The sequence below is a fragment of the Muricauda sp. SCSIO 65647 genome, assembly GCF_021534965.1.
Taxonomy (GTDB): Bacteria; Bacteroidota; Bacteroidia; order Flavobacteriales; family Flavobacteriaceae; genus Flagellimonas_A.
Window position 1 is genome coordinate 527844 of the sequence record NZ_CP091037.1, and the last position, 56886, is coordinate 584729.

The window sequence follows — 56886 nt, forward strand, 5'->3', positions numbered from 1 at the left end:
GTCCAACTGCCACTGACCAAATGGGCAAAATCATCAACTGCATTGAGCATTTTGATGGTATATTTCTTGCCTTTCGGAAGAACTTCCTCACCTAGATCGTTCTGAACGCCCTGCGAGGTTTTGCCATTGACCAACTCAAAGAGTTTTTTGACCAGAACATCTTTCAATTGCTGGAATTTCACCTCGTAATCCATTTCCAGTCTGGTGATGGCTTCTTTATCCTCAGAGCGTTTTCTCTTGTCTTTGATTGAACGGGAGAAGAGCTTCTTGTCGATAACGACACCGTTCAATGATGGCGGTGCTTTCATCGAAGCATCTTTTACATCGCCTGCCTTATCGCCAAAGATGGCACGAAGAAGCTTTTCTTCAGGAGTTGGATCAGATTCACCTTTTGGGGTAATCTTACCGATCAATATGTCTCCAGGTTTGACTTCTGCACCGATACGGATCATGCCGTATTCATCAAGATCTTTAGTGGCTTCTTCAGAAACATTCGGAATGTCATTGGTCAATTCTTCGGCACCGAGTTTGGTATCCCTTACCTCCAAGGCATATTCATCAATGTGTATGGATGTAAAGATATCTTCCCGGACCACTTTTTCAGAAATCACAATGGCATCCTCGAAGTTATACCCTTTCCAAGGCATAAAGGCTACCTTGAGGTTTCTACCCAAGGCCAGCTCACCACTCTGGGTAGCGTAACCTTCGCAAAGTACTTGGCCCCTTTTCACTTTATCGCCTTTTTTGACGATAGGCTTCAAATTGATACAGGTACCTTGGTTTGTCTTTCTGAACTTGACCAATTCGTAGGTCTTGGAATCTTCCTCAAAGCTCACCAAACGTTCTTCTTCGTTTCGGGTGTATTTTATGATGATCTTGTGTGAATCAACATATTCAACAACCCCATCACCCTCTGCATTGATCAATACCCTCGAATCGGTGGCCACTTGCCTTTCTAGGCCTGTACCGACAATCGGTGACTCTGGTCGCAGCAATGGAACGGCTTGACGCATCATGTTCGACCCCATTAAAGCACGGTTCGCATCATCATGCTCCAAGAATGGGATCAATGATGCCGAAATTGAGGCAATCTGATTAGGGGCAACATCGGTGTAGTTGACTTCTTTTGGGTCAACCACTGGAAAATCGCCTTCTTCACGGGCAATTACCTTATCGCGCTCGATCGCACCATCATTCTTCAACGGAATATTGGCCTGGGCGATTTTCATTCCCTCTTCTTCTTCTGCGCTCAAATAAATGAAGTCTTTGGTATCGACCTTTCCTTTCGCCACTTTTCGATATGGTGTCTCCAAGAAGCCCATGGAATTCACCTTTGCAAATACCGATAATGAGGAAATCAGGCCAATGTTCGGACCTTCTGGTGTCTCGATCGGGCACAGCCTACCGTAATGGGTATAGTGAACATCACGTACCTCAAAACCTGCTCTCTCACGCGAAAGGCCACCAGGTCCCAATGCCGACATTCTTCGCTTGTGGGTAATCTCGGCCAAAGGATTGGTTTGATCCATGAACTGAGACAATTGGTTCGTTCCAAAGAATGAGTTGATCACCGAAGACAAAGTTTTCGCATTGATCAAATCAATTGGGGTAAAGACCTCATTGTCACGAACATTCATTCGCTCACGAATGGTTCTTGCCATACGGGCAAGACCAACACCGAACTGTTGCGATAATTGCTCACCAACGGTTCTAACACGACGATTTGATAAGTGGTCGATATCATCTATCTCAGCTTTTGAATTGATCAACTCGATCAAATACTTGATTATTGTAATGATATCTTCTTTGGTCAAGACCTGCTCATCCATTGCGATGTCAAGACCCAATTTTTTGTTCATTCGGTAACGCCCTACTTCACCAAGGTTGTAACGCTGGTCAGAGAAGAACAACTTATCTATGATACCCCTTGCCGTTTCTTCATCTGGCGGTTCTGCATTACGCAGTTGACGATAGATGTGTTCTACGGCCTCTTTTTCAGAGTTGGTCGGGTCTTTTTGAAGTGTATTGTGAATGATGGCGTAATCAGACTGTGCATTGTTCTCTTTATGGAGAAGAATGGTCTTTACGTCAGCATCCAAAATTTCATCGACATGCTCTTTTTCCAAAACCGTGTCACGATCCAAAACAATCTCGTTTCGCTCGATAGAGACTACTTCACCGGTATCTTCATCAACAAAATCTTCGTGCCATGTGTTCAATACCCTGGCCGCCAATTTTCGACCAAGTACCTTTTTCAGGCCAGTTTTAGAAACCTTGATTTCTTCTGAAAGGTCAAAAATCTCAAGGATATCTTTGTCCCTTTCATAACCAATGGCCCTGAACAGGGTAGTGACCGGTAATTTTTTCTTTCGATCAATGTAAGCGTACATCACTCCATTGATATCGGTCGCAAACTCAATCCAAGAACCTTTGAACGGAATGACCCTTGCCGAGTACAATTTTGTACCATTGGCATGGAAAGACTGGCCAAAGAAAACCCCTGGTGACCGGTGCAATTGTGAAACCACGACCCTTTCGGCCCCATTGACCACAAACGTTCCACTTGGTGTCATGTAAGGGATGGTGCCCAAGTACACATCTTGTACAATGGTCTCGAAATCTTCGTGTTCGGGATCGGTACAGTACAATTTCAAACGTGCCTTCAACGGTACGCTATAGGTAAGTCCGCGCTCAATACACTCTTGAATGGTGTATCGGGGCGGATCTATAAAATAATCCAAAAACTCAAGTACGAACTGGTTTCTGGTGTCCGTAATGGGGAAATTCTCCATGAAGGTATTGTAGAGCCCTTCATTGCCTCTTTTGTCAGATTTGGTCTCAAGCTGAAAAAAATCTTGAAACGATTTGATCTGAATGTCCAAGAAATCCGGGTATTCCGGTATGTTCTTAGCGGATGCGAAATTTATTCTTTCAGTCTGATTTTTGAACATCAATGGACAAATTTTGAACGTGAATATTACTTATGGGCGACATGCGACTTCACATGTCTCTATATAACAGGCTAAGGTCTAGCCCCGCAAAACGCGGGAAAAGACCTTAACCAAATCAATATGGTAACAGCTATTATTTAAGCTCAACTTCTGCTCCTGCTTCTTCCAATGATTTTTTGATACCTTCTGCCTCATCTTTGGAAACTCCTTCCTTAACTGCCTTAGGTGCACTGTCAACAATGTCTTTAGCATCTTTTAGGCCAAGACCGGTCAACTCTTTCACCAATTTGACAACAGCCAATTTAGACCCTCCTGGAGCCTTCAAAACTACATCAAATTCTGATTTCTCCTCAGCAGCCTCGGCCTCACCACCACCAGCAGCGGTACCACCGGCAACAGCAACAGCCGCAGCAGCAGGCTCAATACCGTATTCTTCTTTTAAGATGTCGGCCAACTCATTTACTTCCTTTACCGTAAGGTTAACCAACTGTTCCGCAAAATCTTTTAAATCTGCCATTTTTCTATCGTTTAATCAAATTTTTAAATATTCTAGTTTTAGTGCGTACAAATTATTTTTCAGATAGGGTCTTGAGTATTCCGGCCAATTTGCCGCCACCTGATTTAAGCCCTGAAATAACGTTCTTGGCGGGTGACTGCAACAATCCGATAATATCTCCGATAACCTCTTCTTTGGATTTGATATTGACCAAAGTTTCAAGGTTTTCATCCCCAATGTAAATGGCCTCCTCAATGAAGGCACCCTTTAACAAGGGCCTATCTGATTTCTTTCTGAAACTCTTGATAAGCTTGGCAGGGGCATTCCCCGTTTCCGCAAGCATCAAAGATGTATTCCCCTTCAATACTTCAGGAAGCTCACCAAATTCTTTATCTGAAACTTCCATTGCCTTTGCAAGCAATGTATTCTTGACAACAGACAGTTTAATATTGGCCTTGAAGCACGCCCTCCTCAAATTAGAGGTCGTCATCGCATCCAACCCTGAGATATCTGCCAAATAAATGTTGGCGTTCTCAGCTAACTGCGTAGTCAAATCTTCAATTACGGTTGCTTTTTCTTCTCTTGTCATTGTTACAATTTTAACTACCAGTTGTTAAACTGCTTTTGGATCTAATTGAACACTGGGACTCATGGTACTCGACATGAAGATACTCTTCATGTAAACGCCTTTGGCCGCTGCAGGCTTCATCTTCACCAAGGTATCGATCAACTCTTTGGCATTGCCCGCGATTTTATCGGCAGAAAAAGAAGCCTTACCGATGGCCGCGTGTACGATACCGGTCTTGTCAACCTTGAAATCGATTTTACCTCCTTTGACATCAGAGACCGCTTTTCCAACATCCATGGTCACGGTACCCGTCTTCGGATTGGGCATCAAGCCCCGGGGTCCGAGAATACGACCTAACGGACCTAGTTTACCCATTACACTGGGCATGGTCACGATAACATCGACATCTGTCCAACCGCCTTTGATCTTATCCAAATATTCATCTAACCCCACATAATCGGCACCTGCTTCTTTTGCTTCCGCCTCTTTGTCTGGGGTCACCAATGCCAAAACTTTCACATCTTTTCCGGTACCGTGGGGCAGGGTCACCACTCCACGAACCATCTGATTTGCTTTACGTGGATCAACACCCAAACGCACTGCCAAATCAACAGATGCATCAAATTTCACATTGGTAATTTCTTTTATCAAAGCCGAGGCTTCTTCCAAGGAGTACAACTTATTCTTGTCTAACTTGGCATGTGCCTCTTTTTGCTTTTTAGTCAATCTTGCCATTCTAAATTGCTTTTAAGATTTTAAAAAGGTCTTTTGCCTGCAACCTTTAGGCCCATTGAACGTGCCGTACCTGCAACCATGCTCATTGCTGATTCTACGGTAAAAGCATTCAAATCGACCATTTTGTCTTCGGCAATGGTCTTTACTTGATCCCAAGTAACAGACCCCGACTTGACTCTGTTAGGTTCGCCAGATCCTTTCTTAATCTTAGCTGCTTCCAACAACTGAACGGCCGCCGGTGGTGTCTTTACAACAAATTCAAATGATTTGTCTTTGTATACGGTGATAGCCACGGGCAAAACTTTGCCTTGCTTGTCCTGCGTACGTGCATTGAACTGCTTGCAGAACTCCATGATGTTAACACCAGCAGCACCTAAGGCGGGTCCGACCGGTGGCGATGGGTTCGCAGCACCTCCCCTAACTTGTAGTTTTACAACCTTATCTACTTCTTTTGCCATTTTTCTTAATTAAATTTAATTGTGTCAAAATTTGGAAGCAACACAATTTTTATATGTAACAGCTCTTAACTTTTATACTTTTTCTACTTGCATATAGCTGAGTTCCAATGGTGTCTTTCTACCGAAAATCTTGACCATTACCTCAAGCTTGCGCTTTTCTTCATTGATTTTTTCAACGGTTCCATTAAATCCGTTGAAGGGGCCGTCGATGACCTTCACGGTTTCACCCAAAACAAATGGTATGGCCACATTGTCTGTGTTCACGGCCAATTCATCTACTTTGCCCAACATTCTGTTCACCTCTGCCTTGCGCAATGGCACGGGATCACCGCCCTTGGTCTCACCCAAGAAACCGATTACATTGGTAATCGATTTGATGACATGGACCATCTCACCGCCAAGATTGGCCTTAATCATGATATATCCGGGAAAATAGGTACGCTCTTTATTGATTTTCTTTCCGTTCCTGATCTGCACGACCTTTTCGGTCGGCACCAAAACTTCTTCTAGATAATCGCCAAGACCCTGTCGCTCCACCTCGCTTTCGATATAGCCCTTGATTTTGTTCTCTTGGCCGCTGACGGCACGAACGACATACCATTTTTTCTCCAATACCTCAGACATCGCCTATCCTATTAATTTTTCAAAGTACAACGCGATCAACTTACTGAAAAGGGTATCGACACCCCAGGTCGCCAACGCAAAAATTATTGAGAAAACTGCAACGATGACCATTAGGTTCGATGCTTCTTCCCGATTCAGCCAGGTAACATTGTTTTTCAACTCTTCCCAAGATTCCTTTACGTAAGTGAACATATGAACTTATCTTATTCAGCACGGGAGGAGAGACTTCCCTCGACTACGCTCGGGATAAACTTCTCGTCTCACAGGCTCTTTCCTTTATTCAGCACGGGAGGAGAGACTTCCCTCGACTGCGCTCGGGATAAACTTCTCGTCTCACAGGCTCTTTCCTTTATTCAGCACGGGAGGAGAGACTCGAACTCCCGACACCTGGTTTTGGAGACCAGTGCTCTACCAACTGAGCTACACCCGTTTTTGTGGTGCTCTACCTCCCGATAACTATCGGGAGAGCTACACCCGTTTTTGTGGTGCTCTACCTCCCGATAACTATCGGGAGAGCTACACCCGTTTATAATTACACCGAAAGGTATCCCGAGGTTTCGGGACACCCTTACGTGCAATTGTATTTACAATATGGTTAATCTAAAATTTCAGTTACCTGACCCGCACCTACGGTTCTACCTCCTTCACGGATAGCGAAACGTAGCCCTACATTCAATGCGATTGGCTGAATCAAGTCAACAGTAATGGTCAAGTTGTCACCAGGCATTACCATCTCGACTCCGTCAGGCAATACAATATTACCGGTTACGTCAGTCGTACGAACGTAGAACTGGGGACGGTAGTTGTTGTGGAACGGAGTGTGACGACCACCTTCTTCTTTCTTGAGGATATACACCTCAGCTTTGAACTTGGCGTGAGGAGTTACAGAACCTGGCTTGCAGATTACCATACCCCTTTTGATATCGGTCTTTTCGATACCTCTCAACAAGATACCTACGTTATCACCAGCCTCGCCCCTATCCAAAATCTTACGGAACATCTCAACACCTGTAATGGTCGAAGTTAATTTCTCAGCACCCATACCGATGATGTCAACAGGGTCACCGGTCTTGGCCACACCGGTCTCTATACGACCTGTTGCAACCGTACCACGACCCGTAATGGTGAAAACATCTTCGATGGGCATCAAGAAGTCTTTATCAACATCCCTTTTAGGAAGCTCGATCCAAGTATCTACGGCATCCATCAATTCTTTTACAGTGCTCACCCATTTTTCTTCACCGTTCAAGGCACCCAATGCAGAGCCAGCGATAACGGGTCCGTTGTCACCATCGTACTCATAGAAAGAAAGCAATTCCCTTACTTCCATTTCTACAAGTTCTAAAAGCTCGTCGTCGTCGACCATATCGACCTTGTTCAAGAACACAACGATTCTCGGAATACCTACCTGACGGCCCAAAAGAATGTGCTCACGCGTTTGTGGCATAGGCCCATCGGTAGCGGCAACAACCAAAATGGCGCCATCCATCTGGGCAGCACCCGTTACCATGTTCTTCACGTAATCGGCGTGACCAGGACAGTCAACGTGTGCATAGTGTCTGCTTGCCGTTTGGTACTCAACGTGTGATGTGTTGATGGTAATACCCCTTTCTTTTTCTTCAGGGGCATTGTCAATAGAATCAAAGCTTCTAGTTTCAGAAAGACCTTCATTGGCCAAAACTGTTGTGATAGCAGCAGTCAATGTGGTCTTACCGTGATCTACGTGTCCAATGGTACCAATATTTAAGTGTGGTTTGGAACGATCGAAAGTTTCCTTTGCCATTTTTAAAAATTTTAATCTTAGTTTATATTAGTGTACAAATCGTTTTCTTTGAGCCAACGACGGGCCCCGATAGCTATCCGGGGAACCCGTGAACCGAAAATCGTTCGGCTTATCACGGAATTTAACCCATCAGTAATTTCAAATATCTTTTGAGCCAACGACGGGAATTGAACCCGTGACCTCTTCCTTACCAAGGAAACGCTCTACCCCTGAGCTACGTCGGCGTAAAGTGTTTGATCTACATCCTTTAAAAAAGGAAGAGATTTCTGCCTACACTTCATCTGCGCTCGGTGCAGGCGCAGGAATGACATTTCTGTCACGCTCAGAGCGGGAGACCAGGTTTCCCTCGACTCCGCTCAGGATAAACTTCTCACCCTGAACTCTAGATTCGATGTTCATCTTGAGCGGGAGACCGGGTTTCCCTCGACTCCGCTCGGGATAAACTTCTCACCCTGAACTCTAGATTCGATGTTCATCTTGAGCGGGAGACCAGGTTTCCCTCGACTCCGCTCGGGATAAACTTCTCACCCTGAACTCTAGATTCGATGTTCATCTTGAGCGGGAGACCGGGTTCGAACCGGCGACATTCAGCTTGGAAGGCTGACGCTCTACCAACTGAGCTACTCCCGCAAAAATTTTCAAAATTTCAACCTTAAAATTCCAATAGAAACTTTGTCCTTTCTAGAATTTGAACTTTTTAACGCCAATGCAAAAAAAATTTGTGGGGAGAGCAGGATTCGAACCTGCGAAGGTGAAAACCAACAGATTTACAGTCTGTCCTCGTTGGCCGCTTGAGTATCTCCCCTCCTTATTTTCAGTGCTTTACGAGCCGATGGAGGGACTCGAACCCACGACCTGCTGATTACAAATCAGCTGCTCTAGCCAGCTGAGCTACATCGGCGATTTAGCCCCTTTTTTTACACAAAAAAAGCCCGTTATTTCTAACGGACTGCAAATGTATATATTTATTTTAGGAATCAAAACAAATTTTCAAAAATTTTGGCTAGGCCTTAGCCCTCATTTTTTCCTTTCTTTTTACGAGTTTACGCTCTAAAGAACTGCAAGCCGAATCGACCGCTTCTTCAAACGACTTACACTGTTTTTTGACAATAAAACGATCTCGGGGCACATGCACTTTAATCTCTACAATTTTGTTTTCCTTGGCACTGGTATTCTCGACCTTGAGGTATACATCTGAGCTTATGACCTTGTCATAAAATAAATCCAATTTGTCCATTCTTTCTTGAACAAATCCCAATAACTTTTGGTCGGCTACAAAATTCACAGATTGTGCATTTACCTTCATATGATTTCTTTTTTATCCGCCCTTGAAGATTGACGGAGGTTAAACAATCACAAGAACCCTACTGTTTCTTGTTTCTAGGATGTGCAGAGAGGTGCACTTTCTTTAGCTCGGTTATGCTATTATGTGTATAAACCTGTGTCGAGGCCAAACTCGAATGGCCCAACAGTTCTTTTACCGAGTTCAAATCTGCCCCATTGTTCAAAAGATGTGTCGCAAAGGTGTGCCGCAGCACATGAGGACTCTTTTTGAGCTTTGGAGACACTAAACTAAGATACTTATTTATAATCCTATATACAAGATTTTCATATATTTTGTGACCCGCTTTTGTCAGAAACAATGCGTTGGAATCGTGTATGACTTCGAGGGCATTTCGCCGTGCGAGATATTCGTTTAAAAAGATAACCGTACTCTTGAGCAAGGGTATGATGCGTTCTTTGCTTCTTTTGCCAAAGACCTTTATTATCTGTTGTTCGGTATCAATATCGGTAAGCTGCAGATTGACCAACTCTGCCCTTCTGATCCCTGTGGTGTAGAGCAATTCGATCATCAATCTGTCTCGGGTACCTTCGAGATCATTTTCAAATGGGATCTGCGAGAACATGTTCTGCATTTCACCTTCTGAAAACGGAATCTCAATCTTTTTATTTGTTTTCAGCGCCTTGTGCTTGGCCAATGGTGAAGCGACCAGAATACCCGTTTTCTGCAAAAACCTGTAGTAGGCCTTAAGGGAGGCTATCTTTCGGTTGACACTTCTGTTGGTCAGCCCTTCATCGACCAATTTGACGATCCAATTTCTTATAATAGGGTATTGTACCTGCTCGAGACCATCAATCCCAAATTCATGTTTGCAGAAATCGGCAAAAGAACCAATATCTTTTTGATAGGCATTGACGGTGTGTGCCGAATAGTTTTTCTCTTTTGAGAGATGCTGTACGAATGAAGTTATCGACATGCCCCCAAAGTTACTAAATGAAACCTGTCAATATTGGATAAAAAAAATCCGCCGTGGATTTTCATGGCGGATTGTATTTTTATCATCTATGGATTGTTGCTACAGTTCTTCTTTCTCTTTCAAGTGCTGAATATACTGGGCCTTTTGTACTTCGGCCCTGCGCTTTACAGATGGTTTTGTAAACTGCTGTCTCCGACGAAGCTGTCGCATGACCCCAGTTTTATCAAACTTTCGCTTGAATCTCTTCAAGGCCCTATCGATGTTTTCTCCTTCTTTTACCGGTATTATTAACATAGGCTACAACCTCCTTTCTTTAGAATTTCGGAGCGCAAATATACAAATGAAATATTTGATTAAAAGGCTTACTTCAAAATATTTTTTGATATGACCACTTTCTGTATCTCAGATGTACCCTCGCCAATGGTGCAAAGTTTGGCATCCCTATAGAATTTTTCAACGGGAAAATCTTTCGTATAGCCGTATCCACCATGAATCTGAACAGCTTCGTTCGCCACCTTGACACACAACTCTGAAGCGTACATTTTGGCCATGGCACTCAACTTAGTGACCGGCCTTCCCTGATTCTTGACAAAGGCGGCTTTGTGCAATAAAAGTTCAGCTGCCTCTATTTCGGTGGCCATATCAGCAAGTTTAAAGGAAATACCTTGAAATTCACTGATGGGTTTGCCGAACTGCACCCTTTCTTTTGAATACTTTAGTGCTGCTTCATAAGCTCCTTTAGCAATGCCTAGTGACAAGGCTCCGATAGAGATACGCCCACCATCCAATACCTTCATGGATTGTATGAAGCCATCTCCTACTTTTCCCAATAGGTTGGCATCTGGTATGCGGCAATCAGATAAAATCAATTCAGCCGTTTCACTGGCACGCATGCCCAGCTTGTCTTCTTTTTTTCCACTGGTAAACCCTGGAGTGCCCTTTTCAACAACAAAAGCACTCATGCCCCGGCTATCACCCTTTTCGCCCGTTCTGGCCACAACTACGGCAATATCACCACTTATGCCATGGGTTATAAAATTTTTCGCACCGTTCAAGACCCAATGGTTGCCATCTTTGATCGCCGTGGTGTTCATGCCCCCGGCGTCTGAGCCAGTATTGTGCTCTGTCAATCCCCAAGCACCCAACCACTCTGCCGTTGCCAATTTGGGAATCCATCGCTGTTTTTGCTCATCATTGGCAAATGAGAGTATATGATTGGTACATAAAGAATTATGCGCGGCCACAGAAAGACCAATGGAGGGATCAACTTTTGAAATTTCTTCAATTATGGCTACATATTCATGATAGCCCAAACCAGAGCCTCCCAATATTTCTGGGACCAAAACCCCCATGAAACCCATTTCACCGGCTTTTTTAAAAAGCGCGACAGGAAAGGTCTGTGCCTCATCCCACTCCATGATATGTGGCCTGATATGTTGCTCAGCGAACCCTTTGGCAGATCCTGCTACCATTTTTTGGGTTTCTGAGTAATCAAAGTTGGTTGAAGACAATGTTTCAGTAATCATTTATAGCAATTTTTTTACAGGGACAAATATAACTTAATTCTATCAATCTTTTCGCTCGGAAAGCCTTGTATAGCAGCCAAATCGTCAAAGGAATCGATTCTACCGTTCTTTTGTCTGTAAGTAATGATTTCGTCTGCAAGGTCATAACCGATATACACCAAACCCACCATTTCATCTTTCGTGGCAGTATTGATATTTATTTTTTTGATCGGGGGTGGATTCAGTACCTGAAAATGTTCAAATACCCTTTTGGCAACATCTTTCTCCAGCCCATACACATCATTCAGTTGCCCATTGACCAAAAAACCGCCCAAACGGTTTCTGAACTTGATTATTCTAGCTGATAGCTTGTCGCCAATGCCATATATGGTCTTCAGGTCTTCTGCCGTGGCAGCATTTAAATCTGCAATTGGCGCCGATATCAGGCCTTGTCGGGTACCTGAATTTTGACTTCTTTGCCTTGACGCCCATTCGGGAAATTTAAAGTATGGCGAGATGGCCGCCAAAAGTGAATCAGAAACTTGGGTGACCTTTTGAAATCCCTCAACTGAATTTATCCACTTGTCTTGGGCGCGATAGTTGTGCAGCCTGTCGATTTCATCAACCGACATTCCTAAAACATATCCCCTATGATCAGAAATGAAATTGGGGTTGAACCTTTGTATCCTGATCGAATCTTTGGTTAAAAGAACCGACTTGATATTATCGATACGTTTTTGGGCAAGGGTGTCAATCGCAAAATCAGGATACCTTTTTTGCAAATACCGATTTTCAAGGAATAGATAGATGGTTTGCAGCACTATGATGAGGAGCAGCAAAAAGAAAATCCCACTTCGTTCTTGTCTGCTGAACCTAAAGTGAGATCTAAATTTTTTCAAGTTACCCTTCTTGTTTCTTCATCGACTTAATGGCGCTCAAATACTTGTTCATTTCTTCTTTTACCCTTGGGAACAGTAACAACAGACCGATCATATTTGGAAATACCAAAGCCAAAATCATCGCGTCTGAAAACGCAAATACCGCACCTAGGGAAGCCGAAGCACCGATAACGGTGAACACTATGAACAGTACTTTATAGGTCAAATCTGTGGCCCTGCCCCTACCGAACAAGAATTTCCAAGATTGCAGACCGTAATATGACCACGATACCATTGTCGAAATAGCGAACAGAAATACGGCCAAGGTCAACACGTAGGGAAACCAAGGAATCACCGATTCAAAGGCCATAGATGTCAAATTTACACCTCCGATCTGCGCTCCATCGACCAGAACATTACCAGCACCATCACCACCGTACTCAAAAACACCTCCGCTGTTATAGAATATGATGACCAAAGCCGTCATAGTACAAATAACAACGGTATCGATGAAAGGTTCTAAGAGTGCCACGACCCCTTCACTTGCCGGATACTTTGTTTTTACGGCCGAGTGTGCGATCGCTGCCGATCCGGCACCGGCTTCATTTGAGAAAACGGCCCTTCTGAAGCCCACTATCAAAACACCGAACAAACCGCCGAGCCCAGCTTCAGGCGTAAAAGCTCCTTTGATTATGAGCGCGAATGCATCATCTATATATGAAAAATTTGCAAAAATGACGATCAGGCAGGCAAGGGCGTATATAACTGCCATAAACGGTACTATTTTTTCGGTAACCGAGGCTATCCTTTTGATTCCGCCTATTATCACTACCCCAACGATTGCCGCAAACATCAATCCAAAGAGAAAACCGGTTGAACCTCCTGTAAGGTTCATCATATCGGCCATTTGTTCAGCGGCCTGATTGGCTTGAAAAGCGTTGCCCCCGCCAAATGAGGCGCCCACACATAGAATGGCAAAAATCACGGCCAAAGCCTTGCCCAATCCTGTAAAGCCACGCTCCTTTAACCCTCGTGACAAATAGTACATTGGGCCCCCATGCACTACCCCGTTTTCGTCAACATCCCTATACTTGACGCCCAGGGTACACTCTACAAATTTTGTCGACATGCTCAACAACCCGCAAATTATCATCCAAAAAGTCGCACCTGGTCCGCCTATCGCAATGGCCAAGGCTACCCCAGCGATATTTCCCAAACCAACCGTACCCGAAACCGCCGTGGCAAGGGCCTGAAAATGGCTCACTTCACCCTCTTTACTCTCATCGCGAATGGTGTCGGGCAAATCGCCTTCGACAATATTTACTTCGGCCCTTTCAACCCCATGGCCCTCTGGCAACTCAATCTCATCATATTTTCCCCTTACCGTGTTAATGGCCAATGGAAACCTTCTGATATTCACAAAACCGAAATACAAGGTGAAAAAGACCGCGCCCAAAACAAGAATAATCACCACAAGCGGAATACCTGTGCCGGGCACTTGCCAAAAAACTATACTTTCCCAAACGGCCGTAATGGGTTGAAACCAAGCATTGATCCTATCATCAAGGCCCATTTCTGCCGTTTCTTGTGAAAATGTAAGTAGTGGAAAAATAAGAGCGAAAAAAGCTAGAAGACGTTGCTTCATGGTGGTTATTTTGGAATGTTAGATTAATGTAAAGGCGACAATATCCTAAAAAAAATCATCGCAATCAAATTTATTGGGTCATTCACTACTCGATCTGGAACATCTCATTCAGCTTTCGAATCTGTTCGGGTCGGCCCAATACTATGACTTTTCCCTTGGGTTCCAATTCCAAATCAGCCTCTGGATTGATGAGGTACTTGCCTTCAGGGTCAATATAGCCGATAATGGTACAGCCAGTCTTGCGCCTTAAATCGAGATCACGAATCGATTTGCAATCCATCTGATCGGTGAAGTCCTCTATTTCTACCTCTTCTAAATTGGTGGTATTCTCACCCTCTACAGAAAGTTGGTCCATGAACGTAATGAGGTCGGGCATTACCACCAAAGATGCCATATGGTCACCTCCGATCTTATCGGGCATGATCACCTTATCAGCACCCGCGAATTCCAGTTTTTTGAGAGAAGTGACCTGCGAAGCACGGCTAATGATAAACAAGTTTGTATTCAACTGCCTGGCCGAAAGCACCACAAAAAGATTTACGGCATCATCAGGAACCGCTGTAATCAAATACCTGGCCCTATCAACACCGGCCGCCAACAATACCTGATCTTCATTGACATCACCCTCTATGAACAGAACATCATTCTCGTACCGTTCGATGACCTCTTTATCTTTTTCGATTACCACAAAAGGCATCTTATAGGCTTTTAGCTTATTGGCCGCCTGCATGCCATTTCTGCCAAATCCACAAATAACGACATGGCCAGAAAGGTTTTTAATCATGTTTCTCACCCTTTTCTTTTTTAGGAGTTGCATTGAATTTCGGCTTAGCACATACTCGGTGACCACCGAGATGGCATAAGCCGAGATGAATACACTGCCCATAATCAAAAATACGGTAAATATCTTGGCTTGAATGGGCATCGGGCCCACCTCTGTAAACCCCACAGTGGTAATCGTGATTACGGTCATGTACATGGCATCCAGCCAAGACAGGCCAGAAAGAAAATGATAGCCGAACATACCTGCAAGAAGTATGGTCAGCATCAACGAAATGGCCAAAATTATTTTTGATTTAAACAGTCTCAGCATGGTTATAGATCAAAGACAGAAGTTCTTTTGGTGTACACCAAGTCTTTTATTTTGAGCCAAAAAGCAATGAACAAATATAGGGCGAAGCCAAAACCCAGCGTGACAAAAGTGAGGTATATAAAAGTAGTACGAACGGTTCTTGCCCTTATGCCCAAACGCTCTGCTATACGTTCGCATACTTCAAACCCCCTTTTTTGAAAGTAATATAGAATACCATAAAACCAGCTCATGGCTAAAATTATAAATTTCTTGACAATAAATCGGCGCCCACTGCACATTGCAAACAACGATTCTTGGCACAATATGCATTGTAAAGTTGAATTTTCGCCTGACTTTGCCAGGCATTTTCGGTGTGCTGGCCTATATAATCAAATTTCTCAATGATACTGTTTTTCTCAGCCTTTACATTGGAAGCCAATTCAATAAGCTCTTCATGTACCGCCCTGCCCATTTTCTTGGCGTAACAGAATTTTATGGGAACGATAGTGTTCAACACCAATAATTCCACAAAGCTTTTGGTCAGTTTTTTTGTGCTCTTTTTTGATAGCTTTCCAAAAGTGTAATGTTCTTCCCAGTACGCACTGGCAGATACATCAAAAACTCCATAAAAGTCTTGAAGCCTTTTCAGTTGAATGACCTCATTGAACAGATTTGCCCTTTTGTGATAGACCGCCGCAAGCTGCGGCAGGCGAATGGTCGGGAAATTATTGGGTCTCAGACCAAAAAATGTCGGCTTTTGGGCGACCCTCGCTTGTAAGCCAAATTTAGTTTTCAGAAAGTCGAATTCTGTTCTGAGTCGGGTCAAATATTCATCCTGCACTTCATGTTGCAACAAACCCAACATACCAAAAAATAGGGCTTCAAGCAGTTGTGGGTCATGACTTATTTTTCTGATAATCGAAAAATCCAACGCTTGTGACGCAGTAAAAAAAGTCTGACCATTGGTGTTCAGACCAAAATTTTTCATCAAAAGACAGAACAAGACCTTTTCCCAATCGTTCTTTGAGTGTTCGAGCAATTCAAATACCACGTTTGATTTTTGCTGCAACCGTTCAAAAAAGAGTCTTTCAAACCAGTTTTCAAGAAGAAAACCATCAATTTCACCAAAATCGCGCTCACAATTGATGAACGTTTTCTTTGAATTTTGAAAAAGCTTTTTATAGCTATTCAGCAAATCAACGGAAAGATAGTTCTTCAGTTCAAGGGTGGGTATCTCAGTGCCATCTTTTCTGAAGACCGAGACATCATCTTCCCAGACTACATGCAAGATGACATTGTCGTAATTTCTATCGCTCTCATGCCCATGGGCATACCAATCTGAAGATTTCAAATGAATTTCGACATTGCCTGCCCATTCTTGGCTCCCTATTTCAAGCCGTGCATTGAAAAAGTCAGGGCCTTCACCATGATTGTGGATTCCTGTCTTAGTGATGACAATAGGTTTGCCATTGGTGGTTTGAAGTGATCGTATCGGAAACTTTTGATATTTCCAGACGAAATGAAGTACATCTTCACGCATTGGGCGAAAATAGAAATTGCTCACCAATTTCCAGCATAGGCCAAATCGTCACCTGACCTGAATTTCAGATAATCATATCTAATGGCGTTGATTTGCCTTATGTGATGATAATCATGGGCCAACCAATTTATCAAAAATTTTTTGGCGCTTCTCGGCCCCACTTCAGGATGGTCAACGGTCTGCTCCCATTTTGGGTCTTGTAATGATTGGAGCCAGTTCACTGATTTTTGCCGTTCATCAAGAAAATTCTGCAAGACCAACTTGAAATCTTGACCCAAATAATTACGGTCTTTTGGCCACCTTTGGGGTTTTATCGGTTTAAGGGGCAGGTCTGGGGTTTCAAGCACATGCTGGGTTCTTGCCCTAAAATCTTCTACTTCCTCATCCAACAAATGGCAAACGATTTCTAACGGACACCATTTTTCTACATCGGGCTTCCACTTTTGGGCCTCAAAAGGAAGGTCTTCCAACAAATCCTTAAAAACGGTTCCGTTTCTTTTAAGTTCGAGTATGATGGACCGGGGTTGCATCAGGGCTCGATTACTTCACCTTCCCATTCATTGAAACCGCCCATCAAATTATAGGCGTTTTCAAAACCCAATTGGTTCATCAAAGCGCAAGCTTGGCCACTTCGGTTACCAGAGCGGCAATACACATAATAGTTTTTCGACTTATCGAGCTTTTCGACCTCATCTAAAAATTCTTGCCCCAAGTATATGTCTATATTGGTGGCATCGGGTATATAACCCTCTTCAACCTCTTCGGGGGTGCGTACATCCAATATAAAAGCGTTGTCATCGCTGGCCAGTTGTTCGGCCCATTCTTCTTGTGTCAAATCTGCCATTTTTACAAGTTTAAATTTGTCAAAAATAAAAATCCGAAGCATAGCTCCGGACCTAAATCGCTGTATTTTTCGTATCAGACCTTTATAGAACATCCAATGGCCTTGGTCGTGGTCACCTCAATTTCGTTACCGGCCAACATCGCATCGACGGCATTCTCAACGTATTTGTCCTCGACCTGGGCCGCATTTTGATAGTTGTCATCTATGGCGCCAATGTACCTAACAACATTGCCATTGGTCGTTTTTTCGAGCAAAAATACATGGGGTGTTCTTTTGGCCCCGTACTGTGGATAGATTTCTTGCCCCTCATCCAACAAATACGGAAAAGTGAAACCCTTCTCGGCCGCACGTTGCTGCATGGCTTCAAAACTGTCTCCGGGCTGTAGTGCAGGATTGTTCGGATTGATGGCGATCACGGGTACCCCAAGTGGTTTGTACTTTGCATCCAACCCGATGATACGGTCTTCATAGGCGACGGCATATGGGCACATATTACAGGTGAAAATGACCAAAAAACCTTTGGCATCACCATAGTCAGAAAGGGAAACCATACTATCATCGATATTCTTCAATGAAAAGTCTGTCGCGATATCACCGATAGCATAGCCTACAAGCTCGGCATCTGATGGCTGGGTGAAAGCCCCTAATGTAAATACCAACAGCAATGTACCAATTGTTCTTAGTGTTTTCATATGTGAATTTTTATTGCATTTTATCTATTTCATGTGTCAGCTCTTCATAGGTAAGGCCCCGCTCAAAAAAAATACGTTGGTCGTTTTTATATATCAATGTAGCAGGAATGCCCCCGCCCCAATCTTCATCAACCTTTGGAATCCAATCATTCATGTTGGGGTCATCAAGAATAATGACTTTAGACTGTATGTTTTTCTTTTCTACAAAAGGTTCCAGCTTTGATTTCCACATTGAGGGCATATCTAAACTTACCAGCAGTACCTCGACCCCGTTGTCTTTTTGCTCGGCATTGACTTTTTCAAAATAAGGAAGCTCTTTGATACAGGGTTTGCACCAAGTCGCCCAGAAATTGACAACATGAACCTTGTCGTCAACTTTGTTCAAATAGGGTTTGAATTCATCGAAATCATATATCGGAAACTTGACCTGTACCGGTGGCCGGGGCGTGTCAGCACTGGCATATACAGAAGTAGTGTCCACATCTTGATTTTTATGCCCACTGTCTTTGCAACTTGCTAACAGAAACATTGAAAAAAAACCAAGAAAAAACAAACGGTTCATATATAGCATTTTAGATTCGTAAATTTAACCATTGGCCTGACCGGCTTTTTTGTTTTAACAAAACTTTATCGCATACAGATTTGTTCGGTTACTAAAAATAGCTATACATTTGTATATACAATTATTGTAATGACATGAATGTAGAAGAGGTCATCAAGACAACCAGAAAAATTCCATTGGAATCGAGAACGCTGATCCACATGACCTTGGTACACCACAAAGTCAACGAGATACTGGCCAATGCCCTCAAACCTTTTGAGATTTCTTTGCAACAATTCAATGTACTGCGAATTTTAAGAGGGCAAAAAGGGTTACCGGCCAATCTCTCTACCCTCAATGAGCGTATGGTCACCAAAATGAGCAACACCACAAGATTGGTCGATAAGTTAATCGCCAAAGGATATGTTGAGCGAACCATCTGCGAGGCCAATCGGCGTAAGGTCGAGATTACACTGACCGACAATGGCAGAACCGCTCTTTCTGAAATGGATATTGCCGTTGCCAATGCCGAAAAAATGGCCGTGCAACGATTTTCAAAAAAAGAATTGGAAGAATTAAACACGTTATTGGATAAATTTTAAAATGGAAACTGTACTCGAAAATAGAACCTGGCGTTATGCCACCAAGAAATTCGATGCCGACAAAAAGGTATCTGAACATGATTTAGAGTTATTGTTGGAAGCTACACGATTGAGTGCCTCATCGTATGGTCTACAACCCTATCATTTATATGTCATCACCGAACAAAACCTGAAAGAGCAGCTCAAGCCTGCCTCTTGGGGGCAGTCACAAATCACCGATGCTTCGCATATCATCGTATTTGCCAACAAAACCGATTTCGGGGAGGAGTTGATGGATGACTATCTGAAAAATGTGAGCAAGACCCGAAACATTCCCGAAGAGAATTTAAAGGGGTACAGTGATTTTATGAAATCAAAACTGCTGGATCTTTCACCAGAACAAAAAAGTGTTTGGACCTCAAAGCAGGCCTATCTTGCTTTTGGCAATATGATTCAGGCCGCTTCAGAATTAAAAATAGATACCTGCCCCATGGAAGGTTTTGAAGCTGGACAGTACAACAAAATTTTGGGTCTTGAAGCTAAAAACCTGAACGCAGCCGTGGTGTTGGCCATAGGGTACCGTTCAGAGAAAGACGAGACCCAGCACTACCCCAAAGTGCGAAAATCAAAGCGAGAATTATTCACCCATTTATAAATCAAAAACAAAATCAATTATCAAAATCATGAAAAAGAACGTATTAAGTCTAGCGTTGACCCTTACATTTGGCCTAACGGCCTTGGCGAACCCAATTGATGGGGAGAAAAAAGAAGTGAAGACCGATGCCAGTACCGTCACTTGGAAAGCCTACAAAGTAACCGGTTCGCACACCGGTACCGTTGACCTAAAGTCTGGAGCACTGATGTTCGATGACAACGGCAAATTGTCTGGCGGTGAATTTGAGGTTGACATGACCTCTTTGATTTCGACCGACTTAGAGGGCGAGTACAAGGGCAAGCTCGAAGGTCATCTAAAATCTGATGATTTTTTCAGTGTCGCCAACCACCCCACCTCTAAACTGGTCTTTACCAACGTCAAAGCATCCGGCAAAAACTCATATGAAGTAACGGGTGACCTGACCATTAAGGGCATCACCAAACCCGTGACCTTTGATGTGTCGATCTATGGCAGTAAAGCTACGGCCACTATGAAAGTCGACAGGGCACAATACGATGTGCGATATGGCTCTGGCAGCTTCTTCGAAAACCTTGGTGACAAGACCATCTATGATGAATTCGACTTGGTCGTCGATTTGGAATTCTAAGAATTTGGTTTAGTGTTTGCAAATCCCATCCATGGTTTTCTGGGGTGGGATTTTTTTATTTTCGTTTGCCAAAACCAAATTCCTTTCTATATTTGAAGCAATGAAACGAACAATCGTAAATACGTGGTGGTGGCTAAACTTACGTCGAACATCGTGAGCTAGTCCCTACTATATGAACATATAAAAAGGCCTGTCATCACGACAGGCCTTCATTTTTATATCAATCCGAGATGAGATTCGAACTAAAGACACATTACAAAAAAATACTGGCCGATACCATTACACCCGTAAGTGTATATCTAAAGGTACGTGATAGGTTTCCGAACAGTATTTTGTTGGAAAGTAGTGATTACCATGCCAACGACAACAGTTTTTCATATATCTGCTGCAATCCGATTGCCTATATAAAAGTACAGGACGAAAAGATCATTCAACAGTTCCCCGATGGTTCATTTGAAGAAACGAAAATCAAAGAAGATATTGACCTGACCGCAGTAATCGATGGTTTTGCCACACGCTTCTCTGTAAAAGGCCATGATTTCAAGTTCATCAATAACGGACTGTTCGGGTATATGGCCTATGACGCCGTACGTTATTTTGAATCCGTACAAATCTCGAAAAAAGAAAACGCGGTGGAAATACCCGATATCTTCTATGCCGTTTATCAGAATATCATCGCCATCAACCATTTCAAGAACGAAGCCTATATCTTCGCCCACTGCCATGATAACGAGAGTAACATTGAAGATATACACCAACTGTTGAAAGCAAGAAATTTTGCCACCTATAACTTCTCAAAGCAAGGCAAAGCCATTTCCAACCTTGAAGATGAAGAATATCGTGAGCATGTGCGTTTGGCCAAAAAACACTGCCAACGCGGCGATGTGTTTCAATTGGTACTCTCAAGACGGTTTTCCCAAGGTTTTAAAGGAGATGAATTCAACGTCTATCGCGCTTTGCGCTCTATCAATCCCTCACCTTATCTTTTCTATTTCGATTATGGGGATTTCAAAATCTTCGGAAGCTCTCCCGAGGCACAATTGATCGTTAAAGATGGTAAGGCCGAGATACACCCCATTGCAGGCACGTACAAGCGTACGGGAAATGACGAGAAAGATGCTGAACTGGCCAAAAAACTGGCAGCTGATGACAAAGAGAACAGCGAGCATGTGATGTTGGTCGATCTTGCGCGTAACGACCTCAGCCGAAACGGTTATGCGGTGAATGTAGAGACCTATCGCGAAGTACAGTATTTCTCACATGTGATCCATTTGGTCTCAAAGGTCACAGGACAAAAGAAAGCGGCCATCTCGACACTGAAAATCGTGGCAGACACCTTTCCGGCAGGTACGTTGAGCGGAGCCCCAAAACACATGGCCATGCAACTGATTGAGAAATATGAAAAGACCAACCGCGCTTATTACGGTGGAGCCATTGGTTTTATGGATTTTCAGGGCAATTTCAACCACGCCATCATGATCCGAACCTTTTTGAGCAAGAACCATACCCTGCACTATCAAGCTGGTGCCGGTTTGGTGGCCGCTTCAGACCCGGATGCGGAGCTACAGGAAACCTATAACAAATTGGGCGCCTTGAACAAGGCCCTTGAAATCGCTGAAAGGATTTAAAATGGGCAGGAAAGTTTTGATGATAGACAATTACGATAGTTTCACCTACAATTTGGTGCACTATTTAGAAGATCTTGAATGTGATGTGGTGGTCAAACGAAATGACCAATTAACACTGCAAGATGTGGAACCGTTCGATGAAATTGTATTATCGCCGGGGCCTGGAATTCCTGATGAGGCCGGGCTTCTTAAACCGATTATTGAGCGCTACGCCCCCAACAAACGTATTTTTGGGGTGTGCCTCGGGCAACAGGCCATCGGAGAAGTCTTTGGCGGCAGCCTTGTCAATTTAGACCAGGTCTATCACGGCATCGCCACTACCATAAAAATCACCAAAGATGATTACATTTTCAAAGGCATTCCAAAAGAAATCGCAGTGGGTCGCTATCATTCTTGGGTAGTGCATCCAGACCTTCCAGAAACGCTGGAGGCCACTTCTTTTGATGAAAACGGACAGGTCATGTCACTACGACATAAAGAATATGATGTTCGGGCGGTACAATTTCACCCTGAATCGGTGCTCACCCCCCATGGAAAACAAATGCTAAAAAATTGGTTGGAAAAATGAAAGAAACCCTTAATAGACTTATCAACCACGAAATCTTGACAAAAGAAGATGCTAAGCAGATTTTGGTGAATATCGCCAAAGGCGAATATAACACCAGTCAGATCGCGGCTTTTTTGACCGTGTATATGATGCGCAGCATCACCATCGAAGAGTTGGAAGGTTTTCGTGATGCCCTACTGGAACTTTGTCTTGCGGTGGATTTGAGCGAGTACAATCCGATCGATCTATGTGGCACAGGGGGTGATGGCAAAGACACATTTAACATTTCGACCCTCGCATCATTTGTTACTGCGGGGGCAGGTATAAAAGTGACCAAACATGGTAATTACGGAGTTTCCTCAAAGTGTGGCAGCAGCAACGTGATGGAATTTCTCGGTATCAAATTCAGCAATGAGGCAGATTTCTTGCGGAGGTCCATCGAGGAGGCCGGAATCTGTGTGCTGCATGCACCATTGTTTCATCCTGCCATGAAAAATGTGGCCCCCATCAGAAGGGAACTGGCCGTAAAGACCTTCTTCAACATGTTGGGGCCAATGGTGAATCCTGCCTTCCCAAAAAACCAAATGGTCGGGGTATTCAATTTAGAATTGGCAAGAATGTACGGCTACCTCTATCAGAACACGGATAAAAACTTTACGGTGCTACATGCATTGGATGGATACGATGAAATCAGTTTGACCGGCAATACCAAAACCATTTCAAATGAAACCGAAAGTATGATCACGCCCGAAGATTTTGGAGTAGCACCCATATCAGCTTCTGAGATCATAGGTGGCGATGATGTCGCCGAATCAGCCCAGATTTTTATGAACGTGCTGAACGGCAAGGGTACCGAGGCCCAAAACAATGTGGTCTGTGCCAATACGGGGGTGGCCATTGCCACTGTTGAAGGTATCGATGTAAAAGAGGGTTTTGAAAAGGCCAAAGAATCGTTGTTAAGTGGCAAAGGATTGATGGCATTGAAGAAATTGCAGGAATTGAGTAAAAATTAAAGTCATTTCAAAGAAGCCTGCGACCGGGAAATCTAGATTTCTCCGATTCGGTCGAAATGACAATCAAAATTGACCGTGAACATTCTAGACAAAATAATAGCTGACAAACGAAAGGAGGTTGAACTCAAGAAATCATTGATTCCCATTTCCCAATGGGAACAATCGGTGCTTTTCGAACGCGGTACCCATTCGCTGGCCAAAGGCCTTAGACAAAGTGAAACGGGCATTATTGCAGAGCACAAACGACGTTCACCCTCAAAGGCGACCATCAATCAAAACACCAATGTGGCACAAGTGGCAAAGGGCTATCAAAAAGCCGGCGCAAGCGGTATGAGCGTTTTGACCGATCTAAAATATTTTGGCGGTTCACTTGAAGACCTTTTGCTTGCAAGAGCCTCTGTTGAACTCCCTCTGCTGCGTAAAGAGTTTATCATCGACGGGTATCAGGTAGTGGAGGCCAAAGCACACGGTGCCGATGTCATATTATTGATTGCGGCGGTACTGACAAGAAAAGAAATCAAAACCTTGTCAGAACTCGCCCGAAGCTTGCAACTCGAAGTGTTGTTGGAGGTACACAATGAAGAAGAACTGCAGAAATCGATCATGCCCAGTCTTGATATGTTGGGGGTGAACAACAGAAATCTGAAAACCTTTGGGGTCAGTTTAGAAACCAGCAAATCACTCGCGGCAAAAATACCCGATGAGTTCGCAAAGGTTTCAGAGAGTGGCATCAGTACAATTGAGGCCATCGAAGAATTGAAACAATACGGATACCAAGGCTTTTTGATCGGCGAAAATTTTATGAAGACCGAGAGTCCAGGAAAAAGTGCGGAAAAATTCATCCAAGAACTAAAGGCATGAAATTGAAGGTCTGTGGCATGAAATATAATCCGGAGGAAGTGGCCAAATTGAAACCCGACTACCTCGGATTCATCTTTTGGGCACCATCGTCCCGGTTTTTTGAAGGTGAAATGCCCCGATCCTTAGAAGGCATCAAAAAAGTAGGTGTCTTTGTGGATGCACCTATTGATGAAGTGTTTGAAAAAATCAAGAATTATAGGTTGCATGCCGTTCAGTTGCATGGAAACGAAAGTGCCGGGTATTGTAAAGATCTCATGACAAGACTATCGGGCATTTCGACAAAACAGGGGAAATCTAAAAAGATTCCCCAATCACCCGAATATTCGGGGTCATTTCGGAATAGCAGAACGGTAGAAATTATCAAAGTCTTTTCCATACATCCCGATAGCTATCAGAATGAATTTGATTTTTCCATCTTGAAGGAATATGAAGAAGTCTGCGACTATTTCTTGTTCGATACCAAAGGGAAGCTTCCCGGTGGCACTGGGCTCACATTTGATTGGTCTATGCTTAAAGACTATCCATCAACAAAACCCTATTTTTTGAGCGGTGGCATTGGATTGGGGGAAATCGATTCTTTACAAGAGTTTATGACGCGGCCTGAATCAACATATTGCCATGCCATCGATGTGAACAGTCGGTTTGAGGTCAAACCGGGGCTTAAGGATATTGAAAGAATAAAAGAATTCAAAAAACTGTTGGAAAATGAGTTATCACGCTAACGACAAAGGATATTATGGTGATTTTGGGGGGGCTTTCATTCCAGAAATGCTTTATCCGAACTGTGAAGAACTTCGGCAAAACTATGTACAGATCATGGAAACGGAAGACTTTCAGAAACAATTTCAACACTTATTGAAAGATTATGTTGGGCGCCCTACTCCACTTTATTTTGCCGAAAGACTCTCAGAAAAACACAACACCAAGATTTATTTGAAACGCGAAGATCTTTGCCACACAGGTGCCCATAAGGTCAACAATACCATCGGACAGATCTTGATGGCCAAAAAATTGGGCAAGAACCGTATCATAGCCGAAACGGGTGCCGGGCAACATGGAGTGGCCACCGCTACCGTCTGTGCCCTAATGGGCATGGAATGCGTGGTGTACATGGGCGAAATCGACATTGCCAGACAGGCACCCAACGTGGCCCGAATGAAAATGTTGGGAGCCGAGGTACGACCCGCCAAATCGGGAAGCCGTACGTTGAAAGATGCCACTAACGAGGCCATTCGTGATTGGATCAACAATCCGGTGAACACCCATTACATAATAGGTTCTGTAGTCGGACCACACCCCTACCCTGATATGGTGGCTCGTTTTCAATCGGTGATTTCAGAAGAAATTCAATGGCAGTTGAAAGAGAAGGAGGGGCGTGAAAATCCCGATTATGTAGTAGCCTGTGTGGGGGGTGGCAGTAACGCCGCTGGTGCTTACTTTCATTATCTCGACAATGAAGAGGTAAGCATCATTGCCGTTGAAGCGGCAGGAAAAGGCATCCATTCGGGTGAAAGTGCCGCTACCTCGGCCTTGGGCAAGATAGGCATCATTCATGGCAGCAAAACGCTGTTGATGCAGACCGATGACGGACAGATTACCGAGCCTTATTCCATCTCAGCTGGTCTGGATTACCCCGGTGTAGGGCCCATGCATGCACATTTGTATACCTCGGGCCGTGCGGCGTTCATTTCCATCACCGACGACGAGGCGATGCAGGCGGGGCTTGAAATGGCCAAGTTGGAAGGTATAATTCCCGCCATTGAGACCAGTCACGCCTTTGCCATTTTTGACCGCAAAAAATTTGAAAAAGACGATGTGGTGGTCATTAACCTGTCGGGGCGCGGTGACAAAGACCTACAGACGTACATCGATTATTTCAAATTATGATATTTTATCATTTCCGCGAAGGCGGGAACGACCAAAAAATAAATTAATGAACAGAATAAAAACGAAACTCCAAGATGCTGGAAAGCTGCTGTCGATCTACTTCACGGCAGGTTATCCAAAATTAGAGAATACCGTACCCATCATTCAAGAACTGGAGAAAAGCGGTGTCGACATCGTTGAAATCGGACTGCCATTCAGCGATCCCCTGGCCGATGGCCCGACCATTCAAGAAAGTTCGACCTGGGCCCTCAAAAATGGCATGACCACTGAAATCTTGTTCGAACAACTCATGGGCATTCGTAAGACGGTAACCATGCCTTTGATCATTATGGGTTATTTCAACCCTGTGTTACAATACGGAGTAGAAGCCTTTTGTAAAAAATGTGCTGAAATAGGTATTGATGGGCTCATTCTTCCCGACCTTCCATTTGACGTCTATCAAGAAGAGTACGAACACATCTTCAAGAAATATGGGTTGATCAATGTGTTTCTCATCACTCCACAGACAAGTGATGAACGCATCAAAAAAATTGACGCTGCATCTGACGGCTTTATCTATATGGTCAGCTCTGCCAGCACCACGGGGGCCAAAGAAGGTTTTGGCGAGGAGCAAAGGGCCTATTTTGAGCGAATTGCTTCCTTGACGCTTGCAAACCCCCAAATCGTTGGGTTTGGTATCAGCAATGCGGAAACCTTTCTAACTGCCACCGAAAAGGCCAAAGGGGCTATTATCGGTTCAGCTTTTATCAAACATTTGACACAAAACGGGGTTTCAAAAATCGATGATTTTATAAAAAAGATTCGGTAAACTTTTTACCTTTTCAATAACCCGGATTTTGAACAATGTTCGGATTTAGGTCAGTCTCACTACGAGGTATTGGCCAGATGTATTCATGAGATTCAAATTGCTTTGGAAACTCGGGATTTCTGAGATTAAAATCTTCAATAACTTCCGAAAGCAATTCATTCCTTATCAAATCATCTTTATAAATGCCTTCAAAGCAAAGTTCTTTTCTACGTTGCTCAAATAGCTCTAGAAGAAAATCTGATTGATTCAATCCTTGGGGAAGTCGGGAAACACCGGAAGAATCAGAACGATCGATTACTTGATTGACCAGGTCATACGCTCTGGCCGTAGGTCCGTTCAAGGCGTTTTCGACCTCTGCCAACATCAAGAGCACATCTGCATATCTCAAATAGGGAAAATCTACCGACGAGGCTCCTGCCTGAGGAACCGTGGATAAATCAGTGATGTATTTCAAGGGTCTCCAATCCGTAACATCTGTGGCATCCATAGTCGTTCCCCCCTGAACCGTATAGGAAGCTATGTTGCCATAAAAACGTTCATCTTCGATATTCAATGGAAATGTAATTGGGTTTTGATAGTCATTTTCGTCATTGAAATACTGTCTTATGAATTTTGGATCCAATAGCAGATAATCTTGCTGGGCATAACCCAATGGCCCCCAAAAAACACCAATATTTCCGCCACCATTCTCTTGAGAACTGTCAAAATCAATACTGAAAATGACCTCGGTATTGGCAGGCTCATTGTTTTCATCAAAAATATCCAAGTAGTCTTCCTCCAAAGAAAACACATTCAATACTTTTTCAAACTGTTGGGCAGCGAGGTTATATTTACCGGTATCAAAATCAGGAAAACCAGCTGAATAGAGATAGAATTTTCCCAGTAGGGATTGAGCTGCCTGTTCAGAGGCAATTTTAGAAGATTGGTACGTTTCCAAATTATCTTCTGCATATTTTAGGTCTTGTTCTATCAATTCTTTGACCCCCGTTCGATTCTGGGTCAAGGGTGCATCAAAGTCAGTGGAAGTCACCAGAACCGGATTGCCATATAGTTTGATTAAATTGAAATAACCGAGTGCCCTCAAAAATCTGAATTCACCCAAGATTACATTCTCTTCTTTTCCCGACTGGGAAACATATTCTGAGTTTTCTATGGCTTCAATGGCAATGTTCGTATTGCGTATAACCTGATAGTGCAGCGCCCACACGTTGTTTATAATGGTGTTCGATGGCGAAATATCGTATCTGTCCAAAGACAGCAATGCCGATGAAGCTGTATTGCCAATGTAAGCTATATCTGCTCCAATATCGCCCCAGTATAAAGAATACCCTCCCAAATCGAACATGAACTTATCTTTTAACTTCTTGTACGTATCAGCTAACAGCAAATCAACATCAGGGTCTATTTCTTCAATTGGTCGAATGGGATCTATAACCTCAACGCTCAATATTTCCGTATCATTTTCAGTGATAGTAATTCCGTTGAATTCATAAATTAAGCCCTCTACATAAGAATCGGAGTCTATTGATACTTCAACCGTTACTTGATAAGTGCCGATGGCAAGATCGGTAAACCTTGCAATACCTTCGGCATTTGTAAGGTTCGAACTATTTCCAGGCACAAGTACTACAAGAGCATTAGGTTCGGGAGTCCCATCAGATGTACTTACATTGACCACTAAGGTTCCGGCAGAGACATTTTGTTCTGATTCATCTGAACTACAACCAACAATTAGAAAAAAAACTATAAAGACAATTACCGTAAAAGATCTAGTCATGCGTATCTTTATTTTTCAGAAAAATCAATTTGAACAGTCAACATTCAAATAATCTTAAATTAGCAGGCTTAAGCCAATAAGAAACCAAAAATGAGAAATTATATTGCCTTATTTGTCTTTTCTTTCATATTATTTTCTGGTTATTCACAAGATTCGACTGCCCTGAAATCACAAGTGGCCCAAGCCATTCAAGATTTACGTGAGTTTATCGCCATACCCAATGATGCATTGAACCCCGATGATATAGACGACAACATCTTCTGGCTCAAGAAACAGTTTGAGCAAAGGGGCTTCAACACAGCGGTTTTAGATACTGAAAACCTACCACTCTTCTTCGCCTCGCTACCGATGGATGATACAAAGACCACGGTTTTGATCTATATGCACTTCGATGGGCAATCGGTAGAACCCAGTAAATGGCAACAACCGAATCCGTATCAGGTAGTGCTGAAAAAACCTGTTAGTGACGGTTTTGAAACCGTTTCGTTCGATGAATTGGGCGATGATATCAACTACGATTGGCGGTTGTTCGGCCGTTCGACCTCTGACGATAAAGGCCCCATTATCATGTTCTTGAACGCCTTTGACCTGTTAAAAAAGGATGGAAAGGAAATACCCTTCAACATCAAGCTCATTTTAGACGGGGAAGAAGAAAAAAGCAGCAAGCCATTGCCCAATGCCGTAAAACAATACCGCGAACTGTTAGAAGCTGATTTTTTGTTGATCGCTGACGGTCCGGTACATGCTTCGGGCAAACCGACCATTGCTTATGGCTGTCGCGGCATTACCACCATGACCCTTACCACTTATGGCCCCATCAAGCCCCAACATAGCGGACATTATGGCAACTATGCCCCAAATCCCGGGTTTCAATTGGCCCAGCTGTTGGCCACTATGAAAGATGCTGAAGGCCGTGTGACGATAGCGGGGTATTATGATGGAATCGCTTTGGATGAAGAAACGAAAACCATTCTACAAAGCGTGCCCGACAACGACCAGGCCATAGCATCGACATTACAGTTCAAAACTGCCGAGAAAGTAGGAAGCTTTTACCAAGAAGCCCTGCAATACCCCTCTTTGAACATTCGGGGCCTTGGTTCTGGATGGATAGGCCCCAATCGACGTACCATTGTTCCTGAAAGTGCCACTGCCGAGCTTGATCTTCGGTTGGTACCTGAAACCGACGGCAATCGATTGAAACGACTCCTAAAAAACCACATTACCGAACAAGGCTACCAAGTGCTCGACCATGTTCCCTCAAAAGATGAGCGCATGCGATATGATAAAATCGTTACCGTTGAAGAAGGGAGTGTTACCGATGCCTTTCGAACCGATCTGAACGATCAATATGGCAACTTTCTGCACGATGTTATGAAAAACACTTTTAGCGAAGAGGTGGTACGTATTCGCATTATGGGCGGTACCGTGCCCATAGCACCTTTTATCAATGAGTTGCAGCTACCCGCATTTTTGGTTCCTATGGTAAACCCTGACAACAACCAGCACAGCCCTAATGAAAACCTGAGGATCGGGCAGTTGGCCTATGGGATTCAGGTATTTTACTCAATCTTATCATCAGAAAAAATTAGAAATGGCGAATAAGCTATTTTTCTTTTCATTTCTCTCGTTTATTTTGTTTTCATGCCGTTCCATACGCTCACAGACTTATCCCAAAGGAGCATATATGACGCTAGAGGAAGTTTTGGAAAAAAACCCTTCTCTAGATGCTGACCTAATTGTTGAAAAAAGAACATTGGGAGAAATTAAAATGTCTGGCGGAAACGACTATCGCTTGGTATCAAAAAATAAGTCTGTTTCAAGAAAGGATATAAAAAAGAAAATCACGGCTTATTCCAATGGGGATACTCTTTATCTCAATTGCCATAAAATGAAAGTCCAAAGTTGGTATTCACCGGTTTTAAAAAAAGGACGATTTCTTTTTTTTGTAGGTGGAATTTCACAAGAGCAAAATTTGTTCGATTATCAGATCCAAGAATCTGAAACATCTACTTTTTGGAAGTCGTTTGGAGGAATAGGAGGAGGTATTCAGGGAGCAAAACTGGCTCAATTAAGATTTCCATACCTTATTGATACCGAACAAAATGAACTTACCTACCTTAACGAATATGGTCTGGAAAGACTTTTGGCCCAGCACAGCATATCTCTTCTAAATTCTTATCGTGAAGAAAAAAGTGGGACTATCGATGATAATAACGCCCTTCTTCTGACATATGTTGACAAACTTAATGCCTTATTTGAATAAGGCAGCAAATTTGTATTAGTGAAAAACAAAATGAAATAGTTTCAATATAAAATATAAGCCCCGCCTTATAGAGTCTATTATTTTTCTTATGCCGAATTTCTACTGGCATTGATGTTTCCGTACAACGAGCGGGTCACGATTTTTTCATATAACTCCCTATATTCTGAATTTTGGGTAATATGGTACAATGCGTTCTGTTGAATGACCAAAAGAGGTAACACGATCTTCTCGCGAATCTTGACCGACTCTCTTGAGACTTCTTCATCTTCCATTAATACTTTGTGTCCAGAAATCTGTAGCAACATGTTTTTCGACAGCTCATATTCATCCTTGAGTATCGTCCAAAATTCACCAAATACCGCATCATCTTCCATATAACTGGTCAAATCGAAATTGGTCTTGGCCAGCGACATCATACTGTTGCTCATGAGCGCACGAAAAAAAGGGACTTCCCTATATAGTTTTTTCACCTCGTTCATTTTGTCCTCATCCTTAAATTTCTTGATGGCAGTGCCCAAACCGAAATATCCCGGTACGTTCTGCTTTAACTGGCTCCAAGAGCCCACAAAAGAAATGGCGCGCAGATCAGAAAGTGTCAGTTGGTTTGTATTGCCCCGCTTGCCCGGTCTACTGCCGATATTTGCTTTTGTGTAGTATTTAAGGGTGCTCCGTTGCTCTAAATAGGGTATAAATTTTTCATGTTGCTTCAACGCCTCATATTTTTCAAAACTCAGCTCTGAAAGTTCTTCGATAAGCTTTTGTTGTGCAGCTGAAATAACGTGTTCTTTGCCGAACAGATTGTTGCTCAGACCAGCAGTCAGCAATTGCTCTGCATTGTGCATGAACTGCTCTTTGGTACCATAGGTACTGGTAATCGTCTGCCCTTGAATGGTAAGCTGAATTTCATGGTTGGCCACATCTTTGGTCTGTGCGGCATAAAAACGGTGGGTCTTGCCGCCGCCCCGTGCAGGTGGCCCTCCCCTACCATCAAAGAAAACGGCGTTGATCCCATTTTTCTTGCATACTTTACTGAGCGTTTCCTTTGTCTTCAAAATTGACCAATTGGCCTTCAGGTAACCCCCATCTTTGGTGCCGTCAGAGAAGCCCAACATGATGGTATGAACATCGTTTCTTTGTTCGAGATGCTTTCGATAAATCGGTAGATCAAATAAGGTCTGCATAACCGATTCTGAAGCATCCATACCTTTCATGGTCTCAAAAAGCGGTACAATGTCAAAGGTAATTTCTTCTGTTTTCCATCCGCACCAGCGAAACAATCCGAAGACAAACAGCACCGAGAAAATATCCTCTGAATTACTAATAATGTAACGGTTGCAACCTGCTTCACCGTTTTTTGACTGAATTTCTTTCAGTTGTGAGATATTCTCAATAGTGTCTTTGACTATGTCATCGCTGAAATCGCCCGCCCGTACCTTCAGATCTTTCTGCAGCAACCATTTTACCAATTCTCCCTCTTTCAGCTCGTCAACAGATTCTTTTACGATGCCTTCTTTTTTCAAAATGGCCTCGATCACCGCTTTATGTTTTCGGTGGTCTTGTCGAATATCCAACGTGGCAAAATGTGTTTTGAATATATGGACACGGTCGATCAAATCATCGAGTTCGTGCAGATAGAGTGAATGGTAATCGTTGACCAATAGTTCGCGTATCTCAGAAAGCCGTTCAACGATCTCGTCATAGCCCAAGACAAAATTTTCTTGAAACATGGCCCGATAGAGCTTGCCGCTAAGCAAATTGAGAGGTTGCTGCAAACCTTTAAAGGTCAATTTCTTTCTTAATTGTTTCAGATCATTGTAATAACATTTCATCAATGTCAACCGAAGTTCATCGGCCACTTGATTGGTCGTCTCTGCCGTAACATAGGGGTTGCCATCGCGGTCGCCTCCAGGCCAAAACCCCAACTTGATAATGTCGTAGTTATTGAAATCGGCATCCCTGATATTGTGCTTTACATATTTAAAAAGTGATCCCACCGCATCATAGTAGGTATACCGCAAGATATGTATGATGTTCTTGGCTTCTTCGAGCGGAGTGGGTTTCTTTGAATTGACCAATGAGGTGAGTCCCAATTGCTGCAATGTCATATCGATATCATCGATACGGTTTTCATCGATCAGGCTCCGGAGCTCGTTGATGATATCGAGTACGGCAGGTGTATAAAATTGGGTCGGGTGGGCCGTCAATACAATACGTGCACTAAAAGTGGCCAATTTTTTTGCGATCTTGTCCCAGTTCTTGTGTTCATCGACCAGTTCAAAATAATCTTTGATGGGCAGTGATTCAGAATACTTCTGCAATTTTGGAAACGCCACATCTTCAACACTGTCATAGAGCACCACTTGACGTTCAACATATTGTATAATTCTGAACATAAAATCGATTTGTGCCCGTTCATCGGGTATCTCGGCAAAACCCATAAAAAAGTTCTCTAAAATCTCTTGTGGGTCTTTACCTGCTTTCAGCCCCTTATCACATTGATCAAAGAGCAAGGGCACCAACATACCCACATTCTCCAAATCGGTATACGGAATGCTCAAAAAAAGGCTGTTGTATATCTTGAATATATTGGTGACCGATTTTTTGAATTCCTCCAAACGCTCTGACTGGTTCGTATTGCTCATCGAAATCGAGGCTTTTGATTATTGTGTATTCTTTTTCGCCAAGGTCAAAGATCGTCATAAAACGCAAATGTTTGCATTTATTTTATGTACATCACAATATAAAGGTTGGAGTGGGCAAAACTAACAGCCCAGTACATTTTCAGAAGAAATCGCTGTATTGCCAGATCCTGAAATCGACCGTGTTGAAATCGGGATTCTCTTTTTTCATCATTTTGTAGGAGGCAAGACTGCCCACCGCCCTGTTCGCCGAACCTGAAGGAGCGGTCAATGAGACCGTTTTGATCGTTTTTTTTGTTTCAGGATGCTCAAATTGATAAATACGCGGCACTTCATCATTGACCACCTCTAAAAAAACGGAATATTCGCGGCACAGTTTTCTGAAAAAATATTCTGGGCCGTTTTTACTGTTTCCCCCAGTGAACAACAAAGTATGAACCGTGGGAAACTTTCTTAAATAGCCAAACATATCACGCAATATCACTTGCTGCATACCCAAATCTGAAGCATCAATCTTTTCTCGTTTTGCACTCTCAACAATATCACAAATGCCTATTTTTTCAGATTTCAGGAAACGTTTTCTTTGTTGTACGGCTTCCGAAGTGGTTTCAAATTTGAGTTTGAGATCGAAAATGCGGTCAAGAATGGCCCAAAGTTGTCCATCTCGGCTACCGTAGCAGAAATCAACATCACCCTGCTTCAAATCACCTGTTGAAAACCGAGGGGGCGGCAAAGTGCCCACAATAAGTTTTTCCACTCCCTCGAAAAGAAAAGGGGAATACGGATGTTGATGCAAAAACATATACCAAAGGTAGCCAAACCCAAATTTTGAACGGCTCTTTGATTTTCTTATTTTAAGGGAAAATTAGTCTTGAGATCCTCACCTCCCGATGGCCATCGGGAATGGGAATGACAAAAAACAATTTTCATGGGAAAAGGAGACATCAAAACAAGAAGGGGCAAAATTGCCAATAAATCGTACGGTGCCAGACGAAAGAAAAAAATCAAAAAACGTACTTCGGTCGAGGAAAAAGTCGCGGTCGATAAGGCAAAAAAGGGTTAATCTACCTTAAATGTGAGTTCGACACCACCATCGTCCGTAACATCGATTTGATAGGTGTACAACCCTAAGGGCAAGGGCTCTGATAATGAATCAGGCATAAAATTCAACTGCATTGAATCGGTCTCAATGGTAAGCGCATCTTGACGATAGGCCACTTCATATTCCAAGTACTCAGAAAAACCTCCCGAAGGTATGTTTTCGTACACCATACTATCATTGCGTACCTGAACTAAGGAAAAGTTCAACTCGCTTAAATTCTGGATACGCACATTGGCACCTGCAAGGTTGTCATCACGGTCTTCACAGGCCAATAGGGCAGCAATGCCTACCAAGCATAACGACAAAATGATTTTCTTCATCAAAGCTGTTTCTAAACAGAACGTTGAAACACTGAAAATATTCTATCGAATAAAAACGGGCTGGTGCTCTTTTAGGGTGTGTTCTTTGCTAAAGACATAGTCATCATAATCGAACCCCTTAAGGTCTTCCAAGGTCTCTGCATTGGTATCGAGCACATACCGTACCATCGAACCTCTTGCCTTTTTGGCGAAAAAACTGATCACTTTTAATTTGTCATTTTTCCAGTCCTTAAAAATGGGCGTAATAACGGGCACTTTCAACTTCTTCTCATCAATGGCTCCGAAATATTCGTTACTGGCAAGATTGATGAAAAGTTCACCATCTTCAAGTTCTTCATTAAGGTGGTCGGTGAGTTGTTTTTGCCAGAATTCATAAAGGTTCTTTTTTCTACCTACTTTTAGCTGAGTGCCCATTTCGAGACGATAGGGTTGAATCAAATCAAGAGGTTTGAGCATACCATATAGCCCCGATAAAATTCTTAACGTGTCTTGCAATCTGTCCAATTGGTCTTCAGAAATTGTGAGGGCATCCAAACCTTGGTACACGTCACCGTTAAAAGCATACATGGCAGGTCGTGCATTATCGGGGGTAAAGGGCAGTGAAAAGTCTTGATTGCGCTGCCAGTTCAGCGTTGCCAAATTATCAGAGATAGACATCAATTTTGAAAGTGCCCTAGGTTTCTTTTTCGCCAGCAATTTGTTCAGCTTTTCTGACTGTTCCAAAAACCTTGGCTGGGTATATCTTGAGGTGGGCAATTGTGTTTCAAAATCAAGTGATTTTGCCGGGGAGATGACAATTTTCATGAGTGCTCAATTTTTTTCAAAAATAGTGATGATAATCTTTTTTGCCGAGCACAGCTCAAAAGTGTTTTCAATATTGACATCAAAAAAATTGATTTATGAGTTATGCTTGGCATAATTGCGCCACTTTTCTCTACAAGCTGTCATGTCTTTTGGCATTTCTGAATCAAAGCGAAGAAATTTTCCTGTTTCAGGATGCTGAAATCCCAGTGTTTTGGCATGCAATGCTTGTCTTGGCAGTATCTTAAAAGCATTCTCAACGAACTGTTTATACTTGGTAAATGTTGTACCCTTTAAGATTTTGTCTCCACCATAGCGTTCATCATTAAAAAGGGTATGCCCGATATGCTTCATATGTACTCGAATTTGGTGGGTACGGCCAGTTTCCAATTTACACGATACCAATGTCACATAACCAAATCGTTCAATTACTTTATAGTGGGTAACGGCCTCTTTGCCCTGCCCATCATCAGGAAAGACCATCATCTGTAAACGATTTTTCGGATTACGACCGATATTGCCCTCAATGGTGCCTTCATTCTCTTCAACATTTCCCCAAACAAGTGCCACATATTCCCTTTCACTGGTCTTTTCAAAAAACTGATTGGCAAGATGGGTCATCGCTGTCTCGGTCTTTGCAATTACCAATAGCCCAGAAGTATCTTTATCGATTCGGTGTACCAATCCAGGACGATCATTGCTATTCTTCGGCAGATTCTCAAAATGGTGCACAAGGGCATTGATCAAAGTACCTGAATAGTTGCCGTGCCCAGGATGCACGACCATGCCAGCTGGTTTGTTGACCACCAGTAAAAAACCATCTTCATAAACAACATCAAGGGGAATGTCTTCTGCAGTCAACAAAAACTCATAGGGTGGGTGCTCGAACATCACCTTGACCTCATCGCCCGACTTTACTTTATAGTTTTGCTTGACCGTTGCGCCGTTCACCCATATTTGTCCCTGCTTTGCGGCCTGTTGGATTTTGTTTCTAGTGGCATTTTCGATAAAATTCATTAAAAATTTATCGACCCGCAACGGTTCTTGGCCTTTAGCCGCCACAAACTTGTAGTGTTCAAAAAGCTCTTCTTGAGTGGTTTCTTCGTTGCCTGAATCCATTATTCATTAGATTCAGCTTGAATGCGGGCACTTTCAGGTATATTGCCATTACCACATATCAGTTCAATCTTTGATGTTTTGGGAAGCTTGTCACCCGGTTTTACATATTTGCCCTTATGCTTCATGTTGTACACCATGTCTTTGCCAAGTTCATCGATATAGGTTACGCGCTGTACATCAAGACCCACGGCCCTGAGCATCGATTTGGCATTGCGTTGGGTCACTTGAATTACATTGGGTATCGTAACTTTCTTGTACCCAGAAGGATTGACCGTGAAATAAATCTTACGATTTACCTTTACCTTATTGCCCGCTGGCGGGTCTTGCTCTAAAATGGAAAAACGAGGGTAGTCAGGATCATAATTTGTAGAGTCGAGCACTTCATAACGAAGTCCGGCCCCTTCCGCGACCTTGCGCATCTCCATTACCGACATTTTTGAGAAATCAGGTACCTCAACGAATTCGCCATGATGGGTCGTGCTCTTGAGCCAACTGAGCACCAAGAAGCAAAGCGCCACCAAGACTGCCAACGCCAACCCTATCTGAATCAAAAAAATACGGCTTCGTAAAAACTCAAAAAAATGCCTCATCAATTCGGTATTGTTCGAACAAATATAGAAAAACAGTGCTTTTTTCTTTACTTTGGCCGTGTGATATTTGGGGAATGAAAAAAAAGAACATCGCCATCATTATGGGTGGCTATTCAAGCGAATACAACATTTCGATAAAAAGCGGAAATGTGGTGTTCAAACATCTTGATGCAGAAAAATACAATACGTTCCGCCTTGTCATAACCAAAGAAAAGTGGGTCTACCTTGATGAGGCTGAAAACGAATACCCGGTCGATAAATCCGATTTTAGCATAGCTCCCGCTGGTGCAAAAATACATTTCGATTGTGTCTTCAATGCCATTCACGGTACCCCTGGAGAAGATGGTTTAATGCAGGCCTATTTTGAACTGTTGGGCATTCCACAAACATCGTGCAATCACTACCAGGCCGCATTGACCTTCAACAAGCGCGATCTTTTGAGTACCTTGAAACCACACGGTATCAAATGTGCCGCTTCGTACTTGCTTGATTTGGGTGATGCCATTGATGAAAATGCCATTGTCAAAAGGGTCGGCCTACCTTGTTTTGTGAAGGCAAATAAGGCAGGAAGCAGCTATGGTATCTCAAAGGTTTACAAAAAAGAAGATTTGCACGAAGCCATTAAAAAAGCTTTTGAGGAAGATGATGAAATCATTATTGAAACTTTCTTGGATGGCGTTGAGGTATCGGTCGGGGTCATTACCTACAATGGGCAAGTCACGGTACTGCCCATTACCGAAATCGTAAGTGAAAACGACTTCTTTGATTTTGCTGCCAAATATGAAGGCAAGTCGCAAGAAATCACCCCGGCCAGAATATCAAAACAGAAAGAGCTTAAGGTCATGGCCATTGCCAAGAAGGTGTATGAGCTATTAAAATTGAATGGATTTTCACGCAGTGAGTACATCTTTGTCGATGACGAACCATATTTACTTGAGGTCAACACCACTCCAGGTCTTACCGAAGAGAGCATATTGCCCAAACAGGCGAATGAAGCCGGTATCTCGCTGACAGAACTCTTTGAGAGCAGTATAGAGGAAGTCTTGAAACAATAGATTTATCAGTATCTTTAAAAAAACCTAAAACGTTTTATGAGAAGAGCCATTTTTCCAGGGTCATTCGATCCAATAACGCTAGGGCACTATGACATTATAAAGCGCGGCATCACCCTATTCGATGAGCTCATTATTGCCATTGGGATCAATACTGACAAAAAGTATATGTTCTCTCTCGATGAGCGTAAAAAATTCATTGAAGACGCGTTTGCCGATGAGGCTTTTATCAAGGTGATGACCTACGAAGGGCTGACGGTAGATTTTTGTAAAAAGGTAGAGGCCGATTTTATTTTGCGGGGTTTACGAAATCCGGCTGACTTTGAATTTGAAAAGGCAATTGCCCATACCAACCGCAAACTTTCAGAGATAGAAACAGTTTTCTTGCTCACTTCGTCAGGTAAGTCATATATCAGTTCATCGATTGTTCGCGATGTCATACGCAATGGGGGCGATTATACCGGATTGGTGCCCCATACAGTAGTAACAAAGCGGTAAACTCTTCATGTACTTCTAGGTTTTCCAGTTCTTCTGACTTGCATTTTCTGACAGATTTTTATGGCCAAAAAGTCGCAAAAATCCAATAATACCACAATTTTAGGGTGATTCACAACATTAAACACCTCTCGTAGTCCATATAATTATAGATTAGTAAGAAAATTCCTAGTAATTGAAAAGCACAAAGTCTTTTACCAGTAGTTATCTAATCAAACAATTGCCCAGTGCGACAGCTTATCTAAACATCGATTTAGAGCTTGTTCATGCCTCTGACAATTGGATAGAAGCCTTTGGTCTCACAAAAAAGAATGTGTTTGGCAAAAACATTTACGAGCTTCTTGAACATGCTGATGAAGATTGGTTGAAAAGTTTAAACGAAAGCCTTCTCGGATATCACCAAAAAGGCCTGACCAGTTTTGTCAACAATGACGGATTTGAAAAGTGGTTCGAGTGGATGCATCTTCCTTGGTATGATGAACACGAAAACATCATCGGTACCATTATGCAGGTAGATGATATAAGTGAATCGTATGGCGACCAACTTGAAATCGAACGTTTGCAATCATTACTGCAATCACAATCAGAAATCGCCAAGGTAGGTAACTGGGAGTTCAATCTCATTACCAAGAAGTTAAGCTGGTGCCAGATGACCAAAAAAATACATGAGGTACCCGAAGACTTTGTGCCCTCTATTGAAACCGGCATCGATTTTTATAAACAGGGCCATAGTAGAAATACCATCTCAATGTTGGTGCACAAAGCTATAGCAGATGGCACCCCCTTTAGTGAAAAATTACAGATAGTTACCGCCAAGAACAATGAGAAATGGGTTTTGGCAGCAGGAAAAGTCGTTTCAAAAGAAGGCAAATTCATACGTCTTGTCGGTACTTTTCAAGACATAGATGAACAAGTCAAATCTGAGATAAAGACCAAGGAAAATCAGAAGTTGCTCAATACCTTGCTCGACAGTCTGCCCATGAACGTCTATGTAAAAGACAAAGAATCAAGAAAAATTCTTGTGAACCAGTCAGAATGCGAGTATTTGGGGGTAAGGGACAAAAAAGAACTTATTGGAAAAAGCGATTTCGAACTATACGGTAAGTCTATCGCCAGAATTTCCAGGGACGAAGATGTCGAGGTAATGAAAACCCTGACACCGATTATTGGCAAAGAAACCATAAGTGTCAAAAAAGATGGCACGTCAACCACTTTTCTTACTTCAAAAATTCCTCTTTTAGACATGGACGGCAATGCCAACGGCGTCATTGGACTGAGCATGGACATCACTCAATTGAAGGAAAAGGAAAATGAACTGAGAAACCTCATCAACGTCACCGCGATACAGAATAAAAAACTGATAAGCTTTGCCCATATCGTATCGCACAACCTAAGGTCTCATACTGCGAATTTTTCGATGCTGTTGAATTTTCTGGTAAAGGAAAAAGATGCGAAAGAAAAAAAGCGAATTATGAATATGTTGACGCATGCTTCTGACAATCTTATGAGAACACTAGAAGATCTGAACGAGGTTGTCAGCATCAATACCAATGTCAATGTTGAACGAAAATCACTAAACCTGAACAAAAAATTGACAAAAATTCAACAAAACCTTTCCGCTTTGCTAGATGAGCACAGGGTAGTGATTGTGAATGAAATTCCTGATACGTTCTCTGTTTGGTCTGTGCCGGCCTACCTTGAGAGTATCTTATTGAACCTCATTACCAATGCGGTAAAATATAGGCATCCAGAAAGAGACCCCATTATACACTTTAGGGCATTTAACAAAGGGGGCTTTACCATTTTTTCAATTGAAGACAACGGAATGGGCATTGACATGGCCAAAAATGGTGAAAAGCTGTTTGGCATGTACAAGACCTTTCATAACAACGAAGATTCACGGGGAATGGGCCTGTACATCACAAAAAACCAAGTTGAGGCCATGGGGGGCAGTATAAAGGCAAGCAGTAAATTGAACAAGGGCACAACCTTTAATGTTTATTTCAAGAATGAAGAAAATCGATAGTATCTATATCGTTGATGATGATCCCATAACCGTTTTTGGTATTTCAAAGATGTTGGGCATAGTGGTCGAATGTAATGACATTACAACCTTCAATAATGGAAAAGAGGCATTGGATGATTTCATAAAGCGATGGGATTCGAACAAGAAATTGCCCGATGTTATTTTCTTGGATATCAATATGCCCATAATGGACGGTTGGGGATTTTTAGACGAATTCTTGAAATTGGAGGTTTCTAAGAAAATTAGAATCAATATCATAACCTCTTCCATCGATCCCGTTGATTACGAAAAATGGCTGCGCTACAAACAGACCACCCATCACTTCATAGACTATAAGAATAAGCCTGTTTTCAAAATAGAGGAACAGGACATCGATCATATCGACATGGCCTCATAGCCATTTTATTGCCTATTTTTATACTTTATCAAACAGCTGTAAGATGAAGTATGTCAGCATTCTCGTAATTTTTGTGCTGATAGGCTGTCAGAAAAAACCAGAAGATACCGTTCACGAATACATTACCCCTTTCGAGACTTCTGATAGCCTTGAGACCGCTACCTATCAAGAGACCATTGATTTTTACATCGAATTGGCAAAAGATTTTCCCGAAATCAATGTACAGAATATCGGTGAAACCGATAGTGGCCACCCGCTGCACATGGTGACATACAATGTCGATAGTGATTTCAACTTTCAAAAGGTAGGTCAGAAAAAAGTTGCCGTGCTCATAAACAATGGTATTCATCCTGGTGAAAGCGACGGTATTGATGCAACGATGCTTTTGTTCAGAGATTTGGCCATTGACAAAATTGAAAGTCCAGAAAATGTGGTGGTAGTTACCATCCCCATCTACAATGTGGGCGGGGCGCTGAATCGAAATTCGACCTCAAGGGTCAACCAAAATGGTCCAGAATCTTATGGTTTTCGTGGAAATGCACGCAATTATGACCTCAACCGTGATTTTATCAAGGTAGACACAAAAAATGCAAAGACCTTCACAGAAATATTTCATTTGGTCAAACCTGATGTATTTATCGACAACCATGTAAGCAATGGGGCTGATTACCAATATACCCTGACCCATCTGTTCACGCAGCACAATAAAATGGGTGGAGCTCTGCGCACATATCTACATGAGGTATTGGTGCCCGGACTTGAAAATAAATTAGCAGACAAAAATTGGGATATTACCCCTTACGTCAATGTTTTCAACAGAGTCCCTGAATCAGGTTTCAGTCAATTTTTGGATACTCCCCGATATTCGACAGGTTACACCTCTCTTTGGAATACCCTTGGCATGATGGTGGAGACCCACATGCTGAAACCCTATGAAAAAAGGGTCAAAGGCACCTATGAATTGATGAAAAGCATGTTACAAATTGTGGATGCCGATCATGAAGAAATCAAAAAACTTCGAAACGAGATGGCAACAAAAGTCGAAGATGTCGAGCATTACCATCTAAATTGGAAAATCGATACGACAAAGTCCTCAATATTGGATTTTAAAGGATATGGGGCAGATACGCTGATAAGCGAAATCACGGGAATGGATCGTCTAAAATATGACCGAAATAGGCCTTTTGTAAAAAAGGTCGAATACCAAAATTATTATGTGCCCGCTGATACTGTTGTGGTTCCGTTCGCGTACATCATCAAAAAACCATGGAAAGAAATCATCGATAGACTGGATTGGAACCAAATCGAATATTTTGAATTGGAAAAGGACACGGTTTTGGAAGTGGAAACATACCGAATCGAAGACTACAAGACACTTACCTATGCCTATGAGGGACACTACCCCCATTATAGTACCAAGGTTGGTTCAAGTTTACAAAAAGTGGTTTTCAACAAAGGTGATTATGTGGTACCAACCAACCAAACTGGATTACGCTATCTAATGGAAACCCTTGAACCCCAAGCCCCTGATTCTTTTTTCAACTGGAACTTTTTTGATGCCATTTTGCAGCAAAAAGAAGGTTTTTCTCCTTATGTCTTTGAAGATTTGGCCCTTGCTTTGCTCAAAAAGGATGAAAGATTACGAACCCTCTTCTTAACGAAAAAGATAAATGACACCACCTTTGCCAAAGATTGGTATGCCCAGCTTGACTGGATTTATAAGCGTTCTCCCCACTATGAGCGGGCGCATTTGAGATATCCCGTTTATCGGGTACCCAAAGACAGTAGGGCTTCCGATTTTTTTATCCGGTAATGGTCAGATGCCGCTTTCAAAAAGCTCCCTGATATTCTGATAAGAGTTTTTGAGCGCTTTTTTTGTTTTTTTGGGGCCTTTCCATTTTGCCTTGGTGATACCTTCTGCTTTTTCCGCTTTAAGCTTACCTTCAAAATCGGTGCGCATGGCAAACCAGTAGGTCTGCTTTAACCTAAAGTTGCCGTTGTGTTTGAAGATGTGATAGGTCGTGTGCAGGTATTTATCGACGACCAGATTTTTTACCCCGGTCTCTTCTTCTACCTCCCTTACCGCAGCGTTTTCGATAGACTCGCCCTTGTCAAGTTTTCCTTTGGGCAAATCCCATTTATTGTTTCGGTATATAAAGAGAATCTTGCCTTTTTTGTTTTTCACCACTCCACCTGCGGCAAGTACCATGGGTATTTTGGCACTGAAATGCTCTAAAATGGTATCGCTGGGGTCGTAGATATAGGCTTCTTTTATTTTCTTCTTTGATAGGGATTCGATGGCTTTCAGAATAGAATCCGCATCCATTTCGAAAAGAATTCCATTAGCGTTGTGGGGCTTTTTGGTTGTCAATATCAAAGGAAATTCATTGACAAAAACTTTATACATTTGCGCAATGGTTTTAGACAAGCACAGCGCTACAAAAACGGCCGAACTTTTGCTACAAATTAATGCAATTAAGTTGAGACCCGAAAATCCGTTTACTTGGGCTTCGGGCTGGAAATCTCCAATCTATTGTGACAATCGTGTCATTCTTTCCTATCCTCTAATACGAAATTATGTGCGTGACGAGATGGCAAAACAGGTCGAATCCCTATATGGTAAACCTGATGTCATTGCGGGGGTAGCCACAGGGGCCATCGGAATTGGCGTACTGGTCGCAGAGGCCCTGAACCTACCCTTTGTCTATGTAAGGCCAACACCTAAATCGCATGGTCGTCAAAACCAGATCGAAGGCCATTTAGAAGCTAATCAAAGGGTTGTGGTGATCGAAGATCTCATAAGTACCGGCAACAGTAGTCTAAATGCCGTCAGGGCACTTAAAGAAGCTAATGTGGATGTCAAGGGTATGGTGGCGATTTTCACGTATGGTTTTGATCAGGCCACAGAAAACTTCAAAAAAGACAAAGTTCAATTGCATACCTTGTCCGATTACGACAATTTGATAAACAGTGCCTCTGAAGCCAACTACATCAAAGAAGAACAACTACTAACTTTATTGCAATGGAGAACAGATCCTGCGCAATGGAAACCTTAGCATATGCATATCGAAGTACCAAAAAAAACAATTGAAAAAAGTAATCAAGAGGTATTTGAATTTCTGGTAGAGGTCAAGAATTTTGAATCGTTGATGCCAGAAAACATAGATAAATTCGAGGTCATCGACCATGACACCTTTAAGTTTGCCCTTAAGGGGATGCCCGAAATCGTACTTCGTATGAAAGAGAAACAGCCTCATGACAAAGTGGTGTTGGGGGCTGCCAGCGACAAGCTTCCATTCACGTTGACCGCTGATATTCTTTCCGTTGACGACCAAAATAGTGAGATCGTCCTTAGTTTTTCAGGTGAATTCAATGCTATGATGGCTATGATGATCAAGGGGCCCATCACCAACCTCATGAACACCCTATCTGAAAACCTGCAAAAAATCTAGTATAGCAAACTCACTTCTTTGAGTGCAAATTCTTGTATCCGCAAGTCTTCAATCTCGACCTGTAGTTTCCCATCTGCCGAAACGCCCCTAATGATACCCACAAATTGACGATTGTAAGCATCGGCAAAAGTCGAAGGCTTATCTTTTCTGAACAAAACGGCCTCGTAAGATTTACGTATCCCTTGGTTTGATATGGTATCCATCCATTTAAAACGCAGGGATAAATTTTTGAGCAATAAGTGGAGCAACTCATGCAAATCATAACTGATTCCCGTTATTCTTTTGAGGGACGATGCCTTCGGAAGACCATCAAATTCAGTTTGGTTGCTATTGAGCCCTACACCGATTATAGAGTATTCTGTCATGCCGCCTTTCAAGATGTTTTCGATCAAAACACCACAGATTTTCGCCTGACCTGACAGAATGTCGTTAGGCCATTTCACTGCAAGATCGGGAACCGAAAGTTCCTGTAACGTATCAAAAATCGCCAATGACACCACCATATTGATAGTGAAGTTGTTTTGGGCAAGCTGTTTATCGAAAATTTTCAACATGCTGAAAGTCAGATTCTTACCAGCTTCTGATTGCCAAAAAGAGCCCATTTGGCCCCTACCCCTTTGCTGATTTTCGGCAATAACCACGGTAAAATCTTGAAGCTTTTTTTGCGTTACAAGATCCTTAAGGTACAAGCTAGTTGAGTCGGTGGCATCAAGTTTGATTATCTGCATGTGTTCTCGAGGTGTTTGAGGTATCGAATGATATGTTAAATCCTAAGACTAAGAAAGCAAAAAAAGCATAACTTTGTGGAAACTAAAATTATTGAATGCAGAAAAAGAAAGCTAGTGCAGATGAGCTCATTGCCTTAATTTTACATGGAATAGAAGAAGTAAAGGGACTTGATATAAATCTACTTGATCTTAGGGAAATTGAAAACACTGTTTGCGACTACTTTATAATCTGTAACGGTACTTCAAACACACACGTTAACGCCATCGTTTCGTCTATTCAAAAAACCGTAAGCAAATCATCAAAAGATAAACCTTGGCACATTGAAGGCGCTGAAAACGCCGAATGGGTATTGATGGACTATGTAAATGTAGTGGTACATGTATTTCAAAGACATATTAGGGAGTTCTATGATATCGAAGGTCTTTGGGGCGATGCAAAAGTAACCGTGGTCGAGAGCAGTTATAATCAATAGCGAAATGTCAAAAGAAAACAATCAAAATACACCCAAAAAACCCAGATTCAGCTCATGGTGGATCTATGGGGTAATCATTGCTCTTGTTCTGGGCTTTCAATTTTTTGGTGGCAGTACTTTCTCGACCACTAAAAAAACGACCACTTCAGAACTTCAAGAATATCTTCGCAATGGCGATATTGCAAAGATTGTCATCATTCGCAATGCCGGTCAGGCCAAAGTCTTCTTGACCGAAGAAGCACTGCAGAAAGATGTACACAAAGATGTGGCCGATAAGCCTTTATTGCCCTCAACAGCGGCTGTTCCACAATATGTTCTTGACTATGGTGATCTACAGAACTTTGAGAACGATATCAATGAAATCAAAAAAGAGAACAACCTTGACACCATAGTCGATTTTGATACCGAATCGAACATATTGGGCGATTTGATATTGTCATTATTGCCCTTTGCCCTCATTATAGGCATATGGATATATTTGATGAGGAGGATGTCGAGTGGTGCCGGAGGTGGTGCTGGCGGGCAAATTTTCAACATAGGAAAGTCTCGGGCCAAGCTTTTTGATGAAAAAACCGATACCCGAACCTCCTTTAAGGATGTTGCAGGTCTTGAAGGTGCCAAAGAAGAGGTTCAAGAGATCGTCGAGTTTCTTAAAAATCCTGATAAGTATACCTCGCTTGGGGGTAAAATTCCGAAAGGGGCTTTATTGGTAGGCCCCCCTGGTACAGGAAAGACCCTTTTGGCCAAGGCCGTTGCAGGTGAGGCCAAAGTTCCCTTCTTTTCACTTTCAGGCTCTGATTTTGTAGAAATGTTCGTGGGCGTCGGTGCTTCTAGGGTACGTGATCTCTTCAAACAAGCCAAGGACAAATCACCTTCGATAATCTTCATCGATGAAATTGATGCCATCGGCCGGGCCAGGGGCAAGAACAATTTCACTGGATCTAATGATGAACGCGAGAATACGCTAAACCAATTATTGACCGAAATGGATGGTTTTGGCACCAATACCAACGTAATCGTATTGGCGGCCACCAACCGTGCCGATGTATTGGACAAAGCATTAATGCGTGCCGGTAGATTTGACCGACAGATATATGTTGACCTTCCTGACCTACGTGAGCGCAAAGAAATTTTTGAAGTACACTTAAGGCCCATCAAAACGGCCGAAACACTCGATTTAGACTTTTTGGCCAAGCAAACCCCAGGGTTTTCAGGAGCCGACATTGCCAATGTCTGTAATGAAGCAGCGCTGATTGCGGCAAGAAAAGAGAAAAAAGCGGTTACCAAACAAGATTTTTTGGATGCCGTTGACAGAATTGTGGGCGGTCTTGAGAAAAAGAACAAGATCATCACCCCAGAAGAGAAGAAGACCATTGCCTATCACGAAGCAGGCCATGCTACCGTCAGTTGGATGTTGGAGCATGCCGCACCGTTGGTCAAAGTGACCATAGTGCCAAGGGGCCAATCTTTGGGGGCGGCATGGTACCTTCCAGAAGAACGGCTGATCGTGCGCCCTGAACAAATGCTTGATGAAATGTGTGCCACTATGGGTGGCAGGGCAGCTGAAAAGGTAGTCTTTGGCAAGATTTCGACCGGCGCCCTAAGCGATCTCGAAAAGGTAACAAAACAAGCACGGGCCATGGTCACTATTTATGGATTGAACGATCAACTGGGCAATATCACCTACTATGATTCATCTGGGCAAAACGAATATGGCTTCACAAAACCCTATAGTGAAGAGACCGCCCAGAAAATAGATGAGGAAATATCAAAAATCATAGAGAAACAATATCAGCGGGCCATCAAGTTGCTTGAAGAGAACAAAGACAAACTGACCGAATTGGCCGATAGACTTCTTGACAAAGAAGTAATCTTCAAAGATGACCTCGAGAAAATCTTTGGCAAGCGGCCCTTTGAAAAAGAAGATGAATCACAACCGACTGCTGTTAATGGATACGAAACCAATCCGAAAGCTACTGAAAACGAAACGGGCAAAACCCAAAGCAAAGTAGAAGAGTAACCGTACCTGTCGATGGGCGTATTTGGAAAATTATTCGGAGGAGGAAAAAAGGTTCCCAAAGAAACTGTGGAAACAAGGGGGGAACATATGCCAGATCTGAAAATTCCCGTCGATGAAAAATTTACCATTTATTTCAAGAAAAACGGCGGTAAGTTCATCTATTGTGAACATTTTGATGAGGTTTCCGAGACATTACAGAACATTATCTCAGAGAACAACTGGCAACACCATCTCTTTTACTGTATGGACTCTCGCCTTGCAGACCGATTCTCCTCCGAAAAAATCACCTTCACCCATAAACGAAACGAAAGCGAGATTTTCTTTACCACTTGTGAACACTTAATTGCCCAGAATGGTTCCATTTTGGTCTGTTCGAATCAAATAAAGGGAAAAAAGTTGAACGAACTGCCCTCTAACCTGATTGTCTTTGCCACTACAAGCCAATTGGTCGATTCTATAAGCGAAGCCCTAAAGACCATCAAGGAAAAATATGGAAAAAACATTCCTGATAACATCACCACCCTAAAGCATTTTGAGCCTACTGCCGAAAACCAAAATGATTTTCTTTCGTATGGCAGTGCATCAAAAAATGTCTACCTTTTGCTGCTAGAAGACTATTGATTCGATGAAGGAAATATTCAGGCGCGCCACTACCGGGGTGCTTTATGTCATATTACTGCTTTCTGCGGTTTTTTTGAGTTCAGATGCTTTTGATTTTTTGTTCATGGTCTTTGGGCTGGCCTGTCTCTATGAGTTCAAAAAACTGGTAAGAATTAGGGGCTATTATATCTTTGTTGCCTATCTGGCCCTTTGGTGGGCATTCATCTATTTGGTCAGGGACAAGATGGCCATTAATGTGCTCATGTTTTTGACGATTTCAATCAATATATCCCTACTTTTCTATCTTTTTTCAAAGCGTACCAAACCGTTTTCAGCTGCACAGAAATTTATCACTGGGCTTTTATATATAGGGGGAGGGTGCATTTTTCTTACCATGATTCCCTACAAGGATGACGAATTTGCCAAATACCTTATCATGGGCATCTTCATCTTGATATGGGTAAATGATTCATTTGCCTACCTGGTCGGGAAAAGTATCGGACGAACCAAACCATTTCCATCAATTTCTCCAAAAAAAACGCTTGAAGGTTATTTGGGAGGTCTTATTTTTGCATTGGTGGCAGCTTATTTTTTGGCACGATATGAGCCCATATTAAATCCCACGCAGTGGATGGTCTTGGCAATCATCATTGTCATTACCGGTAATCTTGGTGATTTGCTTGAATCAAAATTCAAGCGCATGGCCGGGGTAAAAGATAGCGGAGCCATAATGCCAGGCCATGGTGGAATGTTGGATCGATTGGACAGCCTCATATTTGCTGCACCGTTTGCCTATTTGGCACTTAATATTTTTTCATATGTTTCATAGAGAAGGTCAAAAGATCATTCTTACAGCATTTTTTTTGGCAGTGGCCATTATCATTGCCGCACAGTATTTTCTGGAAATTGACTGGGTGAGATGGTTGGTTCAGATTGGGGCGTTGGTCATATTGGTTCTCATTCTGCAATTTTTCAGAAACCCGAAACGATTGGTTACCCCAAATTTCGATGAAGTGCTAGCGCCCGTTGATGGTAAGGTGGTTATCATCGATGAGGTTGAAGAACCTGAGTATTTTATGGATAGGCGCAAGCAGGTCTCAATATTCATGTCGCCTTTGAATGTGCACGTGACCCGATACCCGGTCAGTGGTACCATTACCTATTCAAAATACCACCCCGGCAAGTATTTGGTGGCCTGGCACCCCAAATCAAGTACCAAGAACGAAAGAACGACCATAGTCGTACACACCCCAAAATTCGGCCAGATCATGTACCGACAAATTGCAGGGGCCGTGGCCCGCAGAATTGTCAACTATGCCGAAGAGGGGGAGCAAGTCACCCAAGGCACCGATGCGGGTTTTATCAAATTCGGGTCGCGGGTCGATTTATTTCTACCTTTAGATTGTACCATCAATGTCAAATTGAACCAAAAGGTAGTCGGAGCAAAAACCTGTATTGCCTCTTTGCCCAAACAAAATGATTAGTGAAAAGCTACAAAAGAGATTCGATGAAGCGGTAGCGTACGTTAATAGTTTTACCGAACCATTGCCTGCCGATACCCTATTGAAATTGTACGCATATTATAAAATAGCCAATAAGAATTATGACAACCCGGGCAGTAAGACCCCATTGATCAACGCCTTCAAGGCAAATGCATTGATTCAGGCCAAAAACATCACCATCGAACAAGCGATGAAAAAGTATATCAAACTGGTCAACGACGAAATCAAAAAGGCTAAGTAGCCAAATTCGGTTTTGTAGAGTTGCCCCGTTCGATGAAAGTAAAGTAGACTCCCCCAAAAATAGTGGTCAAAAAGTAGAATGCCACCCAGTAGCTTCCGGTGGCAAAGTAAGCATTCATTCCGAACCAGTCGCCGGTCATATAAATCAAGACAAGCCCTGCGATGCCCCTTAACAATTCTATCCATACCGCGTAAATTTTGCGGTCCATCAGGGTGGTATATCCATAAATGCCCACAAAAACAAAGGCCCCGAAGAGCAACAAGCCATCAAAACCAATCTCTGAATAGTTGTAAAACATAAAGAGCATCAATCCAGTATTCAACAATAATTGACAAATGGAATAGCCTTTCAACGCATTCGAGGCCGATGGTTTGTATTTTTCAAAGTTGTACACATTTTCGATTTTCGAAATCGGATACTTCGCTGCCACATCAACGGGTCGCCAGCCAGTGGGCATGAACCAGATACGCAGCTTGTCCCACCAACTTTTGGTACGCCACGCATCTTTTATCAAACGCCAAACGTGCTGAAAATTAATCAAGATCGGATTCCATGTGGCTGCAGGTTTCAAGACACCATATTGCGGGGGCACATCGTCCAGTTCTTTTTGAAAAGTACCGAACATCCTATCCCAAATACAAAGTATCTGCCCCAAGTTCTTATCGATATACTCAGGGTTGATCGCGTGATGTACCCGATGCTGCGATGGTGTCACTATGATATACTCTAACCAACCCATCTTACCGATGTGCTGGGTATGGTACCAAAATTGGGCAAATAAGTGAATAGGGGCCAAAATGGCAATCACTTCATTCGGAACGCCCAAAACCGCAGCAGGTATCAACAGTAGCGCAAAATAACCTATCACATTTGAAATGGACTGTCGTAGGGCACAGGCCAAATTGAACTCTTCACTGCTATGGTGAATGACATGCTGGTTCCAAAAAATATTTACATGGTGGCTCAGGCGATGGTTCCAATATCCGGCAAAGTCAATGGTGATAAAAGCTGCCAACCACACCAACCAGGTACTCTTCAGTTCAACAACGGCCAAATTCTCGACCAAAAAAGGATAGCTGACCAAGACCAGGACCAGACCAAGGGAGTCTTTGATAATGTTTGTAAGGCCTGAGCTGAGACTGCTGACCGTATCCATTACATTATGTTTTTGATTTTTTACGAAATACCCATATAAAATCTCGATCAATACCAAGACCACAAAGAACGGAATGGCATACAACAGGGCTGCGGCATAGGTTTCCATGGCTTAAAGATAAAAATCTTTGAGGTCATTGGCATCGGTAAGATCGGGCAATCGTTCTGACCTGGAATAACATATGAGACTCTTTGAGTGTCTCGCAACGACATTGCGAACGGCTTCTGGCAGCTCTTTTTCGCCCCTATCAGGATTGATTGGGCAATGCACTAGAAACGGATAAATTTCGGCACCTGAAAAACTGAATATGTTCATGCTGATTCGCAGCTCCCCGAAAACATCAAGATATTTATCCATTTCCTTAAGGCTCGGTTTCTCAACTATTTGTTTGAGAAACCCATCTGGGGAGATGGCCATGACGGCATATTTTGCAAGGCGTTCTTTAGCAAAGCCAAGTCCTGAGCCACTATACCCGATGGTGGCGTGCGGTACACTTCTTTTTTTTCGCAGTATATGCAGTGCCTCTGTCGAATACAAGTTATCACCGTTACATACCGTGAAAGATGATTCTTGAAGTTTTGGGTGTTGGTCTAAGCATTGCAATAGTGCATCGGCAGTGCCCAATGGTTTCTCTCGCCCTTTTGGAATGTGCTGTATGGCAAAACGAACATTCAATTGTGGGATTTCATTTTCTGCCAAAAACTGCTTAAAACCCTCATTTTCTTTTGCAGTTATCAAATAGACATTGGAATAACCCGCCTTTGCAGCGTTTTTGAAGAGGTAATACAATAGCGGTTTTCCGCTTTTTCCCAAGGGAATAAGGCTTTTGTGCAGTTTCAGTGCCGCATTTTTTACCAAATCGTCCAATTCGGCAGTTTCTAGACTTCTTTTCATCCGCGAGGAAGCCCCGCCCGCCATAATGACCAAACTGTCATTTGTCATCATATTTTTGTCAGTTTTGTTTCATATGTCGCCAAGGCACCTGCTGCCAAAAAAGCATCGATCACCTTTTGTTCGTCTTTCTTTTCAGCGATGGCCACCATACAGCCACCACCCCCCGAACCGATGGTTTTGGCTCCCAACGCCCCAGCCTTTCTGGCTGCATCCATCATTCTGGCCATTTCTGGCGGTGTATTTTTGATCTTGTCATGGAGAATGTCTTGATGTGCGTTCATCAATTCTCCTAACAACCCTATATCGACCGTGTCTTTTTTCAGCTCTTCTTTTGCTTTCAATGTGATCACATAGTTATGCACGGCCGCATACCAATATGGCCGGTACTCTTTTGGAACAGCGCCGACATATCGTTCGTAATCTGCTTCTACGGCATTCTTCATCATAAATTCAGGAAACGCTTCTTGCACGGTTGCAATGGCTCTTTGCCCATAGACCCTACCATTGTTCAATACCTCGAGTGTTTCTTTTGAAATTCCTGATTCGGCCACGATCACGGCACCAAGGTTATTGTTCAAGGGTGTGCTTTGACCTGTTTGGGTATCGATAAAGAGCAACCCGCCCTGGGCAATGGTATATTGATCCATCAAGCCTCCCGGTTGGTTGAAATATAGAACTTCTGCCTCATAGGCCCACTGCCCAATCTGTGCGTCACTGACCCGAACAGGTTCATTCTGTATAGATAGTAGAAAGCGTAGCCAAGCCACCACAAGGGCCGAAGAACTGGATAGGCCGGCATTGATGGGAATGTTCCCCGAAATCTCAATATCATGGCCCATATCGAATTGGAAGCCTTTTTGCTTCAATACGGCCATCACCGAACGAAAATAATCGTTGGGTTTGATCTTGTTTAAATCATCATCCAAAGAAACAATCAGCCGTTTTCCTGTATCAAGAAGCTGTATGTCAAAAATCTCTCTTTGGTTTGGATTGGCCTTAAGACAGATGAACCTGTCTATTGTGCCCGCAATGACCGGAAGCCCTAAATAATCTTGATGATCCCCAAAGAAACAGATCCTGGCAGGCACTTTTATCGAAACCATCGATCAGGGAATTAGTTCGAGGGGTTTGGTATTCTTCCATTCCCCGCGGGTAAAATCAGGAAACGGTTGTGGTGCCCCACCACTGGCCACCGAGCGTTCGCTCAGAGGTGCCACGGCGCTCCAGAAACAGCCTTCATAAACGTTTTGATCAAGGGGTAGTCCCTTTTGCAAACATTCGACGATACGATACACCATAATGCCATCCATACCCCCATGGCCGCTATCTTTGGCCGTTTCATTCAGCCTTTTGTACAAAGCATGGTCATACTTTTCATATAGCGCCTGCAATTGTCCGCCCTGTACCCATGAATGATGATCTTCGGTCAAGCCTTCAACGCCCCCTTCAAGGGCCACACGGGTAGGAAAACCCGCCAATGCTCCTTTCGTTCCTTGTATAAGGTTCAGGCGTGTGTACGGACGCGGACTTGTTTCATCCCACTGCACCAAAATAGTACGTCCCAAGGCGGTCTTGATAATAGAGGTGTTCATGTCACCCCCTTTATAAGCGAGTTGGTTCCACTGATGGTCTGACGAATAGTTCTTCTCGGCATAGGCTTTTCTTCCCAGAGCAGGAGTAGAATAGGAAACTAAAGTGCCAAAAGTATCTTCTCCCCTACCCAAATTCATGTATTGGGCCACTGGACCCAGTCCATGGGTCGGGTAGAGATTTCCATTTCGTTTTACATAATGGTGGGTACGCCAAGAACCCGTTCCTCTTTCTACCTCGTTCATTTGCCCCCGCAACTCATGAATATAGGCGGCTTCGGCATGTAGCAAATCTCCGATGACCCCTTGTCGGCACATATTGAGGAACATCAGCTCGTCACGGCCATAGTTGACATTTTCCATCATCATGCAGTGCTTCTGGGTGCGCTCAGCGGTATCGACAATGTCCCACATTTCTTGCAGTGTGACCGCGATCGGAACTTCGACAAAGGCATGTGCCCCCCGGTTCATCACCTCGATGGCCATCGGCGCATGGTTGTGCCAGTTGGTAGCGATAAAGACCACATCGGGCCGTACCTCTCTTAACATCAAGCGCCACTTGTCTTCACCACCATAGTATTCGGCAATATTTTGGTGTCGTTCTGTACCGGCAACCTCTTTGACCCATTGCACCTTTTGTTTGACCAGATCTTCATATAAATCGCTAATGGCAACGACCTCGGTGTTGGGCAGTGCCGCCAAGAATTTTAAATGTGTACCGCCACGCGCACCAACCCCAATAAAAGCCGCACGGACGGTCGCTAACTTTGGAGCGGCAAATCCACCCATATATTCAGTATTCTGAGGTCTTTCAGAATGCCCAAGCATATATTCTGGGAATAACGACCAAGAGCCAAGAGCCGCCGTGGACAGGGTTGTCTTCTTAAGAAAATTTCTTCGGTCAAGTTTTGCCATCAGTCCAAATGTTTTTTAAAGAATTTCATTGTTCTATCCCAAGCCAATTCAGCAGCTTCTTTATTATAGCGCGGGGTGGATGTATTATGAAAACCATGGTTCACATCAGGGTACATGAACGCTTGGTATGCCTTGCCATGCTTTTTTAAGGCCTCTTCATAAGCAGGCCAACCGGCATTGACCCGTTCATCCAATCCGGCAAACTGAAGCATTAAAGGTGCATTGATCTTATCAATATTTTCTTTGGGCTGCCCACCATAAAAAGGAACAGCAGCAGCCAAATCCGGCACTTTTACCGCCATCATATTGGAAATCCACCCCCCAAAGCAAAATCCGACCACACCAACTTTGCCCGAACAGTTTGGGTGGTTTTTTAAATACTCAAAAGCAGCGATGAAATCCTCCAACATTTTGTGGCGGTCACGTTTGCGCTGCATCGTTCGGCCTTCATCGTCATTGCCAGGATAGCCTCCCAAAGGGTGCAAAGCATCAGGGGCCAGGGTAATAAAGCCTGCCAGGGCAGCCCGTCTGGCCGTATCTTCAATATAGGGGTTCAATCCTCGATTTTCATGTACGACCACGATGCCCCCTAGTTTTCCATCAAAGTTTTTGGGTTTGGAAAGTAAACCTTTGATTTCTCCACCCCCTTTAGGTGAATTGTAAAAAATGTAATCAGAATCTAAATCAGGACTATTGGGATCGACTAACAGTGTATCCTCATAATTCGGCATCATAAAGCTCATTAACGAAGCCACAGTTATTCCACCAACGGCGTAGACAGACAACTTTTCAATAAATTGTCGGCGTTTCAGTTTATTATGTGCATAATCGTCATAGAGATCAAACACTTCTTGTTTGATATCCTCCTTTTTTAACTTTTTCATTTTCAAGGATTAAAGTTTCTTTAAAATACATTTTCTTCACCGACAGCGAGTCCAATATTGCCCCCTGCCCCAAAAAGCACATAAATGTTCTCTGAGAGTCTCTCAGAAGTAATGGTAACCGAAGACCAATCACGTTGGGCATTGAGAAGCGTTGCAAACAAAAGAACAACAACGAGTAGGGTCTTTTGCATTTCCATGATCTTTGTCTGACTAAAGTACGGAAATGTGGGTTTTGTTCACTCTAAACTCGCCAAACTCTTTTCCAAGGTCTCGATCTTGGCCTCGGCATCAGCTGCCTTTTTACGTTCGAGTTCGACCACTTTAGGTGGAGCGTTGTTCACAAATCGTTCGTTCGAAAGCTTTTTTTGAACCGACTGCAAGAAGCCCCGGGTGTAGTTCAGCTCTTCATTGATTTTTTTAACCTCAGCCTCGATATCAACTGCTCCGTCCATCGGAATGAAATATTCATTGCTCTTCACCCGAAAACTCAAAGCACCTTCAACCGTTTCATTCACCGTGTTGATTTCTGAAATATTGCCCAGTTTTTTGACGATGGCATCCATTTTTGAACTGATGCCCTCTACATTCAATTCCATAAGCTGTAATGCCTCTTTCTGGGGAATATTCTTTTCTTTTCTGATAGTTCTTATCCCCGAAATAACTGCTGAAGCAAA

63 protein-coding genes and 5 tRNA genes (2 of these 68 running past the window's edge) are annotated in these 56886 nt (G+C 43.0%); 26 read left to right on the forward strand and 42 right to left on the reverse strand.

Annotated features, from left to right (window positions below; genetic code table 11):
• The 26 genes from rpoB to L0P89_RS02405 all read right to left on the reverse strand — a co-directional run.
• Window positions 1-2951, reverse strand: partial view of a DNA-directed RNA polymerase subunit beta gene (gene rpoB, locus L0P89_RS02280; RefSeq protein ID WP_235266787.1) — the 5' portion only. It extends 859 nt beyond the left edge of the window; 2951 of the gene's 3810 nt are visible here — the first part of the coding sequence; the start codon lies at window positions 2949-2951; its stop codon lies off the left edge, out of view.
• Window positions 2952-3084: 133 nt separating this feature from the next.
• Window positions 3085-3468: a 50S ribosomal protein L7/L12 gene (rplL, locus tag L0P89_RS02285; protein WP_235266788.1), complete on the reverse strand. Its 384-nt coding sequence runs from the start codon at window positions 3466-3468 to the stop codon at window positions 3085-3087.
• 52 nt (window positions 3469-3520) lie between these two features.
• Entirely contained in the window at window positions 3521-4036 is a 516-nt protein-coding gene (gene rplJ / locus L0P89_RS02290; protein WP_235266789.1) for a 50S ribosomal protein L10, read from the reverse strand.
• A gap of 24 nt (window positions 4037-4060) precedes the next feature.
• Entirely contained in the window at window positions 4061-4750 is a 690-nt protein-coding gene (gene rplA, locus L0P89_RS02295; protein ID WP_235266790.1) for a 50S ribosomal protein L1, read from the reverse strand.
• Window positions 4751-4770: 20 nt separating this feature from the next.
• A complete protein-coding gene (gene rplK, locus L0P89_RS02300; protein WP_235266791.1) occupies window positions 4771-5208 on the reverse strand; it encodes a 50S ribosomal protein L11 in 438 nt (145 codons plus the stop codon).
• A gap of 72 nt (window positions 5209-5280) precedes the next feature.
• A complete protein-coding gene (nusG, locus tag L0P89_RS02305; protein ID WP_235266792.1) occupies window positions 5281-5832 on the reverse strand; it encodes a transcription termination/antitermination protein NusG in 552 nt (183 codons plus the stop codon).
• Window positions 5833-5835: 3 nt separating this feature from the next.
• On the reverse strand, window positions 5836-6024 hold the full coding sequence (secE, locus tag L0P89_RS02310; RefSeq protein WP_235266793.1) for a preprotein translocase subunit SecE: 189 nt from the start codon (window positions 6022-6024) through the stop codon (window positions 5836-5838).
• 165 nt (window positions 6025-6189) lie between these two features.
• Window positions 6190-6262, reverse strand: a tRNA-Trp gene (locus L0P89_RS02315).
• Window positions 6263-6427: 165 nt separating this feature from the next.
• Entirely contained in the window at window positions 6428-7615 is a 1188-nt protein-coding gene (tuf, locus tag L0P89_RS02320) for an elongation factor Tu (protein ID WP_235266794.1), read from the reverse strand.
• 152 nt (window positions 7616-7767) lie between these two features.
• A tRNA-Thr gene (locus L0P89_RS02325) sits at window positions 7768-7839 on the reverse strand.
• Between the two features lie 333 nt (window positions 7840-8172).
• Window positions 8173-8245: transfer RNA gene (locus L0P89_RS02330), tRNA-Gly, on the reverse strand.
• Between the two features lie 92 nt (window positions 8246-8337).
• A tRNA-Tyr gene (locus L0P89_RS02335) sits at window positions 8338-8420 on the reverse strand.
• 22 nt (window positions 8421-8442) lie between these two features.
• Window positions 8443-8516 (reverse strand) — tRNA-Thr (locus tag L0P89_RS02340).
• Between the two features lie 102 nt (window positions 8517-8618).
• Entirely contained in the window at window positions 8619-8921 is a 303-nt protein-coding gene (hpf, locus tag L0P89_RS02345) for a ribosome hibernation-promoting factor, HPF/YfiA family (protein ID WP_235266795.1), read from the reverse strand.
• A 58-nt stretch (window positions 8922-8979) separates the two neighbouring features.
• The gene (locus tag L0P89_RS02350; RefSeq protein WP_235266796.1) at window positions 8980-9873 is read right to left on the reverse strand and encodes a tyrosine-type recombinase/integrase; all 894 of its coding nucleotides are present in this window, start codon (window positions 9871-9873) and stop codon (window positions 8980-8982) included.
• Between the two features lie 99 nt (window positions 9874-9972).
• Window positions 9973-10167, reverse strand: a complete 195-nt coding sequence (rpsU, locus tag L0P89_RS02355) for a 30S ribosomal protein S21 (RefSeq protein ID WP_235266797.1) — start codon at window positions 10165-10167, stop codon at window positions 9973-9975.
• A 68-nt stretch (window positions 10168-10235) separates the two neighbouring features.
• Window positions 10236-11399: an acyl-CoA dehydrogenase family protein gene (locus tag L0P89_RS02360; RefSeq protein WP_235266798.1), complete on the reverse strand. Its 1164-nt coding sequence runs from the start codon at window positions 11397-11399 to the stop codon at window positions 10236-10238.
• Window positions 11400-11413: 14 nt separating this feature from the next.
• Window positions 11414-12277: a helix-hairpin-helix domain-containing protein gene (locus tag L0P89_RS02365; protein WP_235266799.1), complete on the reverse strand. Its 864-nt coding sequence runs from the start codon at window positions 12275-12277 to the stop codon at window positions 11414-11416.
• A gap of 1 nt (window position 12278) precedes the next feature.
• Window positions 12279-13901: an alanine/glycine:cation symporter family protein gene (locus L0P89_RS02370; protein WP_235266800.1), complete on the reverse strand. Its 1623-nt coding sequence runs from the start codon at window positions 13899-13901 to the stop codon at window positions 12279-12281.
• Window positions 13902-13986: 85 nt separating this feature from the next.
• Window positions 13987-14994 (reverse strand): potassium channel family protein, encoded by a 1008-nt coding sequence (locus tag L0P89_RS02375; RefSeq protein WP_235266801.1) that lies wholly within the window; start codon window positions 14992-14994, stop codon window positions 13987-13989.
• 2 nt (window positions 14995-14996) lie between these two features.
• Window positions 14997-15224, reverse strand: coding sequence for a PspC domain-containing protein (locus tag L0P89_RS02380; RefSeq protein ID WP_235266802.1), 228 nt, complete (start codon window positions 15222-15224; stop codon window positions 14997-14999).
• Between the two features lie 8 nt (window positions 15225-15232).
• Complete coding sequence (locus L0P89_RS02385) at window positions 15233-16513, reverse strand: DUF2851 family protein (RefSeq protein WP_235266803.1); 1281 nt, start codon at window positions 16511-16513, stop codon at window positions 15233-15235.
• Between the two features lie 20 nt (window positions 16514-16533).
• Complete coding sequence (locus L0P89_RS02390) at window positions 16534-17043, reverse strand: DinB family protein (RefSeq protein WP_235266804.1); 510 nt, start codon at window positions 17041-17043, stop codon at window positions 16534-16536.
• Window positions 17043-17357 (reverse strand): rhodanese-like domain-containing protein, encoded by a 315-nt coding sequence (locus L0P89_RS02395; RefSeq protein ID WP_235266805.1) that lies wholly within the window; start codon window positions 17355-17357, stop codon window positions 17043-17045. The genes L0P89_RS02390 and L0P89_RS02395 overlap by 1 nt, the downstream gene beginning before the upstream one ends.
• A 74-nt stretch (window positions 17358-17431) precedes the next feature.
• Window positions 17432-18049 carry a thioredoxin family protein gene (locus L0P89_RS02400; RefSeq protein ID WP_235266806.1) on the reverse strand — a complete coding sequence of 206 codons (618 nt, stop codon included), beginning with the start codon at window positions 18047-18049 and terminating at the stop codon, window positions 17432-17434.
• 10 nt (window positions 18050-18059) lie between these two features.
• Entirely contained in the window at window positions 18060-18611 is a 552-nt protein-coding gene (locus tag L0P89_RS02405; RefSeq protein WP_235266807.1) for a TlpA disulfide reductase family protein, read from the reverse strand.
• A 134-nt stretch (window positions 18612-18745) separates the two neighbouring features.
• Between L0P89_RS02405 and L0P89_RS02410 the strand changes: the two genes are divergently transcribed.
• The 10 genes from L0P89_RS02410 (at window position 18746) to trpA (ending at window position 27177) form a co-directional block, all read left to right on the forward strand.
• On the forward strand, window positions 18746-19192 hold the full coding sequence (locus tag L0P89_RS02410) for a MarR family winged helix-turn-helix transcriptional regulator (protein WP_235266808.1): 447 nt from the start codon (window positions 18746-18748) through the stop codon (window positions 19190-19192).
• A gap of 1 nt (window position 19193) precedes the next feature.
• Window positions 19194-19826, forward strand: a complete 633-nt coding sequence (locus L0P89_RS02415; protein WP_235266809.1) for an NAD(P)H-dependent oxidoreductase — start codon at window positions 19194-19196, stop codon at window positions 19824-19826.
• A gap of 28 nt (window positions 19827-19854) precedes the next feature.
• Window positions 19855-20433: a YceI family protein gene (locus tag L0P89_RS02420; RefSeq protein WP_235266810.1), complete on the forward strand. Its 579-nt coding sequence runs from the start codon at window positions 19855-19857 to the stop codon at window positions 20431-20433.
• A gap of 230 nt (window positions 20434-20663) precedes the next feature.
• Complete coding sequence (locus L0P89_RS02425) at window positions 20664-22061, forward strand: anthranilate synthase component I family protein (RefSeq protein ID WP_235266811.1); 1398 nt, start codon at window positions 20664-20666, stop codon at window positions 22059-22061.
• Between the two features lies 1 nt (window position 22062).
• Window positions 22063-22629, forward strand: a complete 567-nt coding sequence (locus L0P89_RS02430) for an aminodeoxychorismate/anthranilate synthase component II (RefSeq protein ID WP_235266812.1) — start codon at window positions 22063-22065, stop codon at window positions 22627-22629.
• Window positions 22626-23621 (forward strand): anthranilate phosphoribosyltransferase, encoded by a 996-nt coding sequence (trpD, locus tag L0P89_RS02435; RefSeq protein WP_235266813.1) that lies wholly within the window; start codon window positions 22626-22628, stop codon window positions 23619-23621. Before L0P89_RS02430 ends, trpD begins: the two co-directional genes overlap by 4 nt.
• 75 nt (window positions 23622-23696) lie before the next feature.
• Window positions 23697-24482 carry an indole-3-glycerol phosphate synthase TrpC gene (gene trpC / locus L0P89_RS02440; RefSeq protein WP_235266814.1) on the forward strand — a complete coding sequence of 262 codons (786 nt, stop codon included), beginning with the start codon at window positions 23697-23699 and terminating at the stop codon, window positions 24480-24482.
• Window positions 24479-25204, forward strand: a complete 726-nt coding sequence (locus tag L0P89_RS02445; RefSeq protein WP_235266815.1) for a phosphoribosylanthranilate isomerase — start codon at window positions 24479-24481, stop codon at window positions 25202-25204. Before trpC ends, L0P89_RS02445 begins: the two co-directional genes overlap by 4 nt.
• On the forward strand, window positions 25188-26369 hold the full coding sequence (trpB, locus tag L0P89_RS02450) for a tryptophan synthase subunit beta (RefSeq protein WP_235266816.1): 1182 nt from the start codon (window positions 25188-25190) through the stop codon (window positions 26367-26369). The genes L0P89_RS02445 and trpB overlap by 17 nt, the downstream gene beginning before the upstream one ends.
• 46 nt (window positions 26370-26415) lie before the next feature.
• Window positions 26416-27177: a tryptophan synthase subunit alpha gene (trpA, locus tag L0P89_RS02455; RefSeq protein ID WP_235266817.1), complete on the forward strand. Its 762-nt coding sequence runs from the start codon at window positions 26416-26418 to the stop codon at window positions 27175-27177.
• Between the two features lie 13 nt (window positions 27178-27190).
• Here trpA and L0P89_RS02460 read toward each other — a convergent pair whose 3' ends face one another.
• Window positions 27191-28954, reverse strand: coding sequence for a RagB/SusD family nutrient uptake outer membrane protein (locus L0P89_RS02460; RefSeq protein WP_235266818.1), 1764 nt, complete (start codon window positions 28952-28954; stop codon window positions 27191-27193).
• A gap of 90 nt (window positions 28955-29044) precedes the next feature.
• On the opposite strand from L0P89_RS02460, the gene L0P89_RS02465 reads away from it, so the two are divergent.
• Window positions 29045-30556, forward strand: coding sequence for a M20/M25/M40 family metallo-hydrolase (locus L0P89_RS02465; protein WP_235266819.1), 1512 nt, complete (start codon window positions 29045-29047; stop codon window positions 30554-30556).
• 82 nt (window positions 30557-30638) lie between these two features.
• On the forward strand, window positions 30639-31217 hold the full coding sequence (locus L0P89_RS02470; RefSeq protein WP_235266820.1) for a DUF6563 family protein: 579 nt from the start codon (window positions 30639-30641) through the stop codon (window positions 31215-31217).
• Window positions 31218-31303: 86 nt separating this feature from the next.
• Here L0P89_RS02470 and L0P89_RS02475 read toward each other — a convergent pair whose 3' ends face one another.
• On the reverse strand, window positions 31304-33859 hold the full coding sequence (locus L0P89_RS02475) for a phosphoenolpyruvate carboxylase (protein WP_235266821.1): 2556 nt from the start codon (window positions 33857-33859) through the stop codon (window positions 31304-31306).
• Between the two features lie 139 nt (window positions 33860-33998).
• A complete protein-coding gene (locus L0P89_RS02480) occupies window positions 33999-34658 on the reverse strand; it encodes a uracil-DNA glycosylase family protein (RefSeq protein ID WP_235266822.1) in 660 nt (219 codons plus the stop codon).
• Between the two features lie 126 nt (window positions 34659-34784).
• Here L0P89_RS02480 and L0P89_RS02485 point away from each other — a divergent pair, with 126 nt between their 5' ends.
• Complete coding sequence (locus L0P89_RS02485; RefSeq protein WP_235266823.1) at window positions 34785-34919, forward strand: 30S ribosomal protein THX; 135 nt, start codon at window positions 34785-34787, stop codon at window positions 34917-34919.
• On the opposite strand, the gene L0P89_RS02490 is transcribed toward L0P89_RS02485, so the two are convergent.
• The 4 genes from L0P89_RS02490 to L0P89_RS02505 form a co-directional block, all read right to left on the reverse strand.
• On the reverse strand, window positions 34916-35278 hold the full coding sequence (locus L0P89_RS02490; RefSeq protein WP_235266824.1) for a hypothetical protein: 363 nt from the start codon (window positions 35276-35278) through the stop codon (window positions 34916-34918). The genes L0P89_RS02485 and L0P89_RS02490 overlap by 4 nt on opposite strands.
• Before the next feature lie 42 nt (window positions 35279-35320).
• A complete protein-coding gene (gene yaaA / locus L0P89_RS02495; RefSeq protein WP_235266825.1) occupies window positions 35321-36082 on the reverse strand; it encodes a peroxide stress protein YaaA in 762 nt (253 codons plus the stop codon).
• A 93-nt stretch (window positions 36083-36175) separates the two neighbouring features.
• Window positions 36176-37198, reverse strand: a complete 1023-nt coding sequence (locus L0P89_RS02500) for an RluA family pseudouridine synthase (RefSeq protein ID WP_235266826.1) — start codon at window positions 37196-37198, stop codon at window positions 36176-36178.
• Window positions 37198-37788: a PASTA domain-containing protein gene (locus tag L0P89_RS02505; RefSeq protein ID WP_235266827.1), complete on the reverse strand. Its 591-nt coding sequence runs from the start codon at window positions 37786-37788 to the stop codon at window positions 37198-37200. Before L0P89_RS02505 ends, L0P89_RS02500 begins: the two co-directional genes overlap by 1 nt.
• A 74-nt stretch (window positions 37789-37862) precedes the next feature.
• Between L0P89_RS02505 and L0P89_RS02510 the strand changes: the two genes are divergently transcribed.
• From L0P89_RS02510 to L0P89_RS02530, 5 genes are all read left to right on the forward strand, one after another.
• Complete coding sequence (locus L0P89_RS02510; protein ID WP_235266828.1) at window positions 37863-38843, forward strand: D-alanine--D-alanine ligase; 981 nt, start codon at window positions 37863-37865, stop codon at window positions 38841-38843.
• Between the two features lie 36 nt (window positions 38844-38879).
• The gene (coaD, locus tag L0P89_RS02515; protein ID WP_235266829.1) at window positions 38880-39338 is read left to right on the forward strand and encodes a pantetheine-phosphate adenylyltransferase; all 459 of its coding nucleotides are present in this window, start codon (window positions 38880-38882) and stop codon (window positions 39336-39338) included.
• 172 nt (window positions 39339-39510) lie between these two features.
• A complete protein-coding gene (locus L0P89_RS02520) occupies window positions 39511-41361 on the forward strand; it encodes a PAS domain-containing protein (protein ID WP_235266830.1) in 1851 nt (616 codons plus the stop codon).
• On the forward strand, window positions 41345-41758 hold the full coding sequence (locus tag L0P89_RS02525) for a two-component system response regulator (RefSeq protein WP_235266831.1): 414 nt from the start codon (window positions 41345-41347) through the stop codon (window positions 41756-41758). The genes L0P89_RS02520 and L0P89_RS02525 overlap by 17 nt, the downstream gene beginning before the upstream one ends.
• Window positions 41759-41801: 43 nt before the next feature.
• A complete protein-coding gene (locus tag L0P89_RS02530) occupies window positions 41802-43571 on the forward strand; it encodes a M14 family metallopeptidase (protein ID WP_235266832.1) in 1770 nt (589 codons plus the stop codon).
• 3 nt (window positions 43572-43574) lie between these two features.
• Here the strand turns inward: L0P89_RS02530 and L0P89_RS02535 are convergent, their stop codons facing one another.
• The gene (locus L0P89_RS02535; protein ID WP_235266833.1) at window positions 43575-44165 is read right to left on the reverse strand and encodes an NUDIX hydrolase; all 591 of its coding nucleotides are present in this window, start codon (window positions 44163-44165) and stop codon (window positions 43575-43577) included.
• A gap of 7 nt (window positions 44166-44172) precedes the next feature.
• On the opposite strand from L0P89_RS02535, the gene pyrE reads away from it, so the two are divergent.
• Window positions 44173-44814 (forward strand): orotate phosphoribosyltransferase, encoded by a 642-nt coding sequence (gene pyrE / locus L0P89_RS02540; protein WP_235266834.1) that lies wholly within the window; start codon window positions 44173-44175, stop codon window positions 44812-44814.
• Between the two features lie 3 nt (window positions 44815-44817).
• Entirely contained in the window at window positions 44818-45210 is a 393-nt protein-coding gene (locus L0P89_RS02545; protein ID WP_235266835.1) for an SRPBCC family protein, read from the forward strand.
• Here the strand turns inward: L0P89_RS02545 and L0P89_RS02550 are convergent.
• On the reverse strand, window positions 45207-45938 hold the full coding sequence (locus L0P89_RS02550; protein WP_235266836.1) for a biotin--[acetyl-CoA-carboxylase] ligase: 732 nt from the start codon (window positions 45936-45938) through the stop codon (window positions 45207-45209). The genes L0P89_RS02545 and L0P89_RS02550 overlap by 4 nt on opposite strands.
• A gap of 95 nt (window positions 45939-46033) precedes the next feature.
• On the opposite strand from L0P89_RS02550, the gene rsfS reads away from it, so the two are divergent.
• From rsfS to L0P89_RS02580, 6 genes are read left to right on the forward strand one after another with little or no spacing between them, the layout of a single operon-like run.
• Window positions 46034-46411 (forward strand): ribosome silencing factor, encoded by a 378-nt coding sequence (gene rsfS / locus L0P89_RS02555; protein ID WP_235266837.1) that lies wholly within the window; start codon window positions 46034-46036, stop codon window positions 46409-46411.
• A gap of 4 nt (window positions 46412-46415) precedes the next feature.
• Window positions 46416-48431: an ATP-dependent zinc metalloprotease FtsH gene (ftsH, locus tag L0P89_RS02560; protein WP_235266838.1), complete on the forward strand. Its 2016-nt coding sequence runs from the start codon at window positions 46416-46418 to the stop codon at window positions 48429-48431.
• 12 nt (window positions 48432-48443) lie between these two features.
• Entirely contained in the window at window positions 48444-49052 is a 609-nt protein-coding gene (locus tag L0P89_RS02565) for an LUD domain-containing protein (protein WP_235266839.1), read from the forward strand.
• Between the two features lie 4 nt (window positions 49053-49056).
• Entirely contained in the window at window positions 49057-49860 is an 804-nt protein-coding gene (locus tag L0P89_RS02570) for a phosphatidate cytidylyltransferase (protein WP_235266840.1), read from the forward strand.
• On the forward strand, window positions 49850-50515 hold the full coding sequence (locus L0P89_RS02575) for a phosphatidylserine decarboxylase family protein (RefSeq protein ID WP_235266841.1): 666 nt from the start codon (window positions 49850-49852) through the stop codon (window positions 50513-50515). Before L0P89_RS02570 ends, L0P89_RS02575 begins: the two co-directional genes overlap by 11 nt.
• Window positions 50508-50774: an acyl-CoA-binding protein gene (locus L0P89_RS02580; RefSeq protein ID WP_235266842.1), complete on the forward strand. Its 267-nt coding sequence runs from the start codon at window positions 50508-50510 to the stop codon at window positions 50772-50774. Before L0P89_RS02575 ends, L0P89_RS02580 begins: the two co-directional genes overlap by 8 nt.
• Here the strand turns inward: L0P89_RS02580 and L0P89_RS02585 are convergent.
• The 7 genes in view from L0P89_RS02585 to L0P89_RS02615 are tightly spaced (at most 45 nt apart) and all read right to left on the reverse strand, a layout consistent with a single transcriptional unit that may run on beyond the window.
• A complete protein-coding gene (locus L0P89_RS02585; protein ID WP_235266843.1) occupies window positions 50767-52038 on the reverse strand; it encodes a sterol desaturase family protein in 1272 nt (423 codons plus the stop codon). The two genes, L0P89_RS02580 and L0P89_RS02585, sit on opposite strands and share 8 nt — an antisense overlap.
• A gap of 3 nt (window positions 52039-52041) precedes the next feature.
• Window positions 52042-52875: a sugar phosphate nucleotidyltransferase gene (locus tag L0P89_RS02590; RefSeq protein ID WP_235266844.1), complete on the reverse strand. Its 834-nt coding sequence runs from the start codon at window positions 52873-52875 to the stop codon at window positions 52042-52044.
• On the reverse strand, window positions 52872-53927 hold the full coding sequence (locus tag L0P89_RS02595; protein ID WP_235266845.1) for a GHMP kinase: 1056 nt from the start codon (window positions 53925-53927) through the stop codon (window positions 52872-52874). Before L0P89_RS02595 ends, L0P89_RS02590 begins: the two co-directional genes overlap by 4 nt.
• 3 nt (window positions 53928-53930) lie before the next feature.
• Complete coding sequence (locus L0P89_RS02600; protein WP_235266846.1) at window positions 53931-55328, reverse strand: Gfo/Idh/MocA family protein; 1398 nt, start codon at window positions 55326-55328, stop codon at window positions 53931-53933.
• Entirely contained in the window at window positions 55328-56212 is an 885-nt protein-coding gene (locus tag L0P89_RS02605) for a dienelactone hydrolase family protein (protein ID WP_235266847.1), read from the reverse strand. The genes L0P89_RS02600 and L0P89_RS02605 overlap by 1 nt, the downstream gene beginning before the upstream one ends.
• Before the next feature lie 20 nt (window positions 56213-56232).
• Window positions 56233-56403 (reverse strand): hypothetical protein, encoded by a 171-nt coding sequence (locus tag L0P89_RS02610; protein ID WP_235266848.1) that lies wholly within the window; start codon window positions 56401-56403, stop codon window positions 56233-56235.
• Window positions 56404-56448: 45 nt separating this feature from the next.
• Window positions 56449-56886, reverse strand: partial view of a valine--tRNA ligase gene (locus tag L0P89_RS02615; RefSeq protein ID WP_235266849.1) — the end only. The gene runs 2187 nt beyond the window's last position; only the last 438 of its 2625 coding nucleotides appear in the window; the start codon falls outside the window, past its right edge — the gene reads right to left on this strand; it ends in the stop codon at window positions 56449-56451.

Coding starts and splice junctions, on each gene's coding strand:
- rplL (WP_235266788.1), bottom strand. CDS start 3,468: ATGGCAGATTTAAAAGATTTTGCGGAACAGTTGGTTAACCTTACGGTA.
- rplJ (WP_235266789.1), bottom strand. CDS start 4,036: ATGACAAGAGAAGAAAAAGCAACCGTAATTGAAGATTTGACTACGCAG.
- rplA (WP_235266790.1), bottom strand. CDS start 4,750: ATGGCAAGATTGACTAAAAAGCAAAAAGAGGCACATGCCAAGTTAGAC.
- rplK (WP_235266791.1), bottom strand. CDS start 5,208: ATGGCAAAAGAAGTAGATAAGGTTGTAAAACTACAAGTTAGGGGAGGT.
- nusG (WP_235266792.1), bottom strand. CDS start 5,832: ATGTCTGAGGTATTGGAGAAAAAATGGTATGTCGTTCGTGCCGTCAGC.
- secE (WP_235266793.1), bottom strand. CDS start 6,024: ATGTTCACTTACGTAAAGGAATCTTGGGAAGAGTTGAAAAACAATGTT.
- tuf (WP_235266794.1), bottom strand. CDS start 7,615: ATGGCAAAGGAAACTTTCGATCGTTCCAAACCACACTTAAATATTGGT.
- hpf (WP_235266795.1), bottom strand. CDS start 8,921: ATGAAGGTAAATGCACAATCTGTGAATTTTGTAGCCGACCAAAAGTTA.
- L0P89_RS02350 (WP_235266796.1), bottom strand. CDS start 9,873: ATGTCGATAACTTCATTCGTACAGCATCTCTCAAAAGAGAAAAACTAT.
- rpsU (WP_235266797.1), bottom strand. CDS start 10,167: ATGTTAATAATACCGGTAAAAGAAGGAGAAAACATCGATAGGGCCTTG.
- L0P89_RS02360 (WP_235266798.1), bottom strand. CDS start 11,399: ATGATTACTGAAACATTGTCTTCAACCAACTTTGATTACTCAGAAACC.
- L0P89_RS02370 (WP_235266800.1), bottom strand. CDS start 13,901: ATGAAGCAACGTCTTCTAGCTTTTTTCGCTCTTATTTTTCCACTACTT.
- L0P89_RS02375 (WP_235266801.1), bottom strand. CDS start 14,994: ATGCTGAGACTGTTTAAATCAAAAATAATTTTGGCCATTTCGTTGATG.
- L0P89_RS02380 (WP_235266802.1), bottom strand. CDS start 15,224: ATGAGCTGGTTTTATGGTATTCTATATTACTTTCAAAAAAGGGGGTTT.
- L0P89_RS02385 (WP_235266803.1), bottom strand. CDS start 16,513: ATGCGTGAAGATGTACTTCATTTCGTCTGGAAATATCAAAAGTTTCCG.
- L0P89_RS02390 (WP_235266804.1), bottom strand. CDS start 17,043: ATGCAACCCCGGTCCATCATACTCGAACTTAAAAGAAACGGAACCGTT.
- L0P89_RS02395 (WP_235266805.1), bottom strand. CDS start 17,357: ATGGCAGATTTGACACAAGAAGAATGGGCCGAACAACTGGCCAGCGAT.
- L0P89_RS02400 (WP_235266806.1), bottom strand. CDS start 18,049: ATGAAAACACTAAGAACAATTGGTACATTGCTGTTGGTATTTACATTA.
- L0P89_RS02405 (WP_235266807.1), bottom strand. CDS start 18,611: ATGAACCGTTTGTTTTTTCTTGGTTTTTTTTCAATGTTTCTGTTAGCA.
- L0P89_RS02410 (WP_235266808.1), top strand. CDS start 18,746: ATGAATGTAGAAGAGGTCATCAAGACAACCAGAAAAATTCCATTGGAA.
- L0P89_RS02415 (WP_235266809.1), top strand. CDS start 19,194: ATGGAAACTGTACTCGAAAATAGAACCTGGCGTTATGCCACCAAGAAA.
- L0P89_RS02420 (WP_235266810.1), top strand. CDS start 19,855: ATGAAAAAGAACGTATTAAGTCTAGCGTTGACCCTTACATTTGGCCTA.
- L0P89_RS02425 (WP_235266811.1), top strand. CDS start 20,664: ATGAGATTCGAACTAAAGACACATTACAAAAAAATACTGGCCGATACC.
- L0P89_RS02430 (WP_235266812.1), top strand. CDS start 22,063: ATGGGCAGGAAAGTTTTGATGATAGACAATTACGATAGTTTCACCTAC.
- trpD (WP_235266813.1), top strand. CDS start 22,626: ATGAAAGAAACCCTTAATAGACTTATCAACCACGAAATCTTGACAAAA.
- L0P89_RS02445 (WP_235266815.1), top strand. CDS start 24,479: ATGAAATTGAAGGTCTGTGGCATGAAATATAATCCGGAGGAAGTGGCC.
- trpB (WP_235266816.1), top strand. CDS start 25,188: ATGAGTTATCACGCTAACGACAAAGGATATTATGGTGATTTTGGGGGG.
- trpA (WP_235266817.1), top strand. CDS start 26,416: ATGAACAGAATAAAAACGAAACTCCAAGATGCTGGAAAGCTGCTGTCG.
- L0P89_RS02460 (WP_235266818.1), bottom strand. CDS start 28,954: ATGACTAGATCTTTTACGGTAATTGTCTTTATAGTTTTTTTTCTAATT.
- L0P89_RS02465 (WP_235266819.1), top strand. CDS start 29,045: ATGAGAAATTATATTGCCTTATTTGTCTTTTCTTTCATATTATTTTCT.
- L0P89_RS02470 (WP_235266820.1), top strand. CDS start 30,639: ATGACGCTAGAGGAAGTTTTGGAAAAAAACCCTTCTCTAGATGCTGAC.
- L0P89_RS02475 (WP_235266821.1), bottom strand. CDS start 33,859: ATGAGCAATACGAACCAGTCAGAGCGTTTGGAGGAATTCAAAAAATCG.
- L0P89_RS02480 (WP_235266822.1), bottom strand. CDS start 34,658: ATGTTTTTGCATCAACATCCGTATTCCCCTTTTCTTTTCGAGGGAGTG.
- L0P89_RS02485 (WP_235266823.1), top strand. CDS start 34,785: ATGGGAAAAGGAGACATCAAAACAAGAAGGGGCAAAATTGCCAATAAA.
- L0P89_RS02490 (WP_235266824.1), bottom strand. CDS start 35,278: ATGAAGAAAATCATTTTGTCGTTATGCTTGGTAGGCATTGCTGCCCTA.
- yaaA (WP_235266825.1), bottom strand. CDS start 36,082: ATGAAAATTGTCATCTCCCCGGCAAAATCACTTGATTTTGAAACACAA.
- L0P89_RS02500 (WP_235266826.1), bottom strand. CDS start 37,198: ATGGATTCAGGCAACGAAGAAACCACTCAAGAAGAGCTTTTTGAACAC.
- L0P89_RS02505 (WP_235266827.1), bottom strand. CDS start 37,788: ATGAGGCATTTTTTTGAGTTTTTACGAAGCCGTATTTTTTTGATTCAG.
- L0P89_RS02510 (WP_235266828.1), top strand. CDS start 37,863: ATGAAAAAAAAGAACATCGCCATCATTATGGGTGGCTATTCAAGCGAA.
- coaD (WP_235266829.1), top strand. CDS start 38,880: ATGAGAAGAGCCATTTTTCCAGGGTCATTCGATCCAATAACGCTAGGG.
- L0P89_RS02525 (WP_235266831.1), top strand. CDS start 41,345: ATGAAGAAAATCGATAGTATCTATATCGTTGATGATGATCCCATAACC.
- L0P89_RS02530 (WP_235266832.1), top strand. CDS start 41,802: ATGAAGTATGTCAGCATTCTCGTAATTTTTGTGCTGATAGGCTGTCAG.
- L0P89_RS02535 (WP_235266833.1), bottom strand. CDS start 44,165: ATGTATAAAGTTTTTGTCAATGAATTTCCTTTGATATTGACAACCAAA.
- pyrE (WP_235266834.1), top strand. CDS start 44,173: ATGGTTTTAGACAAGCACAGCGCTACAAAAACGGCCGAACTTTTGCTA.
- L0P89_RS02545 (WP_235266835.1), top strand. CDS start 44,818: ATGCATATCGAAGTACCAAAAAAAACAATTGAAAAAAGTAATCAAGAG.
- L0P89_RS02550 (WP_235266836.1), bottom strand. CDS start 45,938: ATGCAGATAATCAAACTTGATGCCACCGACTCAACTAGCTTGTACCTT.
- rsfS (WP_235266837.1), top strand. CDS start 46,034: ATGCAGAAAAAGAAAGCTAGTGCAGATGAGCTCATTGCCTTAATTTTA.
- ftsH (WP_235266838.1), top strand. CDS start 46,416: ATGTCAAAAGAAAACAATCAAAATACACCCAAAAAACCCAGATTCAGC.
- L0P89_RS02565 (WP_235266839.1), top strand. CDS start 48,444: ATGGGCGTATTTGGAAAATTATTCGGAGGAGGAAAAAAGGTTCCCAAA.
- L0P89_RS02570 (WP_235266840.1), top strand. CDS start 49,057: ATGAAGGAAATATTCAGGCGCGCCACTACCGGGGTGCTTTATGTCATA.
- L0P89_RS02575 (WP_235266841.1), top strand. CDS start 49,850: ATGTTTCATAGAGAAGGTCAAAAGATCATTCTTACAGCATTTTTTTTG.
- L0P89_RS02580 (WP_235266842.1), top strand. CDS start 50,508: ATGATTAGTGAAAAGCTACAAAAGAGATTCGATGAAGCGGTAGCGTAC.
- L0P89_RS02585 (WP_235266843.1), bottom strand. CDS start 52,038: ATGGAAACCTATGCCGCAGCCCTGTTGTATGCCATTCCGTTCTTTGTG.
- L0P89_RS02590 (WP_235266844.1), bottom strand. CDS start 52,875: ATGATGACAAATGACAGTTTGGTCATTATGGCGGGCGGGGCTTCCTCG.
- L0P89_RS02595 (WP_235266845.1), bottom strand. CDS start 53,927: ATGGTTTCGATAAAAGTGCCTGCCAGGATCTGTTTCTTTGGGGATCAT.
- L0P89_RS02600 (WP_235266846.1), bottom strand. CDS start 55,328: ATGGCAAAACTTGACCGAAGAAATTTTCTTAAGAAGACAACCCTGTCC.
- L0P89_RS02605 (WP_235266847.1), bottom strand. CDS start 56,212: ATGAAAAAGTTAAAAAAGGAGGATATCAAACAAGAAGTGTTTGATCTC.
- L0P89_RS02610 (WP_235266848.1), bottom strand. CDS start 56,403: ATGCAAAAGACCCTACTCGTTGTTGTTCTTTTGTTTGCAACGCTTCTC.